Consider the following 56,110-nt stretch of genomic DNA (forward strand, 5'->3'; position numbering starts at 1 on the left):
GTCGGAAGGGGTTCTCAACCCGGCTTGCCGCAGACGCATCGGCGCGGGCCGGGACCGCGGCCCGCAGTTCAGGAAATACTCGAAGTGTTTCCCTCAAGACATTGGATAAAAACGATAAAGAAAACCTGAACGGCCCGCACCTCCGGTCACCTTTTCAGGCGACCGAAGACCGCAGCCAGTGCCGCCTTACCGCCCCGATTTCTGCGCTGCGGCGCGCATCTGCGAAAGAGTCACCCGCGGCGTCAGCGCCTCCTCGGAAATGTCGAGGTCGAGCACCGCGCCCGTCTCCGAGGCGAGCGCCCTGTCGAAGGCGGCGGCAAAGTCCTCCGTCCGGGACACCCGCTCTCCGTGGAAACCGTAGGACCGGGCCAGCGCCGCGAAGTCGGGCGAGACCATCGTGGTGCCCGACACACGCGCCGGGTAGTGGCGTTCCTGATGGGCGCGGATCGTGCCGTAGATGCCGTTGTTCAGGATCAGCACCACGGGCTGCGCCCCGGCCTGCGCGGCGGTGGCAAGCTCCTGGCTGGTCATCTGGAAATCGCCGTCCCCGGCAAAGCAGACCACGGTGCGGTCGGGGTGCGCGACCTTGGCCGCGATGGCCGCCGGCAGCCCGTAGCCCATGGCCCCGGACTGCGGCGCCAGCAGGCGCTGTGCCCCGCCGTAGCGGAAGAAATAGCCCGGCCACACAGCGAAGTTCCCCGCCCCGTTGGTCAGGATCGCGTCGTCCGGCAGGACCTCCGCCAGATGTGCCATGACCTTGCCCATGTCCACCGGCGAGGGCTGCTCCGGCAGCTCGAACCCCGCCTCGAAGGCCGCCCGCGCCTCTGCCCGCCAGGTGCCGTCGCGCGGCCCCAGCGGACCCGCCGCCACCAGCGCCTCCGCAAAGGCGGACGGGTCGGCATGGACGCCCAGCGCGGGGCGGTAAACCTTGCCCAGTTCGCCGTCGCTGCCATGCACGTGGATCAGCGTCTGCTCCGGGTCCGGCACCTTCAGCAGCGTGTAGCCCCCGGTGGAATTTTCCCCGAATCTCAAGTTGATAGCGAGGATGACGTCGGCTTCTTGGATCAGCTTCCGGGTGGAGGGCCACATGCCCACACCGGAATGTCCGCAGAACGCCGGAGAGTGGTTGTCGAACATGTCGAGATAGCGGAAGACGGCCACCGCGGGGATGTCGTTCTCCTCCGCGAAGCGGCGCAGCGCGGCCTTGCCGGCCTCCGTCCAGTTGCTCCCCCCGAAGAACAGAAGCGGGCGTTTCGCGCCCTGCAGGATCTCGCGCGCCCTGGCCACCGCCGGGCCGGAGGGCGCAGGCGGCAGGATCTCGACCGGGCCTGAAATCGCGGGCGCGTCGGTTTCGGACGACAGCATGTCCTCCGGCAGGGCGATGACCACCGGACCGGGCCGCCCGGTCGTGGCCACGGTCCAGGCGCGCGACACGATCTCGGGAATGCGCTCGACCCGGTCGATCTCCACCGCCCATTTCGCCATGGTGCCATAGACCGCGGGGTAGTCGACCTCCTGGAAGGCCTCGCGCCCCATCATGTCGGTCGCCACCTGCCCCACGAACAGCAGCATCGGCGCGCTGTCCTGCCGGGCGGTGTGCACCCCGATGGAGGCATTGGTGGACCCCGGCCCGCGCGTCACCATGCAGATGCCGGGGGTGCCGGTCAGCTTGCCCCAGGCCGCCGCCATGAACCCCGCGCCGCCCTCGTTGCGGCACAGCACGTAGTCCAGCGCGCCTTCGGTATCGTGCAGCGCGTCGAGCACCGCGAGATAGCTCTCCCCCGGCACGCCGAACGCCTTGCGCGCGCCCAGTGCCACGAGGCACTCCACCAGAAGCCTGCCACCATGCCGCATGAAACCGCCCTCCCCGATCTGTTCCGGCGCCACCTTTGCCCGTCCGGAACCGGAGTGCAATCCCAATGGCTTATACGGTCAGGCGATCAGAGCGCGGGCCATACCGGTCGCGGCGCGCACACCGTCGACCAGGATCAGCCGGGTCTCCTTCTGCGCCCGCGCCATCAGCCCCACCATGCCGCCGCATCCCAGCGCCACGGCGCCCACGCCGTCCTCCGCTTCTGCGGCAAGGATCTCGTCGATGATCCGCGGTTCGGCCTTCTCGACCTCCAGCACCGGCACACCGCTCGCGCGGATCCGGCCCAGCGACGGGGCAAGGCCGTAGCTGGCGACGTTCTCCTCCAGCACCGGCACCGACACGTCGAGCGTCGTCACGACCGAGAACCGCCCGCCCACCGCCGCAGCCAGGTGATAGGCCGCCTGCCCGATCCCGATCACCGGACAGCGCGCCAGCTTCTGCGCCTCCGCTATCCCGGTGTCGTCGAAGCAGCCGATCAGGATCGCCTCCGCCCCGTCGCGGCAGGCCTTCTGCACCAGTTCCAGCATCGGCGGCACGGCGGCATCGCCATCCTCGCGCCCCTGGATCGACGGCGGCCCGCCGTGCGAGGTCCAGCCCTCCACCTTCATACGCCCCGCGACATCCTGCGCCACGGCAGTCATCGCCTCGGTCATGAGGACGGTGGAATTGGGATTGATGAGGACGATCATACCATCCCCTTGCCGGCATCCGACCCGGCCTTTGCCTTGCGGCGCGCGGTCAGCGTCACCAGCAGCAGGAAGACCCCGATCATCAGGAAGGAGAACACCGTCGTCAGCGTCCCCAGCGCATAGAGCACAGGCGTCGTGACGTTGGTCGTCATGCCGTAGATCTCCAGCGGCAGCGTGTTGTAGCTGCCCGCCGTCAGAAGCGTGCGCGCGAACTCGTCATAGCTCAGGGTGAAGCCGAAAAGCGCCACGCCGATCAGCGACGGCCCGATGATCGGCAGCACCACATGGCGGATGGTCTGCCACGGCGTCGCCCCGAGGTCGCGCGCCGCCTCCTCGTAGGATTTGTCGAAACGGTTGAAGACCGCGAACATGATCAGAAGGCCGAAGGGCAGCGTCCATGTCAGTTGCGACCCGAAGCCGGAGGACGCCCAGTGCACCTTCATCCCCGACTGAGAGAACATCAGCCCGACCCCCAGCGAGACGAGGATCGACGGGATCACCAGCGAGGTGATGATCAGGTAGAACAGCAGCCCGGAGGCCGGGAACCGCGACCGGAAGGCCAGCCCGCCCATGACGGACACCACCACGGTCGTCACCATGACCATGAACCCCAGCGCAAAGGACCGCCGGAAGCTGCCCCATATGTCGCCCACCGCCTGCTGCTCGAACAGGTCCTTGAACCAGTAGACCGACGTGCCGTTCATCGGGAAGGTCAGCCCGCCCTGCGGCCCCTGGAAGGACAGGATGGCGATGGTGATCGTCGGCCCGTAGAGGAACAGCAGGAACAGCCCGAAAAAGGCGGCAAGCACGTAGAAGGAGCGCGGACGCGGTTCCATGGGTCAGGTCCTCCGGGACTTGGTCTGGGACAGGGGCTGGGGCTTGGACCGGGCCGCACGGGCCCGGCTCTCATGCGCCGCAATGGCGGGCGGCAAGGCCGGTGTCGGCAAAGGCATCGCTCAAAGCTCCTTCCGGATGTCGACGAACCGCAAAAGGATGCCGATCACCATCAGCACGGTCACCAGCAGGATCACGGCGGTGGCGGCGGCGCTCGGGTACTGCAGCAGCGCGATATCGTTGGAGATCAGCCGCCCGACGTTGGCCGACTGCGACCCCGACATGATCCGCACGGTGATGAAATCGCCCATCACCAGCGTCACCACGAAGATCGTGCCGATCATGAAGCCGGGCTTGGTCAGCGGCACGATCACGTTCCACAGGATCTGCGGCCCCGAGGCACCGGCATCCCGCGCCGCCTCGATCAGCGACCGGTCGATGCGCATCATCGTGTTGAAGATCGGCACCACCATGAACAGCGTATAAAGGTGCACGAAGGCCAGGATCACCGCGAAGTCGGAAAACAGCAGCCACTCCACGGGCTGGTCGATCACCCCTATCGACAGAAGCGTCGAGTTGGCGATGCCGTTGCGCCCGAGGAAGGGAATCCACGAGATCATGCGGATGATGTTCGAGGTCCAGAACGGGATGGTGCACAGCAGGAACAGAACGATCTGCATGTTCTGGCTGCGCACGTGGAAGGCCAGGAAATATGCCACGGTAAAACCGATGGCCAGCGTGAACACCCAGGTGATCAGCGCGTATTTGAAGGTGTTCAGGAAGACCTTGTAGGTCACGGGCGAACCGAAGAGGAACTCGTAGTTCTCCAAGGAAAACGCCGGAATGACCGAGAACTCCGTCGCCCGCCAGAAGCTGACGACCACGATCATCAGGATCGGCAGCACGAGGAACACCAGCATCACCGCCGCCAGCGGCGACACCATCAGCAGGCTCTTGAGCGACTTCGGCATACCGGTTTCTTCCCCTGTTTTCCCGGGCCCTGTCTTCCCGGACCTTCATCTTGGCAAAAATACCCTCGGGGGGCCCCGCAGGGGCGGGGGCAGAGCCCCCTCGGCAGCATCCGCACAAGACCCCTGTCCGGACGATGCGATGGTCCGGGGGCGCCTGCCGCAGGCAGGCGCCCCCGCCGGTCGCCGCCCGCAGGGGCGGCGAAACCGTTTACGAGGCGATGAACTCGTTCCACTTGCGAACCATGTACTGGTTCTCGTCCATGACGGCATTCCAGCAGGCCACGGCACCCATGCGGTCCTCGAACGATCCGCCGTCGCGGATCTCCCCGGCCTGCGCCATGACGTCGCCGAAGGGGTTGGTGATCGGCTCGGCCGCTTCCTTGCCCTCGAACCAGTAGCCCCACTCGTTCTCGGACATGTGGTCCTTGGAGGTCTCCGGCACCGCCGAGTAGTAGCCCTGGCGCATCAGGAACCCGCCGACCCAGCCGGAGAGATACCAGTTGATGTACTCGTAGGCCGCGTCCAGCTCGAGGCCCGACAGCGACTTCGACAGGCCGATGCCGCCGCCCCAGGACCGGTAGCCTTCCTTCAGGGGCTGGTAGACGCAGGGGATGCCCTTCGACTTCACCGCGGTGATCGCCGGCGACCACATCGACTGGATCACCACCTCGCCAGAGGCCATCAGGTTCACGCTCTCGTCGAAGGACTTCCAGAAGGCGCGGAACTGGCCGTTCTGCTTCGCCTCGGTGAAGATCGCCATGGTCTTGTCGATCTCCTCGCGGGTCATGTTGCCCTTGTCGCCGTACTGGATCTCGCCCATGGCCTCGCAGACCATGGCCATGTCCATGATCCCGATCGACGAAATGTCAAGGATCGAGGCCTTGCCCTTGAACTCCGGGTTCAGCAGCTCGGCCCAGGTGTCGATGGGACGGCCGATCAGGTCGGGGCGGATGCCCAGCGTGTCGGCGTTGTAGATCGTCGGGATGAGCGTCATCCAGTTGGTCTGCTCGTCCGCGAAATCGGTGCCGTCCGGGCCGGTGGTGAAGCCCACGGTGTGCGGTGCCGTGCCCTGCCCGATCACGGATTCGGGCGTCAGCTTGCCGTCCTTGAAGATGCCGACGATCTTGTCGTAATTGGCGATCTTCGACACGTCCATCGCCTGCAGGTTCCCGGTCGGCCAGACCTTCTTGCAGATCCAGTACTCGATGTCGGCGATGTCGAAGCTGTCGGGCTGGGTCGCCGCGCGCTGCGTCACGCTGTCGGAATCGAGCGCCGTCATCTCGAGCGTGAAGCCAAGGTCTTCCTTCACCTTCTGCGCCACCTCGTTGAGGTTCGACACGCCGGTGCCGAACTGGCGCAGCGTCACGTCCTTGATGTTCTGCGCCCAGATCATCGGTGCGCCAAGCGTGCTGGCCGCGGCGGCGGCCGTGCCGGTCTTCAGAAGCTGTCGTCTGGAAATGGTCATTCTGTTGGTCTCCCTATTGTCAGGTCAGGCCTGCAGCGGGTGCTGCTGGTCGTTTTCCCAGGTCAGGCCGACAGGCTCGCCCGGGTGTCTTGGTTGCGCGAAGTACAGCGCGTCGGGCAGGAGTGCGGTCACCTCCTGCTCCCCCGCCACGGCGGCGGTGACGTTCACATGTGTGCCCTGGTACTCGACCGCGGTGATCTGCGCGGGCATCCGTCCGGCGCCCGCATCGGTCATGCGCACTGCGTCCGAGCGCACGGCAACCTTGCCCTCGGGCAGCGCGATGACGTTGTGCCCGCCAAGGAAACGCGCGACGAAGGCGGTGCGCGGCGCGTTGAAGACGTCCCGCGCCGACCCGGCCTGCTCGATGACGGCGTTGTTCATGACAACGATCTCGTCGGCCAGCGCCAGCGCCTCGTCCTGCCCGTGGGTCACGTGGATGAAGGAAATCCCCAGCTCGCGTTGCAGCTTCTTCAGCTCTGCCCGCATGCGGATGCGCAGGAACGGGTCGAGCGCCGAGAGCGGCTCGTCCAGCAGCAGGACCTGCGGGCGGGTGATGAGCGCGCGGGCCAGCGCCACGCGCTGCTGCTGCCCGCCCGAAAGTTGGTCGGGAAAGCGGTCGGCCAGCCGCGACAGGTCGACAAGTTCCAGCATCTCGCCCGCGCGCTTCAGACGTTCGGGCCTGTCCACGCCCTTCATCTTCAGGCTGAAGGCGACGTTCTCGGCCACCGAGAGGTGCGGGAACAGCGCGTAGCTCTGGAACATCATCGCGGTGCCGCGCTTTGCCGGCGGCAGGTGGGACACGTCCGTTCCGCCCAGCACGATGGAGCCGTCCGACACCGTCTCGTGGCCCGCGATCATCCGCAGGGTCGAGCTCTTGCCGCAGCCCGACGGCCCCAGAAGGCAGGCGTAGGTGCCGGGCGCGAAATGGTGATTGATGGCATCCACCGCCACTGTCTCGCCGTAGCGCTTGGTCACGTTCACCAGTTCCAGATCCTTGCCGGTCGCGCCCATGTCCGTCCCTCGTCCGTTATTGGGTCATCAGTGCGGCGAGACCCGTGATCGGGGAAGCATTCACCCTGTCGGGGACGGGCATTTTCTTTTTCTGCCGCGAAATCAGGCTGACGGAAGGGGGCGCGGATCAGATATTGGGCACAAAGTTGTATACAATCACCATTCCACACCCATACAACACCGGCGAATCTTGAGCACGTTCTCCCGACCTGCGACAACCGAGTCGCCATGAACGCTGAATTCGAGAAAACACCATCGGGCGCCTCTGCCATGCAGCCCCGCCTGCCCCAGTCGGACCGCATCGCCGGTGCGCTGACGCTGGCCATCCACCAGCGGCGGCTGGAACCGGGCACCAAGCTGGGCGAGGACGAGCTGGCAGAGATCTACGGCGTGTCGCGCACGATCATCCGCGCCGCCCTGCAATCGCTTGCGCATCACCAGCTGGTCGAGATCAGGCGCAACCGCGGCGCCTTCGTCGCGCAGCCCTCCACCCGCGAGGCGCACGAGGTCTTCGAGGCACGCGCCCTGCTGGAACCCTTCATGGCCCGGCGCGCGGCGCTGCGCATCACGGACGCGCACCTCGCAACGCTGGAACGGCATATCCATGAAGAGCACGCGGCGCTGGCCGATGGCGACCACGGCAAGGCCCTGCACCTCTCGGGACAGTTCCATATCGAGATCGCCCGCATCGCCGACCATGGCACCATTGCGGATGTCATCACCGCGCTCATCGCCCGGTCGTCGCTGATCATCGCGCTCTACTGGCGCCGCGAAAGCGCCCTGTGCGAGAAACACGCGCATCACGCGCTGCTCGACGCGCTGGCGAAGGGCGATGGCCCGCGGGCAGAGGAGTTGATGAAAAGCCACCTCGTCGACCTGCATTCGCAACTCGACCTGCGCGACCGTCAGGCCTCGTCGCGGTCCCTCAAAGAGGCATTGGCGCCGTGAAGATCAGAACGATGACCGAGGGCGAGCTGGCGATGGTGCTGGACTGGGCACAGGCAGAGGGCTGGAACCCCGGCCTCGACGACGCCCCGGCCTTCCATGCCGCCGATCCCGGGGGTTTCTTCCTGGCGGAGATCGACGGCGCCCCGGTGGCAGCGATCTCGGTGGTGAACCACGACGACGCCCACGCCTTCCTCGGACTCTACATCTGCCGGCCGGAGTACCGCGGACAGGGCCACGGCTTTGCGCTGTGGCAGGCGGCGCTGGGACATGCAGGCGGCAGGACGGTCACGCTGGACGGCGTGGCCGAACAGCAGGCGAACTATGCCCGCTCCGGCTTTGTCTTCGCCGGACGCACCCTGCGCCATTGCCTTGAGGCCGTCCCGCAGGGGGACAGCACCGCGCGCCCCGCGCAGGCGGGGGACATGGCGGCGCTGATGCAGATGGACCGCGCCGCCTGCGGACACGCCCGCGACGGCTTTGCCAGGGCGTGGTTCGAGGGGACAGAGACGCGCCGGACTTGGGTCATCGGTCCCGAAGGGGCACCCGCCGCATTCGCGACCCATCGCCTCTGCCACTCCGGCACGAAGATCGGGCCGCTTCTTGCGCAGACGGAGGCAGAGGTCCGCACCCTGCTCTCCTGCGCGCCGCGCGGGCCGGTGTTCATCGACGTGCCGGAGGGGTCGGCGCTTGAGACTCTGGTCCGCACCATCGGGTTCGAGCCGGTCTTCCAGACCGCGCGGATGCACTGCGGCCCTGCCCCGCAAGGCACAGCGCCCGCCTATTACGCCGTCGCCACGCTGGAGCTTGGTTGACGCTCAGCCCGCCTCCACCGTGAAGGTGATCGGCATGCCCGCCAGTGCGTCGGACAACCGTTCCACGTCACCTGCCGAGGTGGTGATGCGTGTCTCCAGGTTCGGGGCGACATCGACCTTGGCAACGATGCCCAGCCTCTCGGCGGCGGCGGCAATGGCCCAGCGGATCGCCTCCGCCCGGAGCGACGGCTTGAAGATCTTGCCTATGGGTGTCAGCGGCAGCGCCTCGACCACCGCGATGCGTTTCGGCAGCGCCACCGGGTCCTCTATCCGCTGCCCGAGGAAGGCGATCATCGCGGCCTCCGTCACCGCGCCGGTGACGAAGGCGACCGGCAGTTCGCCCGCGTAGGCGTCCGGCATCCCCACCGCGGCGGCATTCGTGACCTCCGGATGCGCCAGCAGGGCGTCCTCGATCATCTGCGGGTCGATGTTGTGCGCCCCGCGGATGATCATGTCCTTCTTGCGCCCGGTGACGAACAGGCGCCCCTCGGCATCCAGCCGTCCCAGGTCGCCCGACACCAGCCAGCCCTCCGGCAGGAAGGTGCCCGCGTTGCGCGACGGATCGGAGTAGCCCGCCGCGACGTTCGGTCCGCGTGTGGCAACGATGCCGGTTTCGCCCCTGGGCAGGGGGCGCGCCGGATCTGCCTCACCCTCCGTCTCGCCAAGGATCGCCACTTCGGTGAACGGCAGGCGCAGCCCGCAGGACAGCGGCGTGCGCCCGCCGTGCACCGGCTCCACCGCGATGGCCCCGGCGCTTTCGGTCATCCCGAGGATGTTGCGCACCGGAACACCCGTGTGGCCTTCGACGGCCTCGGCCAGTTCCGTCGGCAGAGGCGAGCCGCCGGTCAGCAGCCAGCGGAGCGAGGAGATGTCGGCATTCACCGGCCGCGCCCTGAGGGCCGAGAGGACCGTGGGCACCGCCCCGATGACGGTAACCCCGAGCCGCTCCACCTGCCCCCAGATATCCGCCATGAAGGCCGGGTTGCGCATCCCCAGACGACCCGGCGCGACCAGCGTGCCCCCTGCCGACAGAACCGACAGGCCGTAGACGAAGGCGCCGGCGACATGGAACAACGGGAAGCCGTTCACCATCACGTCCGACGGCGACAGATCGTGCATGACCGCGCAGGACCGGGCGACATGCGCCTCGTTCAGTCGGCTGTGACAGACCAGCTTGGGCTGCCCCGTGGTCCCGCCGGTGTGGTAGAAGGCGGCGATGGCACTCTCGTCGCCCGCAGGCGTCACCTCAGGCCCGCCCATGGCGATCAGCGTCTCGAACGTCCCGTCCGAGCCGGGACTGGCGTGATCGGCGTCACAGGCAAAGATCGGCAGGTCGATGCCCTCGGTGCGCAGGGCCGGGACAAGCTGCGCCCAGACCGCCATCTCGTCGCTCATCCCGGCAATCACAACGGCCGCGGCGTCCGACGCGCGGATCAGGGCGGCCACGTGGTCGGGCTTCAGCATCGGATTGATCGGACAGGCGCGACCGGCCACCTGCGCGCCCCAGAGCGCCACCTGCCCTGACACGCTGTGCGGGGTCAGCAGGGCGACGGCGCGGTCGGGTGTGACCCCGTGCTGCCGGAAGAGCCGCGCCGCGCCCATGATACGCCCGGCGAAGTCCGCATAGCTCACCACCTCGTCGCGCGACGGGTCCGCCGCATCGTGCAGGTAGCGGATCGCGGTGGCGCCCGGCTGCCGCTCCGCCTGCGCGCGCAGGATCTCCCACGGGCTGCGGTGCGGCAGGAAGGCCTCGAGACCAAGGGCCTCCAGCGCCTCCAGATCGGCAATCGTCCGGATGCGCCCCTGCCCTGTCATCCCTGCCCCGCCATCAGTTCATGCTGGCCGGCAGCGCCAGCACGATGAAGGGAAAGGCGATCAGCAGGGCCAGCCGCAGCACGTCCGCCACGACGAACGGCAGCACGCCCTTGAAGATCGTCGTCAGGCTGACCTTCTGCGCGATGGAGTTGATGACATAGACGTTCATCCCCACCGGCGGCGTGATCAGACCCAGTTCCACGGTCATCACGATGATGATGCCGAACCAGATCGGGTCGAAGCCAAGCTGCTGGATCACCGGAAAGACGATGGGGATCATCAGGATGATCATCGCCATCGCGTCGAGGAAACAGCCCATGACGAGGAACAGGAGCAGGATCAGCAGCAGCGTGCCATACTTGCCCGCCCCCAGCGTGGTGAGGAAAGAAGTCAGCTCCTGCGGGACCTGCGTAATCGCCAGGAAATAACCAAATAGCGTCGCCCCGATCAGCACCACGTAGATCGAGACGGAGGTGCGCAGCGCCTCCACAAGGCTGTCGAGCAGCGTGGTCATGGTCAGCTTGCGCCGGGCCAGGCCGATCAGCGCGGTCAGAAGTGCACCGACAGCGGCGGCTTCCGTCGCGGTGACGATGCCGAAGTAGATCGACAGGATGACCGCGACGAACAGCAGGCCCACGGCCCAGACGCCCCTCAGCGCGGCCAGCCCCTCGGACAGGGTGAACTTGTCGGCGGCGGGCAGGTCGCGCCCGTACCACAGGCGCACGGTGGCCATGTACATCACCACGGCGAGGATGCCCGGAACCACCCCGGCGATGAACAGCTCGCCAATGTCCGTCTCCGTCATGAAGCCGTAGATCGCCAGCACCACGGAGGGCGGGATCAGGATGCCCACGGTGCCGCCTGCGGCGATGATGCCGGTGGCGGCGGCGTCCGAATAGCCCGCTTGCTTCATCTCCGGGTAGGCGATCTTGGTCATCGTGGCGGCGGTCGCCACCGACGATCCGCAGATCGCCGCAAAGCCGCCGCATGCCCCGACAGAGGCAAGGCCAAGCCCGCCCTTGAACCCGCCCAGCCACGCCCGGCCCGCGCGGAACAGTTCCGACGACATGCCGGAGTTGGTGGCCAGCACCCCCATCAGCACGAAGAACGGGATGAGCGTCAGGTTGAAATCGGTGATGGTGGCGATGGGCGACTGCGACAGCAGGTTCAGCGCCGGACGCCAGCCCACGACACCCGCGAAACCGCCGATGCCGACCAGCCCCATGGCGATCCCGATGGGCACCCGCACCGCCATCAGCCCGAAGAGGGCGACAAAGCCCAGCGTGGCGATCAGTTCACCGCTCATTGTTGCGTTCCCCGACCGTCTGGTCCTTCAGAAGTTGTTCATCGATACCGTCGAACTCGCCCAGGTCGCTGCCAAAGCGCACGATCCGCCAGAGCCGCACGGCCGTGGCGAAGAAGGCCGCGACGGTGCCCAGCCAGATGGCGCCGAAGAACGGCCAGTGCGGCAGGCGCAGGTCCATGGTGGCGTCCCCGCCCGACATCGCGGCCAGCGTCCGCTCACCGATCTTCCACACCAGAAGCGCGGTGAAGACCAGCAGCACGAACCAGGCAAAGCCGTTGACGGCCGTCCGTGCGCGCGGCGACAGCGCCTGAGCCAGCAGGTCCACCTTGATGTGGGTGCCGTGCCAGGCGACCGACGCCAGCCCCCAGGCCACGGCGACGCCCAGCACCAGCCGCGACAGGTCGAAGGCATCCGGAACCGGCCGTGCAAAGCCGTAGCGCCCGATGGCAGACGCCACGATCAGGATCGTGACCAGCCCGAGAACGATGCCTGCAATGCGTTCAATGACCGAGATGACCCGGCGGACCGGCCGCCCGGATGGATGACGTTCGTACATGGGGTCTCCGGAGAAAAGGCTTGGCTGGGGCGGGCGCGCAGATGGAGCGCCCTGCCCCGTCAGTCAGGTCAGTAGTCCGCGTCGTACTTCTGCAGCGCGGCCTTGTAGGCCTCGAGGATGGCATCGGCGTCGCCCCCCTTGGCAGAGACGGCCTGCTTCCACTCCTCGACCAGCGGCTGAGCGGCCTCGCGCCACGCCGCGACCTCTTCCTCGGTCGGGGTGTTGAAGGACTGGGTGTCGTCCGCCTTCAGCTTGTCCTTGGCGGCCATGTCGTCCTCGGCCCAGCCCGCCGACACCTTGCCCGACCATTCCGGCGTGCAGTGGGAGTCGATCACGGCCTTGTTCTCGTCCGAGAGGCCCTCGTAGCTGTTCTTGTTCATCACGAGGACCTGTGCGGACAGGTAGAACGGCATGTCGAGGTGAACCGGCACTTCCTCGGTCAGCTTGAAGTCGTACATGGCGCCCCACGGGAAGGTCACGGCCTCCGCGGTGCCCTTGGACAGCGCTTCACGCACTTCCGGCGCGGGCACCTGCACGGGGCCGCCGCCCAGCAGAGAGATGAAGCGCGCGATGGTGGCATGAGCCGGGCGCACGTTCATGCCCTTAACCTGTTCCGGGCTGGTCACAGGCACCTTGGAGTGGAAGGCACCCGGCGCGTGGGAATGCACGAAGCAGACCTTCACGTCCGACATCTCCGTCTCGGCGCCGTTCGCGAGGTACCACTCGTGGATGGCCTTGGTGCCGTTGACGTTGTCATCGGACATGAACGGCAGTTCGGTGGCGGAGTAGATCGGGAAACGGCCGGCGGTGTAGCCAGGGTTCACCCAAGCGAGATCGACGATGCCCTGCGCGGCCATGTCGTAGTGATCGGGCGCCTTGCCAAGCTGCTGCGCCGGGAAGACCTGGATCGCGATGCGACCCTCGGAGGCTTCCTGCACGGAGGCCACCCACGGGTCGACGCCCTTCGTGGCGGGCGCGATGGTCGGCGGAATCCAGTGCGACAGGCGCAGCGTGACTTCCTGGGCTTGCGCCGAAAGCGGACCCACGACGGCGAGAATCGCGGCAAGCGCGACGGACGTTCTTTTCATGATGTTCCTCCCTTGGGCCGGATTTCCCGTCCGGCCTCATGAAGGAATGCGTATCAAACGAAGGGCGAAAATCAAATAAAATGTTTACGAATGAACGAAACCGGGCGTGATCGGCAGCACCCCTCCGCCGCGTTCCAAGGGTCGCGTCAGGCGCAGGACCATAGCCCGCCAAGGCATTCGCAGTCAGATCGCCAGCCCCTCGGCGTCAAAGGCATGGACCTTGCCGGGCGCGAAATGCAGGCCCACCGGGTCGCCCGGGCTGCGCGCCGACTCGCCGTCCGTGCGCACGGTGATCCGCCCCGCATCGCCGCAGTCGACGATCAGGAAGGTGTCGGCGCCCAGATACTCGATCACGTCCACCGTCCCGTCCATGTGCCCGCCGCCGGGTTCCACCAGCGTGATGTGCTCGGGCCTGATGCCGATCTGCGCGGCCCGCGCGCCCTCGTCTATCCCGCGCGAGAGGCTGGCGGAAAAGACGTTCATCTTCGGGCTGCCGATGAACTGCGCGACGAACAGGTTCGCAGGGTGTTCGTACAGCTCCCGCGGGGCACCGATCTGCGCGATCCGCCCGCCTTCCAGCACCACGATCCGGTCGGCCAGCGTCATCGCCTCCACCTGGTCGTGGGTGACGTAGATCATCGTGGCGCTCAGCGACTGGTGCAGCTTGGCGATCTCGTAGCGCATCTCGACCCGCAACGCGGCGTCGAGGTTGGACAGCGGCTCATCGAACAGGAACGCGGTCGGGTCGCGCACGATGGACCGGCCTATGGCCACCCGCTGCCGCTGCCCGCCTGACAGGTCCTTTGGCCGCCGGTGGAGATAGGCGTCCAGCTTCAGCACATCCGCCGCATGGTCGACCTTCGCCGCGATCTCCTCCTTCGGCACGCCCGCCGCCTTCAGCGAAAACCCCATGTTGTCGCGCACCGACATGTGCGGATAAAGCGCGTAGCTCTGGAACACCATGGTCAGCCCGCGCTGCGAGGGCGCCTCGGCGGTGGCGTCGCGCCCGTCGATCAGGATCTGCCCGCGCGAGGTTTCCTCCAGCCCCGCGATCATCCTGAGCAGGGTCGACTTCCCGCAGCCCGAGGGGCCTACGAAGATGATGAACTCGCCCTCCTCGATGGCGAGGTCCACGCCTTTGATGACCTGCACGTTGCCGAACCATTTCTCGACGGCCTTCAGCTCTATGCTTGCCATGGGAATCCTTTCGCAGTCGGTGTGGCCCAGGCCAGCCAGGTGGCCGCGGTCCAGGTGAAATCTCGCCCGCCCGCAGGCGACGCGTCGCGCGGGTCGAAATACTCGGCAAACCCGCCGGTCGAAATCATGCTCCGCGTGGTGTCACAGAGCGCGGTGGCGCGGCCGTCGTGGCCCGCGTCGCGCAGCCCGAGGGCGATCAGCCAGTTCATCATTGCCCAGACCGGCCCCCGCCAGTAGCGCTTCGGCTCGAACCCCGGCTGCTGCGGGTCCGCCGAAGGCACGCCGTAGGGCAAGACCCCGGCGATCCGGTCGAAGTGGTCCAGCATCCGTTCGGGCCTGACACCCGCGTACCAGTTCAGGAAGGACGCGTTGGAGATTACGCCGGAGTGCTTGCCCGCCCGCATGTCGAAGGTGTCGTAGGCGCCGATCTCCGCATTCCACAGCCGTTCCGATCCGGCTTCGATGGCGGCGATCCAGCCCTCGATCTCTGCCGTCTCCGCCCCGAACCGCTGCGCCAGGGCCAGGAGGTCCCGGTTGGCGCGCAGCAGGGTGAAGGTCATCGTCGGATCGGCCACCCGGAAGGGAGAGACCTCCCGCAGGTGCGCCTCGTCCCAGCCGCAGTCGTGCCCCAGCTTCACCAGCGTCAGGTAGCGGTCGTAGTCCCAGCGGCGCGGGCGTTCGTCCTCGGCCACATGGGTGGTGTCGCGCCGGTAGTAGGCGTCGAGGTTGGCGGGCTCGATGGCGGCAAAGGCCGCGTCCCAGTCCGGAGAATTGTCGCGCCCCGTCTCCCAAGGGTGGCTGACACAGATCGCGCCCTTCTCCCCCCGCCAGTCGAAGAACCATCGGTGCCAGTCGGTGAGCGGGCCGACCATCTCCTTCGCCCGATCCGCGGCCGAGGGGTCCAGATCGGCCAGGTACCGGATGAAGGTCGCGGCGATGGGCGGCTGCGATATCCCCGAGGACGGCACAGGACCAACCCCACCCCAGACGTCCGGGCCCGGGAAATACGTGGGCTCCACCTTGTGGAACAGGATGTGCGGAACCATGCCGTTCGGCCACTGTCCAGACAGCAGCGTCTCCACCTCCTGCCAGGCGCGGTCGGTGTCGAAGGTGGCGAACCCCATGGCGGCAAAGACGCTGTCCCAGTTCCACTGGTAGGGATAAAGCCCCGCCGTGGGCACGGTGTACCCGCCCCGGTCGTTGCCCTGCAGGATGCGGCGCGCGGTGGCGTCGAGGTCGGTCATGCCGCCCCCCTCATTCCGGTCACGCACCCCGCACCCCATATGCCCCGATGCACACCGCTCATCCCTTCACGCTCCCCGCCGTCAGGCCCTTGGTCATGAACCGCTCCAGCCCGAGGAACAGCGCCATGATCGGCACCGTGGCGATCACCGATCCGGCCATCAGGTGCTGGCGCGGGATCTCCGACGAATTGAGCGAGGCGATGCCGCGTGTCAGCGTGAACTTCGACGGATCGTCGAGCAGCATGAAGGCCAGCAGGAACTCGTTCCACGCGATCATGAAGACATAGAGCGACACGGAGGCCAGCGCCGGCAGCGACAGCGGCAGGGTGATCTTCCAGATCACCATCAGCCGCGACAGCCCGTCCATCAGCCCGGCCTCCTCGATCTCCGCCGGCAGACCGCGGAAGTAGCCCTGCAGCATGTAGAGCGCCACGGGAATGGTCGTGACCGGGTAGATCATCACGATCCCGGCGATGGAGTTCCTGAGCCCGGTCATGGAAAAGGCGATGTAGATCGGCAGCGCCAGAACGATCATCGGCACCATGTAGATCAGCAGGATCGAGCGCGAAAACATCGCCCGCCCTGCGAACCTCAGCCGCGCCACCGCGTAGGCGCCGGGAATGGCGAAGGCCAGCGTGATCAACACCGTCAGCACCGAGATGTAGAACGAGGTCCAGAGGTAACGGCCGAAGTTGAAGTCCCGGATCAGCTCCACATAGGACCGGAACAGCCCCCAGCCCTGCGACAGGTCGATGGAGAAGTCGAGCGGGTTGGCGATCAGCTCCGCCTGGTTCTTCAGCGAGGTCATCACCATCACGTAGAACGGAATGACCACGATGGCGGTGAAGAAGACGTAGCCGAACCCCATCAGCGCCCGGATCACCGCCCCCTCGAACTGGTGCCGTGTCAGCGCGCCCGCGGGCAGCCCGTCAAGGTAGCGCACCAGCGGAATGCCCGTGGCCCCCGCCCCGAAAATCAGCGCCGCCGCCCGCAGGCCCATTGCCGTGTCCTCGCCGAACCGCAGCGCGCCCACTCCCACGGCCGCCAGCGCCAGCGCCGCCGCCAGCGCCGCGCCGTCGGTCAGCCAGCGGTTCTGCCAACGCACGGCCACCAGCCCGGCAATCGCGCCCACCAGCACCGCGCCCGAGCCCGAGGGCCGCACGCTTTCTCCGGTGGCAAAGCTCATGACCACGGCCACGGTGATGAAGGCCACCACCGCCCAGAGCGCGCCCAGAAGCGCGCCGGTCACGTATCCGACCCTCAACGCCTTCATGCGCCCGCTCCTTCATCTTGGCAGAAATACCTGAAAGGCGCCGCAGGCGCCCGGGGCGCAGCCCCGCCTGTTGCGCAGCTCATAACCCTTCCTCCCGGCTGATGAACTTGAAGAAGAAGACCGAGAAGATCAGCAGGCAGCCGAAGACCACCACCGCCACCGCAGCGCCCGCCCCGATGTTCGACAGGGCAAAGGCCTGCTCGTAGACGTTCACCGTCAGGGTCCGCGTGCCCGCGTTGCCGCCCGTCAGCAGGAAGATGTCGTCGAACTTGTTGAAGGTCCAGATGAAGCGCAGCAGGAACAGCACGCTCAGGATGCCCAGAAGCATCGGCAGCGAAAGGTACCAGAACTGCTGGAAGGGCGAGGCCCCGTCCATCTCGGCGGCCTCGTACATGTCGCTGTCGATCGACTGCATGCGCGCCAGGATGAACAGGAAGGACAGCGGGAAATACCGCCAGACCTCGAAGGCGGTGACCATGATCAGCGCCAGGGGTTTCTGCCCGAAGAAGTTGATCGACTGCTCGGTCACGCCCATCTGCACCAGAAGCGCGTTGGCCGAACCCGAGAACGGGTCGAAGAGCAGGATCCACGCAAAGGCGACGGCGATCACCGGCGCCACGTAGGGAAAGAGGTAGAGCCCCCGCAACAGCCCCTGTCCCTTGAACGAATGGTTCAGAAGCTGCGCCGCGAAGAGTCCCATCACCAGCGCACCGATGGTGCCGAAGACGGTGTAGAACAGCGTGACGCCAAAGACCGACAGGAACTCCTCGCCGTCGAAGACGCGGGCGAAGTTCTCCAGCGTGAAATTGCCCGATGTCAGCACCGATTGCGCCCGGCCGGTCATCACCGGGTCGGTCTCTTCGATGTCGGTTTCCTGCGCGAGGAAATCGGCGGAGACGGTCACCGGGATCTCCAGCCGCTCGCTGTAGCCGCCCTCCCAGTCGCCCAGGTCGCAGAAGAAGTCGGCCCCCTCCAGCGTGCAGCGCGGATCGAGGTCGCCGATAACGGTCAGCCCGTCCGGCCATGTGTCGGTCAGCGTGACGCCGGTGATCGACTGGTCCTGAGAGGAATTCCGCAGGCGGTAGCGCACAGTGGCCTCATCACCCGCGGCCTCGGGCTTGCCGCGCAGGTCCTCGCGGATGACCACTTCGGGCGCCCGCAGGTCGCCCAGTTCCACGGGTTTGAAGCTGATCCAGAACACCGCCAGAAGCGGCAGGACGACCACCGCCGCAACGGCGAAGAGCGTCGGAAACAGGAGCGACCACGCCAGCCGCGCCTCGCGCCGGGCGAGCGGGCCGGTTCCGGTCGGCGGAATCGCCTGTGACATGGCCGTGATCCTCCGTGGCGCAGGCGGGCGGACCATCATGGCCCGCCCGCCCGTGACGTCATTCGATCTTCGAAAGCTCGTCGTTCATCGCCGCAACGGCGTCGGCCACCTCAATCTGGCCGTCGATGTACTGCCGCACGATCCGGTTGATCGCCTGGCTGTTGATCATCTTCGAGGCCAGCGCCAGCTGCCCCTCGGTCACCCCCCAGCGCTGCGCCACGTCGAGGCCGCTGACGATCTCGTCGATCTTCGACTGGTCGTAGAGGTCCCCGAGCGGCGCCTTGCGGTCGACGCCCACCGGCAGCTCGGCCCATGCCTTCTGGAAGGCAGTCGGGTCGTCGGCGGTGCCGCGGCGGGTCGGGAATTTGCCCTCCGGCGCGATGGCCAGCGTCTGGGTGTAGCCCTGGTCCATCGAATAGGCGACGAACTCCTCCGCGATGTCGGTGTCCGCGTCGGAGGTGATCCCGAAGTACCGCATGTCGCCCCAGGCCGCGCCGTCCGGGTTGGACGGACCGGCAAAGGTCGTCACGATCCCGGTCTTAGACGCCAGCTCGGGCGAGGTCGGGTCGTCGTTGATCGTCGGCGGGGCACTGTCGCGCAGGCCAGCCAGCTCATCGAGGATGAAGGGCGACCAGATGATCATCGCCGCGTTGCCCGAGAAATAGAGCGAGCGCGACTGGTCCCAGTAGAGGTCACCCGGCGGCGAGGCGTCGGCCAGTTTCTTGTAGAACTCCAGCACCTCGGTGGTTTTCGCCTCGTCGAGCGGCGCGAAACCGTCCTCCCCAACCGGCGTCACGCCGTTGGCGAGGAAGACATGCTCCAGCACCTGGCTCATGAAGGGCTCGTCGACCTTGGTGGCGGCGACGAAACCGTACATCTCGGGCGGGTTGTGCAGCTTGTCCAGCGCGGCCTCGACCGCGGCGTAGGTGGTCGGCGCTTCCAGCCCTGCCTCGTCGAACAGGTCCTTGCGGTAGAGGATCATCTGCGTCCAGCCGTCCACGGGGACCGCCGCGTAGCCCTCCCCGAAGGCGGCCATCTTCAGGGCACCCTCGGCAAAGGTGTCCTCGCCCAGGTCCTCGATCACGTCGGTCGCGGCCTCGGGGTCGAGGATGCCTTCCTCCGCCCAGGGCAGGGACCATTGCAATGTGTGGTAGATCACGTCCGGCAGGTCACCCGCCGCAAAAGCCGCCGTCGCCCGTGTGCCGAGGTCGCTCTCTTCGACCGGGATGACCTCGACCTCGTTGCCGGTCGCCTCGGTGAAGTCGGCGGCCATCTGTTCCTGCCGGGCCAGCCGTTCGGGCTGCGTTTCTGTCGTCCAGAACCGTATCGTGTCGGCCTGCGCCGCACCCGCGATTGTCAGCGCAAGCGCCGTCCCGGCCAGCAGCCGGGCTTTGTTCGTCGCCATGGTATCCTCCTGTTGAACACGGGAGGCATCGTGCGGGGCAAGGCGCCCCTCCGGACCTTCTGGCCGGCTTGCCGCGCGGGCACCTCGCGGTGTCCGGCAGCCGTGGCTTTGTGCGCGAAATGCTGCACTGCCACATTTATCACTTCGAAAATCGACAACGATTCCCTCCCCCTGCAAGGTTGAGTTAACGCGCACGACAAGCCAAGTTTAAATAAAAGGCACTTTGTGAACGCCGGTTTCCGGCTGTCGGGGCGGTTTCGGACGCCCGGCACTGCTTTCCAGAAGTCAAAAAAGAACCCGGCGCGGGTGGCGCCGGGTTCGGAGTTGCGCAGGCTCGTGGCTCTGGTTCAGTCGCGGAGCGACCCTTCTTCGTCGCCCTGCCGCCGCATCCCGGCCTTGACCCGCGCGCCGATGATCAGCGGCAGGATGAACCCGACGATGGCAACCGTCCAGAGACCGATGGCAAGCGGGCTGTCGATCAGCGTCCACCAGTTGCCGTTGTCGATGGTGATGGCACGGCGCAGGTTGTTCTCCATCGCGTTGCCCAGCAGCGTGCCGAGGATGATGGGCACCAGCGGCACGTCGAACTTGCGCAGCACCCAGCCCATGACGCCGAAGCCGATCATCACCATCAGGTCGAAAGACGACCCGGAGATGCCGTAGATCCCGACAAAGCTGACCATCGCCACGATGGGCATCAGGATGCGCGACGGGATCATCAGCACGCGGGTAAAGATGCCGACCATCGGGATGTTCATCGCCAGCAGCATGAAGTTCGCGATGAAGAGCGCCGCGATCAGGCCCCAGACCACGTCCGGGTTCTGGGTGAACAGCAGCGGTCCGGGCGTGATGTTGAGCGCCAGGAGCACCGCCAGCAGGACCGCGGTCGTGCCGGAGCCGGGCACGCCAAGCGCCAGCATCGGCACCAGCGCCCCGCCTGCGGCGGCGTTGTTGCCCGCCTCGGGGGCCGCGACACCGCGCGGGTCGCCCTTGCCGAAGGTGCCTTCCTTGTCGACCAGCCGCTTTTCGAACGAATACGAGATGAACGACCCCAGCGAGGCCCCTGCCCCCGGCAGCACCCCGGCGAGGAAGCCCAGGAACGAGGTCCGCAGCATCGTGGGTATGCACTGCTTGATCATCGACATCGGCGGGTAGAGTTTGCCGATCTTCAGCTTGGTCTCGTCCGCGTCCGCCCCGCCGTGGCGGTGTTCGAGGAAGATGAAGACCTCGGACAGCGCGAACAGGCCCACGATGGCCACGAGGAAGTCGAGACCGTCATAAAGGTGCACCTCGCCGAAGGTGAAGCGCGGCACGCCGGTCTGGGTGTCGACGCCGATCATCGCAAGGCCAAGCCCCAGTGCCGCGGCAAAGGCCGATTTCGCCTGGTTGGTGGAGGACACGCCGCCGAGCGTCATGAACGCAAGGGCGAAGAGGGCAAAGTACTCCGCCGGGCCGAAGAGCAGCGCGATCTTCACCAGCTGCGGCGCGAGGAAGATCAGCCCCCAGGTCGCAAAGAACGCGCCGACAAAGGAAGCAATTCCCGAAAGCGAGAGAGCTTCGCCGGCGAGCCCCTTCTTGGCCATGGGATGCCCGTCGAGACAGGTCATCATCGCCGGTTCGTCCCCCGGGATGTTCAGCAGGATCGACGAGATGCGCCCGCCGTACATCGCGCCGTAGTAGACGGACGTAAGCAGGATCAGCGAGGGCGTGGCGCCCAGGCCGAGCGTGAATGCCAACGGGATCAGGATCGCCACGCCGTTCGACGGGCCGAGGCCGGGCAGCGCGCCCATGATCGTGCCGAGGAAACAGCCCAGCAGCGCCAGCAGGATGTTCTGCCACGTCAATGCGATGGCAAAGCCGTCGGCGAGATTGGAAAAGGTCTCCATGGTTCAGAACCCCCAGGGGCCGCGTGCGAGGGAGAGGCCCAGCACGAGGTGGAAGATGACGTAGATGCCGACCGAAGTGCCGACGCCGGTCAGCACGGCCTCGACCGGACCGGAGCCAAGGCGCCACGCGAGGTATCCTGCGGCAAAGGCGGTGGCGAGGACGAAGCCCGCGACGGGCAGCAACTCGGCGTAAAGGATCATCACGACGATGGCGGCGCCGATCTCGACCAGGCGGCCAAGCGCGGGCCATTGCGGTTCGGGATCGGGACGGAAGGCTATCACGGCGCTCGAAATGCCGAGGATGGCGGCAATGATCAGGGGGAAGGCCTTGGGACCCACGGCATCGGAGAGAAAGCTTTCCTCGATATACAGCGCCGAAATGGCGAAACCGATGGCGAGGAGAATGCCGAAGACCCCGAAGATGCGATCACTCATGGGGATCTCCAGTTCGGGATGTCAGGGGGTATCGGGTAAGGATCGGGCGCCGCCTCGTGCGGCGGCGCCCTGTAGAAAGCGCGCGGGGGACGCTTACTTGATGATGCCGATTTCCTTGGAGATCGACTGGATCTTGGCCACGGATTCCTCGACGAAGGCCTGGAAGTCAGCACCCTGCAGGTCTAGCGGCGCGAGGCCGTTGGTCTCCATCACGGCTTTCCATTCGTCGGAGGCATAGAGCTCGCCGATCTTGGAAACCCATGCGTCATATGCCTCGTCCGACATGCCGCCCGGAGCGTAGAAGCCGCGCCAGTTGGCACCGATGGCGTCGACGCCCTGCTCTTTCGCGGTCGGCATCTCGGAGAATTCGCCACCCAGACGCTCGGGCGCGAGGACCGCGATCACCTTGATGTCGCCGGAGTCGACAAAGCCCTTCGCTTCGGAGATGTCGCCGGTGAAGGCCTGGACAGAGCCCGCCAGAAGCTGGGTCACCGCCTCGCCACCGCCGTCGAAGGCGATGTACTTGATCGAACGCACGTCATCGATGCCATAGGCGTTGGCCGCGATCAGGACCTTCAGGTGGTCCCAGCCGCCCACGGCCGACCCGCCCGCCACGGAGATCGTGGTCGGATCCGCCTTGATCTGGTCGAGCAGCGCGGGGAGCGTGTCGATCTCGGAGTCGGCGGCGACGGCGATCACGCCGTAATCCGCTCCGACCGACGCGAGCCAGCGCACCTGGTCCATTGTGTTGCCCGGATACGCGCCCTGCGCGAGGCGGGTCGCGGTGGCCGAGGATGCCGCGACGATCAGGTCGTTGCTGTCGTTACGCTTGTTCACCACTTCGGCGTAGGCCACGCCACCGCCGCCACCGGCGAGGTTGACGACCTGCATGGTCTTGTCGATCAGGCCAAGGTCCTGCAGCGACTTGCCTACCTGACGGCAGGTGAAGTCCCAGCCACCACCCGGGTTGGCCGGTGCGATACATTCAGGGTTTTCCTGCGCGCTGGCGGCAAGGGCGGATACGCCCACGAGTGCCGCGGCCACGACGAGCCGGGTTGCTTTGATCATGTCATTTTCCTCCACATTGGCAGCCGCGAGAGGCGACTGCCCGACATTCCCCGTAGTCACGACTGCCTTTGCAGCCTCCCTCGTTACGGGTTAGACAAAGGACGTAGCGAAGGAAGCTGTCGTGAAGCTGTCAAAGGCCGGAAAGCGGCGCGGAATTCGGCAGAAATGAAAGGGACGTCCCGGACATGCGGGTGCTGATGGTCGAAGACGCCACGGACCTTGCCGAAGGGGTCATCGCGCGCCTGAGCCAGGCCGGCATCGTGGGCGACCATGCAGTCGACCTCGAAGGCGCACGCGACCACCGGGCCGTCCAGACGTACGATGCCGTGATCCTCGACATCAACCTGCCGGACGGCTCCGGACTGGCGCTGCTGCGCGAGATGCGGGCAGGCGGCGACCGGACGCCTGTGCTGATGCTCACGGCGCTCGGAACGGTGGACGACCGGGTCGACGCGCTGGACATCGGCGCCGACGACTACCTCGTGAAACCCTTCGAACAACGCGAACTGGAGGCGCGGCTGCGGGCCATCGTCCGGCGCGAGACGGGGCCGAAGGCCGACCTTATCCAGCTTGCGAACCTCGGTTTCTCGCCGTCCGAAATGACCGCGACCATCGGCGACCGCAGGCTCGACCTGACACGGCGCGAAGCGACCGTGCTGGCCACATTCCTGCGGCATCCCGGTCAGGTCCTGTGCAAGCAGCGCCTCTACGACTCGCTCTTCGGGTTCGACGACGCGGACGTCGGGATCAACGCCATCGAGTTGTATGTCGCCCGGCTGCGCAAGAAGCTGACCGGCAGCGGCGTGTCGATCTCGACCCAGCGCGGCGTCGGCTATCGGATCGGGACGGATGATTGACCTGCACCGCCCGATCCGCAGCCTGACCGGCCGCGTACTGTCCGCGGTCATCCTGCTGCTGCTGCTGGGTGGCATGCTGGTCTCGGTCTGGACGTGGATCAACGGTCGCTCGGCGGCGCGGCAGACCTACGACCGCCTGCTGCTGGGCGCGGCGAACGACATCGCGGAATCGATCCGCATCCAGGACGGCAAGGCTGTGGTGGACCTGCCCGTCTCCGCCTTCGAGCTGCTGGCCCAGGCACCCGACGACCGAATCCACTACGACGTGCGCGGCCCCGACGGGCAACTCGTGACCGGCCTCTCCGACAGGTTCGAGCCGTCGGAAAGCTCGGATCGTGCCGCGCTCCTTCAGTTCTTCGACGACCGCATGCAGGGCGAGGCCGCGCGCTTTGTCCGTGTCGTCCGCCGCTTTGCCGAGCGCGACTTTTCCGGCAACGTGTCTGTCACCGTGGGGCAGACGCTCTCGGCACGGCAGGCGATGACGCTGGATCTTGCACTAGACGCGCTGGTGCCGCTGGCCTTTGCCGGGATCGCGCTGCTGGTCATCGCCTGGTTTGCCGTCCGCTCGGCCGTGCGGCCGCTGGAGGCACTGGCCTCCGACCTCGCGCGCCGCGACCCCTACGACCTGACGCCGATGCCGGTAGAGGGGCGTCCGCAGGAACTGCGCGTGATGCTGGAGTCCCTCAACCGTTTCATGCAGCGCCTCGACAAGCAGATCGACGGGATGCGTAACCTGATCTCTGACACGGCGCACCAGTTGCGCACGCCCGTCGCCGCGATCCGGGTGCAGGCAGAGACCATGGCGCGCGACGGCACACCGCCCAGCCGTCCGCTTGTCATGCTGCTGGCGCGGACGCGGTCGCTGGGCGACCTGCTGGACCAACTGTTGTCCCGGGCCATGGTCATCCACCGCGGCGACAGCGTGCCCCGCGTGGCCTTCGACCTGCGCGAGGTGGCGCTGGACCTGATCGAGCGGCGCGACCACGAACTTCTCTCCCCGGGGGCGGAGGTCCGGCTGGCCATCGGAGAGGACCCCGTGATCGCCGTGGCGGACCCTTTTTCCGTGGGTCAGGCGGCGAAGAACCTCCTGTCGAACGCGCTGAAACATGGCAAGCCGCCAGTGACCGTCGGCACCGAACTCAGCGGGGCAGAGGCCGTGATCTGGGTGGAAGACACCGGCACCGGCCCGCACGAAGCGGTCATCGCCTCCCTCGGCGCGCGCTTCGAACGGACCAAGACATCGCGGGAGGACAGCGTGGGCCTTGGCCTTTCCATCGTGGCCGCCGTGGCGACGGCCTCCGGCGGGCGGGTGGACATGAGTCGCACCGATCAAGGGTTCCGCGTGGCGCTTGTCCTGCCCGCAGACGACACCGCGCGGGAGGATCCGGCGTGACGCGCTTGCTCTGCCTCATCCTGATGTGCGCTCTGCTCCCCCGGGCCGGGGCCGCTCAGGAAGACCGGACCACCTTCGGCACCGGGGCAAGTCGTCTGGACGTCCGATCGACGACGGACATCGACATCATCCGGCCCGTGATGGAGCGGTTCGTGGAGGCCAATCCCGATCTCTCGGTGAACTACGAACAGTGGGGCTCCAATAACCTGTTCCGCAACACCCGCGACGCCTGCGCGGGCAGGATCCCCGCCGCCGACGCGGTCCTGTCCTCAGGCGTGCATCAGCTTGTCTGGCTGGTGAACGCCGCCTGCGGACACACCTATCGGTCAGAGAGCACCGCCGCCCTGCCCGCCTCCCGCCGGTGGCGCGACGAGCTTTGGGGCATCACCGAGGAACCGGCGGTCATCATCTACAACCTCGACGCGTTCAAGGGGGACGACGTGCCGCGCAGCCGGTTCGCCCTGCTCGACATGATGCGCAACCGCCCCGACCTCCTGCAGCGGCGCATCGCGACCTACGACATCGCGGCCTCCGGGCTTGGCTATCTCTTCGCCCATGCCGACAGCCTCGAGGCCACGACCTTCGGCGCCATGCTTGAAGGGTTCGCCCGCGTGCAGGCCGTGGCCACCTGCTGCTCGTCCGAGATCATCGACGCTGTGGCGGAGGGGCGGTTCCTGATCGCCTACAACGTCCTCGGGTCCTACGTCGCCAGCGACAGCACGCCCAACGTGGGCGTGATCCAGCCGGAGGATTACACCCTGATCCTGTCGCGCGGTTTCATGATCCCGCGCACCGCGCCCAACAAGGCCGCCGCCGTGCGTCTGCTGGACTTCCTGCTGTCGCCGCAGGCGCGCGACGCCCTGCGCGCCGCCGGGCTGGTGATGGAGCATGACCCGTCCGAGACCGCGCTGCTGCAAAGCGCCCGCCGCCCGATCCCCCTGTCGCCGCCGCTGCTGGTGGCGCTGGACCAGCAGCGGCGCGAGACCCTGCTTTCGCTCTGGCAGGGCGCGTTCAACCTCGGCGTTCTGCCATAGGAAAAGGGCGGCCCCTGGACCGCCCTTCCCTGTCGTGTCTGCCGCAGTCAGTGGCCGATGATCTGGCTCAGGAACTGCTTGGTGCGTTCGCTCTGCGGATTGTTGAAGAAGCGCGTCGGTTCGTTCTGTTCGACGATCTGGCCGTCGGCCATGAAGATCACGCGGTTCGCCACCGCCTGCGCAAAGCCCATCTCGTGGGTCACGCAGAGCATGGTCATCCCCTCCTCGGCCAGTTCGATCATGGTGTCGAGCACCTCCTTGATCATCTCCGGGTCGAGCGCCGAGGTCGGTTCGTCGAACAGCATGATGCGCGGCTTCATGCAGAGCGAGCGGGCGATGGCCACACGCTGCTGCTGACCGCCCGAAAGCTGCCCGGGGTACTTGCCCGCCTGATCGGGGATCTTGACCTTGTGCAGGAAGTGCATGGCGGTCTCGATGGCCTCTTTCTTCGGCGTCTTGCGGACGTGGATCGGGGCCAGCGTGCAGTTCTCGAGGATCGTCAGATGCGGGAAGAGATTGAAGTGCTGGAAGCACATGCCGACCTCGGACCGGATCTTGTCGATGTTCTTGAGATCGGACGTCAGCCGGGTGCCGTCCACCACGATGGAGCCCTTCTGGTGTTCCTCGAGCGCGTTGATGCAGCGGATCAGCGTGGACTTGCCGGACCCGGAGGGCCCGCAGATCACGATCCGCTCGCCGCGGAAGACCGTCAGGTCGATGTCGCGCAGGACGTGGAACTGGCCGTACCACTTGTTCATGCCGCGGATCTCGATGGCCACCTCGTCGGAGACTTCCAGCTTCCTGGCCGCCGGGGCCTCCATTGTCATTGGTTCTGTCATGATGTGTTCCTCAGCGGTTCGAGCGGTCGAGCTTGCGTTCCATGTGGACCGAGTACCGGGACATGCCGAAGCAGAAGACCCAGTAGATCAGCGCGATGGTGAGATAGCCGGTATAGGCCGTCGTGGGCGTGGACCATTCGGGGTCCTTCAGGGTGTTGTTCAGGATGCCCAGCAGGTCGAAGATCGAGATGATCAGCACCAGCGTGGTGTCCTTGAACAGGCCGATGAAGGTGTTCACGATCCCCGGGATCACCGTGGTCAGCGCCTGCGGCATGATGATCAGCCGCATCTGCTGCCAGAAACTCAGCCCCAGCGACATGCCGCCTTCGTACTGGCCCTTCGGAATGGCCTGAAGACCGCCCCGGATGACCTCTGCCATGTAGGCGGAGGCAAACAGCACCACGCCGATCATGGCGCGCAGCAGCTTGTTGAAGTCCACCCCCGGTTCGAGGAAGTAGGGCAGCATCGCCGAGGCGAAGAACAGCACCGAAATCAGCGGGATGCCCCGCACCACTTCGATGAAGATCACCGAGGTGTACTTGATGATCGGTGCGTTCGACCGCCGACCGAGTGCCAGCAGCATCCCCACCGGCAGCGAGATCACGATACCGAAGATCGCCACCACCAGCGTGATGGTCAGGCCGCCCCACTTGTTGGTCTCGACCACTTCGGTGCCGAGCGCCAGGTCGATGGCCATGGTCACCAGCGGCAACCCGCCCCAAAGCGCCAGCCCGCTCGCCGCGATCAGCAGCGCCGGAGCGAAGGCCGACCCCACGTCCCCGAAGCGTCCGGAATTGGCCAGCCACCATGCGGCGAAGATCACCGCCGCCAGAACCAGCGGGAACCATGCACCGGCAAAGATGTGGCCGAGGTCGCCATCTTCCTCGACCGGCATGCCGTTGAGCAGGACGAAGGCGATGACCGGAAACCCGGTCAGCATGAAGGCCGCCACCTTGCCGCGATGCGGCAGCGGGAAGATCAGCCACGCGATGCCGACCGCAAGGATCAGCATCGACAGCTTCACCCGCCAGACGTTTTCCTCCGGGTAGAAGCCGAACATGAACTGGTACCACTTCGCCTGGACGAACGGCCAGCAGGCCCCGGTCGGATTGACGAAGCAGGCCTCGCGCTTCAGCCCCTCCGGGTCGGAGAAGGTCGCATTGAAGACGGCGAAGTCCAGCAGCGTCCAAGTCATCCACACCAGCGAATACGCGGCGAAGACGGTGATCAGGATCATCATGACCGAGCCCACGGCCTTGCCGGGGCTGGTGAAGTCCGACATCGAGGCGAAGATGTTCCGCCACAGCCAGCCGCGCAGACCGACCTCGGTCGGCGGAGCGGGCAGAACGGGCGCTTCGTGGGTGCGGACCCAGTGATCTGTTTCGTGTTCTTGCATCAGATCGTCCCCCTTACCGTTCGACCAGCGCGACGCGGTTGTTGAACCAGTTCATGAAGGCCGACGTCAGCAGCGAGATCGTGAGGTACACGAGGATCACCACGGCGATGATCTCGATCGCGCGTCCCACCTGGTTCAGGATCGTGCCCGCGAAGGCCGCGACCAGTTCCGGGTAGCCGATGGCGGCCGCCAGAGAGCTGTTCTTGGTCAGGTTCAGGTACTGCGAGGTCAGCGGCGGCACGATCACGCGGAACGCCTGCGGCAGAACCACCTTGCGCATCGTCAGGCCGTCCGGCAGACCCAGCGCGCCTGCGGCCTCGGACTGGCCCTCCGGCACGGCCTGGATCCCGGCGCGGACGATTTCCGCGATGAAGGCCGCCGTATAGGTGAAGAGCGCGAGGAAGAGCGCCATGAACTCCGGCGCGATGTAGCTGCCGACACCCATCTCGAAGCCCTGGCGGAAGATCGGCCCCTCGGTCACGTAGTTCGGCCACTCGATGGTGACCGGGCGCCCGGAGACCAGGTAGACCAGCGTCGGGACGACGACGATCAGGCCCAGCGTCACAAGGAGGACCGGGGACGGCTGACCCGTCTTGTCCTGCCTCTTCTTGGCCCATCTGGCGTAGGCCCAGGCCCCGACGCATGCGGCGATGAAGGCCACCAGCGTGAAGATGAACCCGTCCTCGACGATGGGGAACGGACCGTAGATGCCCTTCGCGTCGAACTGGAGCAGGCCGGGCACGAGCGTGTAGTAGACGCCGCGCTCGGAGGGCGCCACGATCCGCATCACCGCCGTCCAGAAGAAGATCTGGAGCAGCAGAGGCACGTTGCGCAGAAGCTCGATGTAGACGGTCGCAAAGCCGCGCAGCACGAAGTTGCTCGACAGCCGGAAGATCCCGAGCAGGAAGCCCCAGATCGTCGCAAAGAAGATGCCGGCAATCGCCACGATCAGCGTGTTGGCGATGGACAGGAGGAACACGTCGAAGATCGTGCTCTGCCCCGGTTCGTAATCCAGAAGCCAGGTCCCGAAGGTGGTCAGGATCTGGATGTCGGACGGCCTGTCGAAGAAGTCGAAGCCGAATTCCTTGTTCTGATCGGCCAGGTTCTGCGCGGCGTTCTGCAGCGCAAGCCAGATCAGCCCGATGATGATGAGGGCGAGCACGCCCTGGAAGAAAAGCGATCTCGCGCGGCTGTCGAAGACCAGCGCCGCAAGACCCCTGCGTTCCTCTGTCCCCTGCTGGCCGTCGCTGTCGGTCACAGATGTCATGGATGTTCCCCGCTTGTTTTATTGGAAAAGGGGCAGAGGCATGCCTCCGCCCCTTTCCGTTCTTGATGGGTCGCGGTTCAGTTCAGGCCGGTCGGTGGACGACCGGCCGTTCGCCTCGTCCGATCAGCGGATCGGCGGTGCGTACATGAAGCCGCCGTTGTTCCACAGGTTGTTCACGCCGCGGTCCAGCTTCAGCGGGGTGTCGGGGCCGACGTTGCGCTCGTACATCTCGCCGTAGTTGCCGACCTGCTCGACGGCCTTCTTGATGAAGTCCGCTTCGAGGCCGAGCGACGCGCCGTAGTTGTTGTCGCCAACACCCAGGATGCGCTGCACGGACGGGTTCTCGGAGCTCATCATCTCTTCGACGTTCTCGGAGGTGATGCCGTACTCTTCGGCTTCGATCACGCCGAACAGCACCCACTTGGCGATCTTCATCCACTGCTCGTCACCGGCGCGGACGGACGGCCCGAGCGGCTCCTTCGAGATGGTTTCCGGCAGCACGACGTGCGCTTCCGGATCCGCCAGCTTCAGACGCTCTGCGGCCACACCCGAACGGTCGGTGGTGAAGACGTCGCAACGGCCGGCGCCGTAGGCTGCGATCACCTCGTCCGAGTTCTCCAGCGCGACCAGTTCGAAGGTCATGTCGTGCTGCTGGAAGTAGTCGGTGATGTTCAGCTCGGTGGTGGTGCCGGTGTTGGTGCAGATGGTCGCGCCATCCAGTTCCAGCGCCGATTTGATGCCCAGACCGGCCGGAACCATCATGCCCTGGCCGTCGTAGTAGTTCACGCCGACGAAGGTGATGCCGAGGTCGGTGTCACGGGTGATGGTCCAGGTGGTGTTGCGCGACAGCACGTCGATCTCGCCGGAGGACAGCGCTGTGAAGCGGTCCTTCGCGGAGAGCGAGACATACTCGACGGCATTCGCATCGCCCAGAACCGCAGCGGCCAGCGCCTTGCAGTAGTCGACGTCGATGCCGGTCCATTCGCCCGCGTCGTTGGTGGCAGAGAAGCCCGGAAGGCCTTGGCTCACGCCGCATTTCAGAGAGCCTGCTGCCTTCACGTCGTCGAGCGTGGCAGCGCCGGCGGCACCGGCGGCCATGGCTGTTGCGACAGCGACGGTCATCAGTTTGGTTTTCATGTGGTCCTCGCTTGTTGGATTGTCGATGCATGCCCCGTTAGCCGGGGATCGGTCTTTGAAGGTTTTCCTTTGCCCCGGTTTCCGGTCACCGAACGGCCACGTGCAGCACAGCCAAAGACGGCTTGCGACACGGCCCGCTCACGGCGGTTTGGAAGCGGAGTTTCGATCTGCATCATCAAAATCGGTAAACCATTTGACTGCCGGGTGTAAATTGCAACTTGTTTCATCGCGGGGAGCGCAACTGGTGGAACCCGTCTGCGGATTTCAAGTACCCCCTGCAGTATGTTGATTTTATTTGTAAAATAACGCGGCACCGCGAATGGCCATCCAATCGGACTTGTTCACGAGCATGAGAATATGATCATTTTTTCATCACGGAGGCGCATTTACAGGATTTAACAGTGTACTATTAAGCCCTATTCCGGTCGCAATTGCGCGCAAAGCAACCTTGGGTTGAATCCGGATTCGACCGCGAAAAATGCTAACGGTAACAGGGCTGTCTCAGGCCGCAGATCCGAGAACGGAAACCAGTTGCGGTACAGTCAGTTGGACCGGGTTCCCCTTCATGGAGGAGGACTGCAGCGACTCCTCGACCACCGCCTCCGCATCGAAGGTGCCAAGGCCCGGGAAATCCGTTCCCGACATCAAATCGCGCAACAGGTCCGGAGCGGTTTCGCCCGGTCGCCCCATGCCACGCGCCACCATCTCGTCGACCTCGTCGAAGCGCCCGGTGTCTAGACCCGCAGCCAGGCAGGCCTCCCGGTTGACCTTCAGCACAGGAGGCAGGAGCCGCGCGCATATAGCTCCGTGCGGCGCCTTCGTACATCCGCCCAACACGCCGGCCAGCCCGTGCACCGCGCCCAATCCAGCGTTCGCGAGGGCAATGCCGCTCAGATGAGCAGCGACAAGCATCGTCTGTCGGGCATCCGGGTCTTCTCCCTTCGAAAGGCGGGACAAGGCTCCTGCCGCCAACGGGATGGCCGCGCGGCACAGGACATCGGTTTCGGGTGTGGCCCTGATGGACACGAACGCCTCGATCAGTTGCGTCAGCGCGTCCATGCCGGTGCTCAGCGTGACCGGCCATGGCGCCCCGTCCGTCAGATCGGCGTCGAGCACCGCCAGCCCCGGCACCATGCGCGGATCGCGCAGGCTGACTTTGCGGCGGTGGTCCGGCACGTCGATCACCGCGTTCTTCGTGGCCTCGGCGCCGGTGCCCGCCGTGGTGGGGACCGCGATCAGCGGCAAGGGAGGCTCGGCCAGCGGTTGCCCGGCACCGACCACTTCGAGATGGTCGAGAACCCCGGCCGGCGCGGGCACCAGTGCCGCCAAGGCCTTGCCCAAGTCGATGACCGAACCGCCGCCGATCGCCACCACGATCCCCGCCCCCGACTCGCGCAACTCGGAGACCAGTGCCTCGACCAGTGGCAGAGACGGTTCGCCCGTTGCGATCACCGGAAACACCGGCCGGCCCGCCGCCATCAGTTCCGCGAGCAGCACGTCGACCCAGGGCACCGACTGCCCGCGCACGACGATGATGGCGCCCCGCAGCGGCGTGACGGCCTCGAGTACCGCACTGCGGCTCCCGCGGCCCGAGACGGTTCTGGCCGGGACGATCAGGCTCAAAACGCGAAGCCGATGGTGGCCTCCACCGCCCTCTTCCACGCCGCATAACTGGCGCTGCGCCGGTCCTCCGCCATGTTGGGTTCAAAGCGTTTCTCGGCGCTCCAGCCCGCCGCGAAACTCTCCATGTCGGGCAGGATGCCGACCGCGGTGCCGGCGAGCCACGCCGCGCCAGTGGCCGTCGTCTCCAGCACCGGGGGCCGCTCCACCGGCGCGTCGATGATGTCCGACAGGAACTGCATCGCGTAGTCCGAGGCGCTCATGCCGCCGTCGATCCGCAGCGCCGTGTCGTCGCCGCCCGACGACCAGTCGGCTTTCATTGCCTCCAGCAGGTCGTGGGTCTGGAAGCCCACCGACTGCAGCGCGGCGCGGGCGAACTCCTCCGGTCCCGAGTTGCGCGTCAGGCCGAACACGGCGCCCCGGCACTCGGCGTTCCAGTAGGGCGCGCCCAACCCGGTGAAGGCGGGCACGAGGATGACCTCCTGCGCATCGTCGGCGCGTTCGGCCAGCGGTTGCGTCTCGGCGGCGTTGCGCACGATCTTCAGCCCGTCGCGCAGCCATTGCACCACGGCCCCGGCGATAAAGATCGACCCTTCGAGCGCATATGTCGGCTTGCCGTCCAGCTGGTAGGCGATGGTCGTCAGCAGGCGGTTGTTCGACCGGACGGGTTCGTCCCCGGTGTTCAGCAGGGCGAAACAGCCGGTGCCGTAGGTCGACTTCAGCATCCCCGGCTTGAAACACGCCTGCCCGATGGTCGCCGCCTGCTGATCGCCCGCGATGCCGCGGATCGGGATCGGCTGACCGAACAGGTCCGCACGGGTCTCGCCGAAGTCGGCGGCGCAGTCGCGCACCTCGGGCAGCATCGACATGGGAATGCCCAGCTTGTCGCAGATCGTCTTCGACCAGCGTCCCTTGCGGATGTCATAGAGCATCGTCCGCGCGGCATTGGTCGCGTCGGTCAGGTGCTCCGCGCCGCCGGTCAGGTGCCAGACCAGCCAGGTATCGACCGTCCCGAACACCAGTTCGCCCGCCTCTGCCCGTTCGCGCGCGCCTTCGACATTGTCGAGAAGCCAGGCCAGTTTCGTGCCCGAGAAATAGGGGTCGAGCAGAAGCCCGGTGCGGTCGGTAACCGTCTCCTCGAAACCCTCCGCCTTCAGTCCCTTGCAGAACTCGGACGTGCGGCGGTCCTGCCAGACGATGGCGTTGTGCATGGGTTTGCCGGTCTTGCGGTCCCAGACGAGTGTCGTTTCGCGCTGGTTGGTGATGCCGATGGCGGCGATGTCCCCGGCGCGCACCCCGGCCTTCTCCATCACGCCGCGACAGGTGGCCGCCGTCGTCGTCCAGAGGTCGGAACAGTCGTGCTCCACCCAGCCGGACGCGGGATAGTGCTGGTCGAATTCCTCCTGTGACGTCGCCACGATCTTCAGATCGGTGTCGAAGAGGATCGAGCGGGTGGACGTGGTGCCTTGGTCGATGGCCAGGATGAGGGTCATGGAACCTCGCTGTTCATTGGGGCGGGGCGGCCGCAGCCGGACCCGTCATTTCCGCCAGAAGACAGGCCTTGGCCCCGGAAATCAAGGGATGCAGGCCGGAACCTGTCACACAGGCCGTGTGGCGCCGGAGGCCGGGAACGCGCCTCGCCCTGCCCCGGCGGTCCAATCGCCCGGTGGCCTTTGGCGGACCCGGCATCTTGCAATCGCGCCACGCGGGGTGCAGCCTGCGACCAACCTGATCCCGGCCCATGACCCTGCCCGCCACCGGCGGCGCAGGCCATTTTGCGCCCTGCCAAGAAAGTTCGTCCCATGATCGACCCCAGCGCGCTGCGCGACATCATCCGCTCCGGTCTCCTGTCCTTCCCGGTCACGCCGTTCGACGCGGACGACGCCTTCAACCCCAAAGCCTTTGCTGCGCATCTCGAGTGGCTGGCGCCGCATCCGATCGCCGGGCTGATCGTTGCCGGCGGCACCGGAGAGATGTTCTCCCTTACCCCGTCCGAGATCGTGGAGGTCGTCCGCACCGCCCGCGCGGCACAGCCAAACGATCCCATCATCGCGGGTTGCGGCTATGGCACACGGATGGCCTGCGACCTCGCCCGCGAGATCGAGGCGGCGGGCGGCGACGGGATCCTCTTGCTGCCGCACTACCTGATCGGTGCGCCGCAGGACGGGATCGAGGCGCACATCCGCGCCGTCTGCAAGGCGACGCGCATGGGAGTGATCGTCTACAATCGCGGTCAGTCGGTGGTGTCGGCAGAGACGCTGGCGCGGCTGGCCGAGGACTGCCCCAACCTGATCGGCTTCAAGGACGGGACCGGCGACATAGACACGGTCAAGCGCATCACCGTCGGGCTGGGCGACAGGCTGGCCTACATCGGCGGCATGCCCACGCATGAACTCTTTGCGCAGGCCTATCGCGGCGCGGGCGTGGACACCTATTCCTCTGCCGTCTTCAATTTCGTCCCCGAGACCGCACTGAAGTTTCACAACGCGTTTGTTTCAGGCGACGATGCCACCTGCGAGGCGATGCTGCGCGACTTCTACTATCCGTTCGCCAGGGTCCGCGACCGCAAGACCGGTTATGCCGTATCCGCGATCAAGGCGGGCGTCGCCCTGCGCGGGTTCGAAACGGGACCTGTCCGGTCTCCGCTCACAGACCTGACGGGCGAAGAACGCGAGATGCTGCGCGCCGTCATCGGCGACCGGACCTGAGCGGCGATGCGGTGGCCCCGGACCTCACAGCTTCATGTACATGTAGGTCGTCGGATGTAGCGCGCGGCCATCGGGATCGAAGGCGAAGTCGGGGATGACCCCGGCCACCTCGAACCCGACCGAGGCATAAAGCGGCTCTGCCCGGTCGCCGGTCCGGGTGTCGAGCGTCACAAGCGTCTTCTTCCGCGCCCGGGCTTCCTCCAGCGCCGCCAGCATGAGCTTGCGCCCGATGCCCTGACGGCGGCTGCCGGGATGCACGATCATCTTCGCGATCTCGGCCCGGTGCGGCTGGTTCGGGGGCATGGCGATCAACAGTTGCACGGTCCCCACCACCTCGCCATCCTTCAGCGCGCCGAACAGGACGCGCCCCCCGGCAGCCACGTCCGGGAAGACCGAGGTCTCGAACCAGCGCGCGCCCTCCTGTGCCGTGAAGGGCTGCATGAAGCTGATGGCCGCCCCGTCGGTCACGCTGTCGGCCAGCACACGCCCCAGCCCGGAGGCGTACCGATGCATTTCCGTTATCTTGACGATCTCCAGTGTCACGGTCGTCTGTCCTATCTGATGCAGAGGATGTACCGGGCGCCCTCTTCCCCGGCTTCGAAAAGCGTCGCTCCGTAAAGCGCGTAGCGCAGGCAGTCCCGGGGGCGCAGGTCATGCGCCTCCCCCCCGACCGTCAGCCTCAACCGCCCTTCGAGCAGGACGAGGTGATGCTCCTGCCCCGCCACGGACGGGCTGTCGTAGGAAATCCGTGCGGACGGCTTCAACGTGCCTTCGATCACCTCGAAACTCAGCGCCCCGGTGCGCGGAGAAACGACGCGGCGCGTGAACCCGGCCTCCGCGTCCGTCCAGACCGTCTGCATCTCTCCCTTGACCAGCGGCACGAAGACATCGTCGAGCGGCGCGATCAGGCGGGAGATCGGTACCGAAAAGGCGGTGGCCAGCTTGCCCAGCGTCTCGGCGGTCGGGCTGGCCTCGGCGTTCTCGATCCGCGACAGCGTGGCCCGGCTGACGCCCGAACGCGCTTCGAGGTCGTTCAGGGTCATCCCGCGGTCCACCCGCATGGACTTCAGGTGCGAGGCGAGGCTGACCGAGTCGGATTGAAGCGTGATTCCCATATTCGGGACAATTCCCAAATCTGATGAATGCGTCAATCGGGAAGTTGCGCCGGTTCACCAAACTCTGCGTTCGCGCAGCAAGCGGCGGCGTGGAACGTGGTCCCGGCAGTTCGGCATATGCGGGAAAAAGACACAGGGAATTGGACCCGCTGCGTATCCTGATCCGCGCCGACGGGGCAATTCCTGCCTAAAGATCGTGCAGGAGCGTGGATATTGCGGCCAATCGGGCCGCTTGCCGAAAAACCTTGGCGCGGCGGGTTCAGTTCTCGCCTCAGACGGGTAGTCTGGACGCACGGCAGGAAGGCCCGCGCGGGACACTGATCCCGCACATGAGAGGCCTCCCTTGCAGCGGTGACACGCGCGGCACGCCTTTCGGCACCCGGCCCGCGCAATGCAGCGAAGACGCGAACGCGCGCCTGCGGAACCGCATCACAGCGAAGAGGCCGCTCAAGGCCGACGATGGAACGAGGCGGTCCGGCAGGGCCGGCGAGAGGGCGTTCGCGCGCCCCAACGAGAGGCGAAACCGCACCATGGAGACACTGGCCCATTCACTGTCCGAAACGGAGACCGCCGAGACGATACCGGCAGAGACGGCCTCCGAGGCCGACGCACGCCACGTCCTGCATCCCTGGGCCGATCTGAGCGGGTTGGGCGAACAGACCTCACTGGTGATCAGCCAGGCGAAGGGCGTGCGCGTCCGCGACAGTTCTGGCAAGACTTACCTCGACGCGATCGGCGGCATGTGGTGCATGACGCTGGGCTACGGACGCGAGGAGCTGGCGGAGGCAATGGCCGATCAGGCCCGCCGCATGGCCTATTATACACCCTTCGGCGATCTTTCGAGCGAACCCGCCGCACGGCTGGCCGAACGGCTCTCGCAGCTTGCGCCCGGCGACCTGAACCGCGTGCATTTCACCACCTGCGGCTCGACCGCGGTGGAATCCGCGATCCGCATCGCGCATTACCACTTCGCTGCACAGGGACGGCCCGAAAAGCGGCATGTCCTGTCGCGCATCAACGCCTACCACGGCGGCACCTACCTGACGCAGTCGCTATCCGGCAAGGACGCAGACCGCACGCATTTCCAGTACGAGACCGACTTCGTCCACCACCTGTCCAGCCCGGGACACGACGCAGACCGCTCGAACCTGTCCGGCGCGGAAAAGCTTCAGGAGCTCCTGGACGAGATGGAGGCAAAGATCGCCCGCATCGGTGCCGACAAGATCGCCTGTTTCATCGCGGAGCCTATCCTCGCCTCGGGCGGCGTGCTGACCCCGCCCGAGGGCTATCAGAAGGCCACCTTCGATCTCTGCCGGAAGCACGACATCCTCTATATCTCGGACGAGGTGGTGACCGGCTTCGGACGTCTGGGGCACTTCTTCGCGTCCGAGGCCCGCTTCGGCATCCAGCCCGACATGATCATCACCGCGAAGGGCCTGACCTCCGGCTACCAGCCGCTTGGTGCCGTGCTGATCTCCGACCGGATTTCCGACGCGTTGGCCGAGGCCGCGCCCAAGGACAAGCCGGTCTTTTCCAACGGGTTCACCTATTCCGGTCATCCGGTGGCCTGCGCCGTGGCGCTCGCCAACATCGAGATCATGGAGCAGGAGGACATCTGCGGCCACGTGCGCGACGTCGGCCCCTACTTCATCCAGCGGCTGCGCGAACTGCGCGACAATCCCATCGTCTACACGGTGCGCGGCGATCACCTGATGGCCTGCGTCGAATGCTGGACCGGAGAAGAGGCCGGCCCCAACGCCGCCAACATCGCGCTTGCCCAGAAGGTCGACGCCTATTGCCAGGAGGCCGGCCTGCTGGTGCGCCCCTACGAGAACCTCTGCATACTGTCGCCGCCGCTGATCATCGACCGGCCAGATATCGACCGCATCATCGCGACACTGTCGGACGCCCTTGCACAGGCCAGGGCCGACCTCGCCGCGGGCGACATTTGAGACGGCCACCCCTCATTTCCATCGCGGCCCGTGCCGCACAACGTATCAGGGACACCACATGACACAACAACCGACCAGCTTCATCGATTGCCGTGGCCTCTCCGCTCCGCTGACCGTTCTCCGCATCAAGCAGGCCGTCGTCGGCCGCAGCGACTGCGGGCTGCCGCTGGACGTGCTTGTCGATGGCGATTTCACCGACAGCGACCGGGTGACCGCCTGCCTGACCGGCGAAAGCACCGACATCCGCCTGCTCTATTCCTCGCCCGACCTGCGCGAATTCGCCCTCGTGGCCGCGGCCTCCGCGAAAGGACCCGAGCAGAGCGCGACGCATGTCTGAAACCACCGTTGCGACACCCGCGACCGGGGCAACCACGAAGACAGCGGCGCGCCCCGCCCCGTGGTGGCAGCGCGAGGACCTGGCCTACCGTCACGGGCGCCTGCACCTCGGGACCGCAGACCTTGACGCGCTGGCCCGCAAGACCGGCACGCCTGCCTACGTGATCCGGGCGCCGCGGGTGATCGACAAGCTGCGCAGCCTGCACCGGGCGATGGACGCGGCCCTTGCGCCCGCCGGTCTGGGCCACCGCTTCTACTACGCGATCAAAGCCAACCGCACCCCGCAGTATCTGTCCTACCTCGCGGCGCAGGACCTGTGCGGGGCCGACATCTGCTCGCCGGAAGAGCTGCTGCATGCCTTGTCCTGCGGCTTTCGTGAAGAGGACATCTCCTTCACCGGAACGTCGCTCGGCACGGAGGACATCGCCTTCCTGTCCCGCTTCGACGCGATCAACGTGAACTTCGACAGCCTGTCGGCCCTGCGGAAGTACGCGCGCGCCTGCCCGGGACGAAAGGTCGGCCTGCGCATCAACCCGGATCGCGGCATCGGCTACGGCGGCAGCGACATGCTGCAATACAGCGGGATCGAGGCGACGAAGTTCGGCATCTACCTCGACCGCCTGCCCGAGGCCATCGCCATCGCAGAGGAGCACGGCCTGCAGATCACCCGCCTGCATTTCCACGCGGGCTGCGGCTATCTCGACCGGGAGATGGAGCAGTTCGCCGCGGTGCTCGACGCCAGCCGCGCCTTCATCGACCGACTGCCCGGCCTGACCGAGGTGAACATCGGCGGCGGCCTCGGCGTGCCGCATCGCTCGGGCGACGCCCCGCTGGACCTGAACCGCTGGGCCGCGACCATCGCTCAGGCGTATGGCGGCTACGACTTCACCGTGGCTGTGGAGCCGGGCGATTTCCTGATCAAGGACGCGGGCGTCCTGTTGACCCGCGTGACCTATCGCGAACGCCGCAAGGAGGTCGAGTTCCTCGGCCTCGACGCCGGGTTCAACCTCGCCATGGAGCCGGCCTTCTACGGCCTGCCGTGCGAGCCGGTGCCCGCCGTGCCGCGGAGCGCGCCCGAAGGACGGTTCACCGTGGTCGGCAACGTCAACGAGGCCCTGGACAAATGGGCCGTCGACCACACAATGCCCGCCCCCGAAGAGGAGGACGTGATCGTGCTGCTGAACTCCGGGGGATACGCCGCCTCCATGCGGTCGGACCACTGCCTGCGCGGCGCGGCCCGCACGGTTCTCTTGCTCGAATGATCCGGCGCGGCGCCGTCCCGGCCCCGTGCACCACGACGAAGCTACGGAAAAGCCCATGATCGACACAGACTTGTCCGGCGCCCGTCAGGTGTCGGAAACGGACACCGGCGTCACACCGCATTCACCGGAGTACGCCTTCGACCCGTCCGATCCGTGGACGCAGACCTTTCAGATCGCGCTGGAGCGTGCCGGGCTCGAGGACAGGACCGTCTACGAGGTGGGCATGGGCACCGGCGTCAACGCGGCCTTCCTGTTGCGGATGTGCGGTGCCAAACGTGTCGCGGGCAGCGACCTCGACCCGCGCATGGCCGCGCTGGCCGAACGCAACGTCGGCAGCCTAGCCCCGCAGGAGGCCCACCGGTTCCATCCCATCGAGGGCGCGGTCAGCCTGATCGACGCCCCCGCCGCCCTGAGCGAGGTGCAGAAGGCGGATGTGGTCATCGGGTGTCTGCCGCAGGTGGCCGATCCCGGCGACCCGCGCTTCGGCGCCTTCCGCAAGGCCAGCAAGACCGACCTGCCCGACGGCGCCGACGTGCAGGAGGACGACCACATCGCCCACTACTATCCGTGGAGCGCCTTCGAGGACTTCCCCTTCAATGCCGTGGGTCTTGGTCTGAACGAGGCGCTGCTTCGCCGGCTGCGGTCCTGCGCCCCCTCTGCCGACGTGATCCTGAACTTCGGCGCACGCATCGGCGTGCCGGTTCTTTTCGACCTCTTCGCGGCCAACGGCTATCGTCCTGAGAAACTGCACGCCCAGATCGTCAGGCAGCACGCCGGGACGGACATCTCCTTCTTTGTCGCGCTCGAACGGTCGCTGGGCGGCACCGGGTTCGACAAGGACTTTGCCTGCGCCTTCTACACCGACGCAGGGGGCAAGGCGCATATCTCCGCGACCGAAGCCCAGGCACTGATCGAAGCGGACCCGGACGCGGCAATATATCACGAGGTCTGCACGATCCGGGGCCGGCCCGCCTGATCGGCGCGCATAGCCGGGAGGGACCGTGGCCATGCGTCCGGCGCACTCCGCCGCGTCAGTCCTGCCTCGGCCGCGGAAACACCCGCCCGTCGAACAGGAGCCGCGCCGTCCTGACGGAGCCGCCCCGGAACCCATCCTCGACCGAGCCTTGCAGCAGGACCTGCGTCACGCCGGACGGATGGCCGATGCGGAACCTGCCATCCGGTGCCGGGCGCGCCATGGCCTGAGCCGGTGTGCCTGCGATCATGCAGGCCGTTGCCACGGTCTGGGCCGCGAACACCCCGATGCTTGCATGACAGCGGTGCGGAATGAAGGACCGCGTGTCTATGGTGGCCCCCGAAGCCGAGGGCGACACCAGCGTCATCTTCGGCACGCTCTTCGATGCCACGTCACCGAGGTTCATCATGGGGCCAGCCTTCAGCCGGATCGCCTCAAGCCGCGCCTTGAGGCCTTGGTTTTCGTCCAGTTCCGCGCGTGTTTCGGCCCCCGTGATCCCCAGTGCCTCCGCCTACAGGATCACGCAGGGCATCCCGTTGTCGATCAGCGTGCAGGCCACGCTGTCGATGTGGTCGACGGCGCGGCCGGTTGGCAGCAGGCACCCGCACATCGACCCGGCCACATCCCCGAACATCAGCCGGACCGGGGCGTGCCTGCCCGGCACGCCGTCGATCTGCGCCTCTCCGGCGTAGTTGACCCGCCTTTCCGGAGTCGTGACGAAGGCCGTCGCCGTCTCGCCCGTGTTGACCATGTGGATGCGGACCGGTGTCTCATCTCCCGCCACGGCGACCAGCCCGCGTTCGATAGCCGCCGGTCCGACGCCCGCAAGGATGTTCCCGCAGCCCTGCGCGTCGCTGACCACCGCCCGGTCCACGAAGACCTGCAGGAACAGGTAGTCGACATCGGCATCCGCGCGCGATGACGGCGACAGGACCGCGACCTTGGAGTTCAGCGGATCGCCCCCGCCGATGCCGTCGATCTGGGCCGGGTCCGGCGACCCCATGATCCGCAGCAACAGGTCGTCCCGCTCAGCCGTCCCGCGCGGCAGGTCCTTCGCCAGGAAATACGCGCCCTTCGACGTCCCGCCCCGCATCCACAGGCAGGGAATGCCGCGGCTTTCGTCCATCCTCATGCCGGCCCCGTTGGCCCGGATCGCGATGCTCTCGCCATCAGACGTATTTCAGCCCCTTCTCCGCAAGCCGCCCCCGCATGTCGTAGAGGTCGAGCCCGCATTCCCCCGCCGCCAGCCGCGCGCGCTTGTCCTCCTCCGCCGCAAGGCGGGCGCGGGCCTTTTCGAGCACATCCGGGGCCGAGGCACGCGGCACAACGCAGACGCCGTCGTCATCCGCGACGATCACGTCCCCCGCCTCGATCGACTGTCCCGCGCAGACGATCGGCACGTTGACTGAACCCAGCGTCTCCTTGACAGTGCCCTCGGCCGAGACCGCCTTCGACCAGACCGGAAATCCCATGGCGGCCAGGTCGCGTACGTCGCGCACGCCCGCCTCGATCACCAGGCCCCGGCAGCCGCGCGCCATGGCCGAGGTCGCCAGCAGGTCCCCGAAATAGCCGTTGTCGCAGGGTGATGTGGGCGCCAGCACCAGGACGTCCCCCTCCTGCAGTTGTTCGATGGCCACGTGCAGCATCCAGTTGTCGCCCGGCGGCGCGCTGATGGTGACGGCAGAGCCCGCGATCTGCGCGCCCGGCCAGATGGGCCGCATGTACGGACGCAGACACCCCTTGCGGCCCTGCGCCTCGTGCACCGTCGCGACACCCGCCGCCCCCAGCGCCGCGATCACCTCGGCCGAGGCGCGTTCGATATTCTGTCTGACAATGTTCATCGCGGTCTCCCTTCGTATCGCATTGCTGCCCGGCACGCCCCGCAAGTCCCGGTCAACGACACCCGCTCCCTGCTGTCCCGTCGCATTCCGCCTTCACTGCCCCTGTCGCTTCACCGGCGGGGTGCCGTGGGTGTGGAAGGTGTCGATGGTCTTCAGCCCCCAGGCCTGACCCTTCCTGCGGTCGGCTTCGGTCCACCTCACCGGCTCCCAGTCCGGGGCGAGAATCAGTCGGGCGCCCGCATTGGCCAGTTCCACCCGGTTGCCCGCAGGTTCCCAGACATAAAGGAAGAACGTCCCCTGTATGGCATGCTTGTGCGGCCCGGTCTCGATGTGGACGCCGTTCTGCAGGAAAATGTCGGCGGCGCGCAGGATGTCCTCCCGCTGGTCGGTGGCGTAGGTCACGTGATGCAGGCGCCCGTCGCCGCCGCCGTGCTCTTCCGTGCAGGCAAGGTCGTAGGTCTTGTTGTTCACCGTGAACCAGCATCCGCCGATCCGGCCGTTGTCGAGTTGGATGTACTCCGTCACCCGGGCGCCGAGGCAGGTCTGCATGAAGTCCCTGAAGGCGGCCACGTCCGCGGCCAGCAGGTTCACGTGGTCGATGCGGCGCGGCGCGGCCCCGGTGAAGGCACTGGCGGTGTTCTTCAGCACCGGACGGTCGGCGTCATCCGTCGGGACGTAGCGCCGCGTCTCGTAGTAGAGCTCGAAGACATGGCCGAACGGATCTTCGAAGCGGAAGGCGGACCCGTGGCCCATGTCGCCCTCGACCCAGCCCTGCGTCCTGTAACCGGACGCCTCGATTGCCGCGACCCTCCGCGCCAGCGCCTCCGGCGAGGCACAGCGATAGCCGATATGGCCGACGCCGGTGGTCTCCGCCCGGGTCAGTTTCAGCGAGTGGAATTCGTAGTCGTCCCATGCCCGGAGGTAGGCGGAAGTTGCGTCCACACCCGACAGCTTCAGCCCGTAGACCCGGGTGAAGAAGTCGAGGCTCTCGTCGTATCTGTCGGTCAGCATCTCGACGTGGCCAAGGTGGGCGACATCGAACACCGGCTGCGTGATGGTCATGGCGGGTGTCTCTCCTGTCACAGGCTGTCCACGCAGCGCGGGAAGATGCTCTGGAACCCTTCGGCATAGCGGCAATCCCGCCCGCCCGACTGGCCGCCGGAGTTGCGCTTGAAGTGGTTGGCCCGCTGCTCGGCCACCCGCGTGTAGTAGGCCCACAGGTGTTCCTGCCCCTCCATGCACTCGATGGCGGCGCGCTTTCTGTCCCAGACCGGCGTGATGTCGAGGAAGGTGTCCGGCTTCCAGCCCATCTGCTCCGTCTGGTGCGGCTCGAACAGGTAAAGCTGCGGCGCCCTCAGAACCTTTGCGCCCGGATCGTGGCCCCAGGCCTGCGCGATCATCCGGCATTCCAGGACCGCCTGCGTCGTGTTCATGTGATCGGTGTTGTACGGATCGTATTGCGAATGGCTCAGCATGAAGGACGGCTGCACGCGGCGGATCACGTCGACGATCTTCATCTTGTTGTCTTTCGACAGGTCGAGCGGGTAGTCCCCGAGGTCGAGGCAGACGAGATCATGCACCCCCAGCGCGTCTGCCGCGGCCTCTGCCTCCGTCCGGCGCACCGCCTTCACCCTGTCGAGGGTCATCCCCTCCTGCTTCCAGAGCTTGGCACTTTCGCCGCGCTCCCCGAAAGACAGGCACAGCACCGTGACCTCGACGCCCTGCGCGGCATGCAGCGCGATGGCACCCCCGCAGCGCCAGACAAAATCCGCGGCATGCGCCGAAACGACAAGCGCCGTCCTGTTTCCCGCCATCGGGTGTCTCCTCCACCTCGGGACATGGTCCAGCCGTGCCGGCCCGACGCCCCCTCTCCGCGAGTCACGCTAATCCAGCCGCCGCCCGAACGCACGCGTCTTGGCAATGCATCTGAATGGCAGGAACGGCCCGGCAGGCGCGGCATCCTTGCAAAGCCGCCCCCACGGGGGGTCCCTTGATCCACGTCAACGCGCCGCGCCCAAATATATTCCAAATGCAAAATGCATATTCGGGAGACGGATCATGACGGACAACGCCACACCACAGCTGCACGGTACGCCCCATGGCAGCACACGGCTCGAGAACCTGCCCGTGACCTTCTTCGCCAGTGTCATGGGCCTCGCCGGTGTCGCGCTGTCCCTGCACCTTGCCGAGACGCGCTTCGGCTGGGGTCACATGGCCAGCCGGGCCGCCCTCGCCCTGACCATCGCGGTCTTCATCGGCGTGACCCTCGCCTATGCGCTGAAAGCCCTGCGCCATCCCGGCGCCGTCGGCGAAGAGTGGCACCACCCTGTCAAGCTCGCCTTCTTCCCGGCAATTTCCATTTCCCTGCTGCTGATGGCAACCGCCCTGCGCCCCGAGGCCCCGGCCGCGGCCCTCGCCCTCTGGTTGCCGGGCGTGGCACTTCAGGGCGCGCTGACGCTGGCGGTCATATCGGGCTGGATCGGCCGCCGTCCCTTCCAGCCGATGCACATCTCTCCGGCCTGGTTCATCCCGGCGGTGGGCAACGTGGTTGTGCCGGTTGCGGGCGTGCCCATGGGCTTCCCCGAAATCTCCTGGATGTTCTTCTCGGTCGGTGTGATCTTCTGGCTCGTGCTGCTGACGCTGGTCATGAACCGGCTGACCTTCCACGACCCGCTGCCCGGCCGCCTGCTGCCGACGCTGGTCATCCTGATCGCACCTCCGGCGGTCGGCTTCCTCGCCTGGCTGCAATTGAACGGAGGCGTGCTCGATGCCTTCGCCCGGGTCCTCTACAACGCCGCCCTCTGGTTCGCCGCCATTGCCCTGATACAGGTGAAAGGCGTGCTGCGCATTCCCTTCGCCCTGTCCTTCTGGGCGCTGAGCTTCCCCGTCGCCGCGCTGACCCTCGCCACCATGCGCTACGCCGACCTGAGCGGCTCGATCGTGCATGACCGGGCCGGCACCTCGCTGCTGTGCGTGCTTCTGGTGGTGGTTGCCGCCCTCGTGTTCCGCACGATCAAGGCCATCGCCCGCTCCGAAATCTGCCTGCCGGAATGAGCCTTCCGCGCGCGGGTACACATGAAGGTGGCGGCAAGTTGCAGTCTGCCGGGTGCTTGTACTCTTGGTGACTTGGCGGCGTTCCTCTCGCGCGCCTTGGTCGCGGCGTCTGAAGAAAACACTCCCGACATGCAGACGGGCAGCCAGCTTCGCACCATCGAGGAAATGCAAAAGGCCATCTTTGCCCACGTTTCGACGGAGTTTTCCCGGTGCATGACGGCCCAGGCGCCCCACCGTTACGGCATCAATTGGAACCTGACCAAAGACAGACAAAAAGCCCTTGTTTCCCCTTCCCGGGACCTCTAAACGGGTCGGCGGAGACGTGGCCGAGTGGTCGAAGGCGCTCCCCTGCTAAGGGAGTAGGCGGGAAACCGTCTCGAGGGTTCGAATCCCTTCGTCTCCGCCACCCACACAAATTCCCCCTTTAATACAGGGGTTTCTTGGTACCTTGGCGAACCATTTCGTCAGTGCGCTAGTGTCTTGATCGCCGAACGCTCTACACTAGACGCGTAATTGAATCTTGAAGCATTCGTTCGTCTCCGCTCCGCTAAGAGCTAGGGAAGCGAACCGGAAAACCCGCGTTTCGCACCCTATGGTTGTCAGCAAGCAGACCAGACGGTTCCTTTCGGGCGGCGGCAACTTGCCGTCGGCGAGCCTGTTCCCAGTTGTCATGGAACCAATCCGCGCTGATCCGGTTGTCGTCATGGTTGAGACGAATGGATCGTGAAACCGCCCTTCGAGAAAGCCTCCGATGACCCATGTTCCTCCGCTTCAGGCGTTGCGCTCCGCGCGTGCCGTCCCGCTCGCGCCCGCAAGGCGCCCGAGCGTCGCGCTCGTGGGCGGCGGGCCCACGACGCTCTATGCGCTGCAGGTCCTGTCGGAGCACGACGTGCCCTTCGATATCCATGTCTTCGAGAAGGACGGCCATGTGGGGCCGGGCATGCCGTACCGCGAAGGCATCAACCATCCGCAGATGCTGGCGAACATCGGCGGACGGGAACTGCCGCCGCTGCTGGAGCCGCTGCACGACTGGCTCACCAGATGCGACGCGGAGGCGTTGCAGGCCATGGGGATCGACCGTGCCGAGATCGGGCCGGACGCATTCTATCCGCGCGTGGTGCTCGGCCGCTATTTCACCGCACAACTGGCAGGCCTCGTGGCGCGGGCGCGGTCAAAGGGACACGCGGTGACCTTGCGGGCGCGGCACAGGGTTCTGGATATCAGGCCGGAGCGAGAGATCGCGATAGAATGGGAGTCGCCGTCCGGACGCGACAGTGCAACCTTCGATCATGTGGTGCTGGCAACCGGCCACCACTGGCGAAGCGACGTTACCGATCTGGGCATCCGGATGCAAAGGCCCTGGCCCGTCGAAGATCTTCGGCGGTTCATCGGGGAGAGCGTCGCGATCCTCGGCACTTCGCTGACGGCGATAGATGCGGCGGTGGCGCTGGCAGGGTTCCATGGCCGGTTCGTGGAGGACGGGAGCGCCGCGCGCTGGGAGACGAACGGTCCGGCAGAGGGGTTCCACCTGACGATGATGTCCCGCAAAGGACTGCTGCCGCCCGCGGACTGGTACTACACCCTGCCCCTGCCCGAGCTGGCGAATCTAACTGGCAAGGCGGCGCAGCGCGCCATTGCGGCGGGCGCCGACGGGCTTCTGGACCGCTGCCATGAGCTGCTGGTCAGGGATCTGGAGAGTATCGACAGCGCGCTGGCAAAGAGGCTGCAACTGTTCTGCCTCGACGGTCTGGCGGAGCGTTTCTTTGCCGATCGCATGGACCTGGATACTTGGGAAGCCACGCGGCTCGACCTCGAGATCGCCGAGGCGGACCGTGGCCAACACAGGGCCGATCCCTGGCGCATGGCCCTGCTCAGGGCGCACGAGGTGCTGGAAGAGGTCATCCCCCACATGACGGAAGCGGACCGGGAGCGGCTGAACCGGGAACTGACACCGATCTTCACCGATTGTTATGCCTCGGTCCCGCATCGCTCTGTCCGGCGGATGATGGCCCTGCATGAAGCCGGGGTGCTGGACGTGGTGCGCCTGAACGCGGACTACCATATGGCCGACCATGGCCGGGGTGTAGAGATCACGCATGCGTCGGGCAAATTACAGGTCGCCGGGGTGATCGACGCGCGCGGGCAGCAGTCGGCGGATCTGGTTTCGCTCTTCCCCGGCCTCGCGGCGCAGGCATCCGAATTGTCGTTCGACCCGGTGTCCTGCGCGGTCACTTTGCCGGAGGACTGTCAGGGGACGCTCACCTGCGTCTCCATCCCGGTTCTGCTGCCGACCGATCCCTTCGTGCAAGGTCTGGAACGCGCCCGCGATCTTGGCCACATGGCGGCGCGACGTATCGTGGCATCGGTCTGATCCCAGCCATTGAAAGCCGAGGGCCATACGCGCCGGACATGCGCCGCCTGTCAGAGGCGGCAGCCGTCCCCGATGTTCGGAAGGCAAGAAACGGGGACAATATCTTCGTGAGCGTCGCGGCTGCCCCATCCATGCGACTGCGCAATCGAAAAGCGGGGGCCGAAACGGCCCCCGCATCGCTTCAACCCGGCAGGGTCACGGCCTTGGCATTGATGAACTCCATCATGCCGAAGCCACCATGCTCGCGGCCGTAGCCGCTGTCCTTGACGCCGCCGAACGGCATCTCGGGCGTGGCGAGGTTGAACTGGTTGATGAACACCATCCCGGTGTCGAACCGCGTCTTTGCAAGCTCCAGCGCACGGTCCTCGTCACGGCTGAAGATCCCGCCGCCGAGGCCGAAACGGCTGTCGTTTGCAATCCGCATGGCGTCCTCGTCGTCCTTCGCACGGATCACGGAGGCAACCGGGCCGAACAGCTCCTCGTCATAAGCGGGCTGGCCAGGCTCGACATCGGTCAGCACCGTGGCTGGGTAGTAGTATCCCTTGCCTTCAGGCAGTTTGCCGCCTGCTGCGATCCTCGCGCCCTTGGCCACGCTTTTCTCCACCTGGTCGTGCAGCGTCTCGCGCAGGTCCTTGCGGGCCATCGGGCCAAGGTCGGTGTCCTCGGCGGTGGGCTCGCCCAAGGTCACGTCGGCCATGGCCTTCACGTAGGCGTGGACAAAAGCGTCATAGACCTTGTCCGTGACGACGAAGCGCTTGGCGTTCACGCAGGTCTGGCCGTTGTTGTAGATCCGGCCCGCGACACAGGTCTTCACCGCGAGGTCGATGTCGGCGTCTTCCAGCACCAGGTAGGCGTCGTTGGACCCCAGCTCCATCACGGTCTTCTTCAGGTGCTCGCCGGCCTTTGCGGCGATGATGCTGCCGGACTTGGCACTGCCTGTCATAGTCACACCGCGCACCAGCTTGTGTCCGATCAACTCGTCCGACTGGTCGTGGTCGATCAGCATCACCGTGAAGAGGTTCTTGGGCAGGCCCGCCTCTTCGAAGATGTCGCGCAGCATCAGGCCCGATCCGGTGCAGATCTCGGCGTGTTTCAGCACCACGCCGTTGCCGGCCATCAGGTTCGCGATGGCGTAGCGCACCGCCTGGTAGGCCGGGAAGTTCCACGGCTGAATGCCATAGATCACGCCGATGGGCGCCTTGGTGATGACACCCCTGCGACCGTCCTGCAGGCTGCGTTCCTCGTCAGCCAGCACGTCGGGGCCGTTCTCGGCAGTCCAGTCGCAGATCGCCGCACAGAGGTCGATCTCGTCGTGGCTGTCCGTCAAGCGCTTGCCCATCTCGCGGGTCATCAGTCTGGCGAACTCTTCCTTGCGGTCGCGCAGCTTCTGGCCGATGGCCTTCAGAACCTCGGCGCGCTCCTTGTGAGACTTGAGCCGCCAGTCCGTGAAGGACTCGTGGCAGGCTTCCAGCGCCGCGACCATCTCGTCGTTGCTCATCATCTGGTAGGTCTCGATGACCTCTTCCGTCGCCGGGTTGGTGGTGGTGAGTGTGCGCTCCGGGCTGTGGGAGTCTTTCATCTCGTGTCCTTTCGCATAAGCTTCGGAAAGAAAACGTGTCCCGAAGGCCGTCGTTCCTCCCCGAACCGGCCTTACGTCCGGGCACCCCGGGGTTTTGACGCAGACGTGATGCCGGGTGTGCGAGACGGGAGCGGTTCGAGGAAATGGCCGCGGGACACGTTCATCGGCGAAACGACCAGCCTCCTGTCCCGCGAGGTCATTCCCGACGACATGCTTGTCCGGCGCGTGAATCTCCCGCGCCGGCCGAGACGGAAGGCAGGTACGCAGAGACCTTCACCGCCACCTTCGGCTGAGCGGTTCCAGAAGGCGCCCTCAACGCATCCTCCCACAAGGCGCTGCCACCCGCGTGCTTTCCATTCCCCCCGGCACGGGGTAGGCATCGCCAATCTTCACGGACCCGGGACACTGGTATCATGGCGCTGAACGCCACCATCTACAAAGTCGAGCTGTCCGTGTCGGACATGGACCGCCACTACTACGAGACCCACAAGCTGACCATTGCCCGCCATCCATCCGAGACGGATGAACGGCTGATGCTCCGCCTTGTCGCCTTCGCGCTGAATGCGCATGAGCACCTCGAGATGACCAAGGGGCTCTCGACAGATGATGAGCCGGACATCTGGCAGAAGAGCCTGAGCGGCGAGATCGACCTCTGGGTGGCGCTCGGCCTGCCGAGCGAGAAGGTGATCCGCCAGTCCTGCAACAAGTCGGGCAGGATGGTCGTCTATCCCTACGGCGGCCGCGCGGCAGAGATCTGGTGGGACAAGGTCAAGGGCAGCACCACGCGCTTCGACAACCTCGAGGTCACGGCCTTCCCGGAAGCCGAAGCCAAGGCCCTGGCCGCGCTTGCCAGCCGGGCGATGAAGATCCAGGTCAACATCCAGGATGGCGAGGTGATGGTCAGCGTCGACGACCAGATCGCCTACATCACCCCGGTGACTTGGAAGAGCGTTTCGTAGCGGGGCATTGCCTGCGCCGGAAACGCATTCGGATCCGGACGCGGGTTTGCCTGTAGGCGCGACCAAGTTCCGAGCCGGCCCAATCGCAGGGGCTATGCGGCAGGAACGCTCACTTCGCCCGACCGCCTCTCCTTCATGCCAGAGACGACGTTCTCCGTAAGGGCACGGAGCGGCGGCGCATCCCCGGCGGCCCCGAACAGCGTCATGTCGGCGGGCATGAGGCAGGCCAGGCGTTCGGTTTCGTCAAGGGCCGAAAAATCCTCCAGCAGGCGTGAGGCCAGCTTGCGGGCGGCTGCGACCTCTCCCGCGCGAACGAGGCGCCGCAATCTCGACAACAGCACCCGCCTGCGCCATCGGCGGCGCACCCTTCGGAACATGTCGCGTGCCGGGGCGCGGTGCCGTGATGTGATCGCTGCGGTGGCCACGGCTGCAAGGCCCGCCAGTCCCCAGAAGGCCCAGCCCGGTGACCCGATGGGTTGCCAGCCGGACGCGGCGTTCGCGCTGAAGCTGGCATATCCGATGGGCGACGCGGGGATCGTTGCCGACCGCGCGGTACGCTTGCCGGTATCGAACCAAGGCAGGGTGATCGCCGGAATGACGCCCGGTTCACCCGTGACGGGCCGCAGTTTCCATGTCCAGACGACCGTGGACACCGGCCCTTCCGGCGTGACCTGGAAGTTACGCTCCTCCGGCGGGGTGAAGCTGATGAGCCACGGCTGCCTGAGGGTCGGCTGCGGGGGCATCATCTCCGGCGTGGCGCCGAAGGCGCGCAGCACGACGCGGCGCGTGGCCCCCTGCCCGTCCGCCAGCTGCGCCGGATCGACATCCCAGCTGTCCGACACCTCGAGCGTGCGGAGCGGCAGCCAATCATCCCCGACACCGGAAGGTTTCGGCTGCACCGTGAGGGTGACGGGCTCTGACCGGACGAGGATGTCCTGGCGCCCGCCATCCGCGCCGAGGACCTGCAAAGCATGGGTGATCGGCAGTATCTCCAGCGCGCCCGCCCTGCGCGGGTAGAAGGCGATCCGCCGCTCGAACACCCGCGCCGTCAGCCCGTCGACGCGCTCGTCGGTCCATCGGTCCATCCCGAGCCGCACCCAGTCGAAATCGCTCATTGGGCGCAGCTTCACCTCTTCGCGGGTGATGCTCTGCCGGTAGGTGCCGCGCAGGGTGGCAAGGACCATCTCACCCTCAAACGGGGCGGTGTCGCGCGGATCGAGGATCAGTTCGAGCCGGGGCGCGTCGCGATCCTGGGCAAAGGCGGGCAAGGCAGTCAGCAGCAACAGGAACAGCCATCTCACCATCTCTCGGCCTCCTCCTCGTGGGCCTCGCCCTCGGTCACGCGGCGGTCCATCTCGGCGGCGAGCCGGGCCTTGAGGTAGGCGCCGGGGGCATCTTCGAGCGTGTCGAGCCAGGCGCCATCGGCGGCCGCCGTGCGTTCGCTTTCGACCGGGCGCCTGTTGGACTCGCGCTGCGGATCGACCGCGCGTTTCAGGATCGACTGGTCCGGTGCGTCGGGATCGAAGGGCGCGGTGCCGACGCCGGCCTCCGCCAGCATAGCCTCGATCCGCCCGTGCCCCATGGCCTCGCCGATGACCGGGGGCACCAGGGCGTTCACCGTGTCGCGGTTGTGGCGCGCCTCGGCATCGTAGCGGTCGCCGAACAGCACCGCGTCGAAATAGGCCACCGACAGCGCGTAGTCCCCGGTCGCCGCCAGCGTCAGCCCCCGGTCGTAGGTGGCACTGCGCCCAATGGCTGCAAAGGCCGCATCGGCCTCCGCGAAACGTCCGGCGTCATAGAGCACGGCGGCCCGGGCCTCGGGGTCGCCGATGGCCGGGACCGCCAGCGCCGGAAACCCCGCGCGCCACACGAGCTTGCCCCAGGCCCCGGGACCGGCGGCGAGGGCGCAGGCGATGGCCGCGGCTGTCACGTAGCGCAGCCTCATGTCTGCCGCCGCCGGAACAGGAGCGCCAGCGGAACCAGCGCCAGCGCGGCCAGCCACGGCCCGAGATCGCGGTACTGCAGGGCGCGCAGGTCGGGAACATCGCGCTGCGGGTCGCGCCGTTCGGGCAACAGGGTGCCCAGAGCGCTCAGCTCGGTCGCTTCGACCATCCGCCCCCCGCCCGCCTTTGCAACGGCGGCGAGCGTTCCGGGGGCGGCGGCGGGCATGCCGTAGGGGGCCGCGTCCTGCGGGACGAAGATGGCAGACACACGCACGCGCTCGGCCGCCAACTGGCGGGCGATGTCCACCGCTTCCGGCCCCATGCCGCCACCGTCGGAGACGATGACCACATCGGGCGCCATGGCCCCGGCGTCCTGCAGGGCGCCCCTCGCCATGATCAGCGCGCGGTCGGGACGGCTGCCGCCCACGGGCATCGTCGCGCTGTCGGCCACCGCGATCAGGCCCCGCACGACACCGGGGTCCTCGGCGGGAACGCTGGCAAGGAAACTCTCTCCGGCATAGACGATCAGGCCGGTGGGCCGGTCGCCTTCGAGGTCGACGAGGCGGGCGAGGGCAGCCTGCGCATCGTCGAAGCCGCCGCCCTCGGTCACAGACGGCGACAGGTCGAGCAGGATCATCAGCGTGTTGGTGTTGCGCAGCACGGGCGCTTGGCTGTCACGGCTGGCCGGCCCCGCCAGCCCGGCGCAGATTAACGCCAAGGCGATCGCCAAAAGCCAGGGGTCGGCGCCGACACGGGGGGCAGAGACCCAGCCGCGCCCGCGCATGGCGTCCAGCAGGTCGGCGTCGACCACGGCGCGCCACGCGGCCATCCCATCGGCCCGGCGCGCCATCAGCACCCCGGCGGCCAGCGCCAGCGGGAGACCGATCAGCCACAGCGGACGGAGCAGGATGAACTCCGGCCCGGTCACGCCGTTTCCCTCGCGTGGAGACCCATGGCGACCCCGAGGCACAGCGCCGCCAAAGCGGCCAGCCACGGCCAATATGACCGCCACGTTCGCACCGGCGGCATGGCCGCAAGGCTCGGCTCCAGTTGGTCGATGGCGGCGGTCACGGCCTCCAGATCGTCGGTGGTGCGGACGCGGAAGGTCTCTCCGCCCGCGGCCTCCGCGATGCGGCGCAGGGTTTCGGCGTCCACGGCATCGCGGGCTTTCGGATCGTCCGCCAGGTCGGCCGGCCCCAAAGCTATGGTGTAGACCCGCATCCCGAGGTTCCGCGCCGCCTGCGCCGCGGCCACCGGATCGACCATCCCCGTCGTGTCCTGCCCGTCCGACAGCAGCAGGATCACCCGGCTCCTCGCGTCGCGCTCGCGCAGACGGCGGATGGCGAGGCCCAGACCGTCGGCAATCGCGGTGGCCTTGCCCGAGACCCCGATCTGCAACCCGTCGATCACCTGGGCCACCGAATTGACGTCATGCGTCGGAGAGGCCGCGACATAGGCCCTGTCCCCGAAGACGACGAGCCCCACCCGGTCCCCTGCCCGCCCCCGGACGAAGTCCGCGGCGACACCCTGCACCGCTGCCAGCCGTGACACGGTCTGTCCGTTCATCGAGAAATCCTCGCGTTCCATCGACCCCGAGAGGTCCAGCGCCAGCAAGATATCGCGTCCTGAGGCGGGGACGATGTCGAGGACCCGCTCCTGCCGCGGACCCGCCAGCGCGGCGACCAGAGCGATCCACGCCACACCCAGCGCGATCAGCCGGGCATGGCGGCGCACCGGCGCCGCTTCTGCGGTCTGGAACGCCGCAGCGATGGCTGGCGGAAGATAGAGCGCCCCGGCCCCCACACGCCGCGGCGGCAGCAGGCGCAACAGCACAAGCGGCAAGGGCAAGAGGATCAGCAGCCACGGGGCAGCGAGGGTCATCGGCGGGCCCTCCGGGCGGCGGCCAGAACGGCCTCTTCCAGCGGCGCGGGATCGGTTGTGGCATTCGGGTCGTAAAGCGCGTTGCTCATCGCGGATGGCACGGTCCCGCCCATGTCCCGCAAGAGCCCGGCAAGTGCGACCATGCGCTCCTGCGGCGGCAGATGCGTCATGGCTGCGATCCGGGCGCGCACGTCTTCCACGGTGCGGGTGCGTGGCGCCGTCAGTGCGCGCAGCAGCACGGATAGGACAACGCCCGCCAGCAGACCCAGCGCCACGGCGGCCAGCGGGTCCTGCAGCCCGAAACGGGCGAAGTCCGCCGGGACACGCACCGGAGCCAGACGGGAGACAAGCTCTTCGGGTGTCATGCCGGCAGGACCTCGTCCGCCTCGGCCCGGACGATCCGGGCCGCTATCCCGCGCTCCGACAGGACCGCCGCCGTGGGGGACGCGCCGAAGCGTCCGCGGGACAGGATGTCGCCGGTGCGCGCGGTGAACCGGCCCGGAGGCGGCGCCGTTTCCACCGCGTCCTGCACCAGCAGGATCTCGAAGCGGATGCGGCGCATCAGGTCCGAGGCGATATCGGCAAAATCGTGGCCGGGCGTGTCCATCCCAGTGGCCAGCAAGACCGCCGTGCCGGAGGGTACACGTGCGGCAATCTCGATCAGTCCGTCGGACAGCGGCGCCATCTCTTCGGGGTGTGCACCCATCGCCGCGTGCGTACGGGCCAGGACCCCGGCGATTTCCAGCATTGCGGCTTCCCTCGGGCGGGCGGGCAGCCGGTCGATACCGTCGTCGCGCAGGATCGCCAGACCGACCCGGCCGCCTGCCAGCACGCAGGCCCAGCCTTCCAGCGCAGCCGCCTCCGCCGCGGCGACGGAGCGGAACCGCCCCCGCGTGCCCCAGAACATCGGCGCGCGGAAATCGACGACCAGCAGCAGGCTGCGCTCGACCTCCTCGTGGCGGCGGCGGAGCTGCGGGCGTCCGCTGCGCGCGCTGGCGGAGGCGTCGACAAGGCGCGGGTCGTCCCCGTCGATGAATGGCCGCAAATCGTAGAGGTCGCCGCCCTCGCCCCGGCGCGGACCGGACAGGCCCGCGACCCGCCCGTGCGACAGGCCCGCCACGGGCGCCGGGCCGACCTGACCCGCCAGCGCCACCAGCCGGTCCAGCGACAGCATGGCGCCCGATCCCGCCCCCTTGGCCGCAACGTCCCTCACAGCGGCTCCACCACGTTCAGGATCTCTGCCATGATGCCGCGCGAGGTCTCGCCCGCGGCGCGGGCGCGCCATGTCGGTGCCATGCGGTGGCACAGCACGTCCGGCGCCAAAGCCTTCACGTCCTCGGGCACCGCGTAGTCGCGCCCATGCAGCCAGGCCCGCGCCCGCGCCGCGGCG

At 66.8% G+C, this 56,110-nt stretch carries 51 protein-coding genes, 1 tRNA gene and 1 pseudogene (1 of these 53 running past the window's edge); 15 read left to right on the plus strand and 38 right to left on the minus strand.

Going from position 1 to position 56,110, the window contains the following annotated elements; translation table 11 throughout:
- Positions 1 to 186 precede the first annotated feature (186 nt).
- The 6 genes from CDO87_RS02435 to CDO87_RS02460 all read right to left on the minus strand — a co-directional run bounded on the left by CDO87_RS02435 (position 187) and on the right by CDO87_RS02460 (position 6,843).
- Positions 187 to 1,854, minus strand: a complete 1,668-nt coding sequence (locus CDO87_RS02435) for a thiamine pyrophosphate-dependent enzyme (RefSeq protein WP_100930811.1) — start codon at positions 1,852 to 1,854, stop codon at positions 187 to 189.
- Positions 1,855 to 1,932: 78 nt separating this feature from the next.
- Positions 1,933 to 2,562 carry an aspartate/glutamate racemase family protein gene (locus tag CDO87_RS02440; RefSeq protein WP_100927282.1) on the minus strand — a complete coding sequence of 210 codons (630 nt, stop codon included), beginning with the start codon at positions 2,560 to 2,562 and terminating at the stop codon, positions 1,933 to 1,935.
- On the minus strand, positions 2,559 to 3,398 hold the full coding sequence (locus tag CDO87_RS02445) for an ABC transporter permease (protein WP_100927283.1): 840 nt from the start codon (positions 3,396 to 3,398) through the stop codon (positions 2,559 to 2,561). Before CDO87_RS02445 ends, CDO87_RS02440 begins: the two co-directional genes overlap by 4 nt.
- 120 nt (positions 3,399 to 3,518) lie before the next feature.
- Entirely contained in the window at positions 3,519 to 4,367 is an 849-nt protein-coding gene (locus CDO87_RS02450; RefSeq protein ID WP_100927284.1) for an ABC transporter permease, read from the minus strand.
- 208 nt (positions 4,368 to 4,575) lie between these two features.
- The gene (locus CDO87_RS02455; RefSeq protein WP_100927285.1) at positions 4,576 to 5,832 is read right to left on the minus strand and encodes a PotD/PotF family extracellular solute-binding protein; all 1,257 of its coding nucleotides are present in this window, start codon (positions 5,830 to 5,832) and stop codon (positions 4,576 to 4,578) included.
- A 24-nt stretch (positions 5,833 to 5,856) separates the two neighbouring features.
- Positions 5,857 to 6,843 (minus strand): ABC transporter ATP-binding protein, encoded by a 987-nt coding sequence (locus tag CDO87_RS02460; RefSeq protein ID WP_100927286.1) that lies wholly within the window; start codon positions 6,841 to 6,843, stop codon positions 5,857 to 5,859.
- Positions 6,844 to 7,113: 270 nt separating this feature from the next.
- On the opposite strand from CDO87_RS02460, the gene CDO87_RS02465 reads away from it, so the two are divergent.
- Entirely contained in the window at positions 7,114 to 7,791 is a 678-nt protein-coding gene (locus CDO87_RS02465) for a GntR family transcriptional regulator (protein ID WP_198521871.1), read from the plus strand.
- Positions 7,788 to 8,603, plus strand: a complete 816-nt coding sequence (locus CDO87_RS02470; protein ID WP_254698296.1) for a GNAT family N-acetyltransferase — start codon at positions 7,788 to 7,790, stop codon at positions 8,601 to 8,603. Before CDO87_RS02465 ends, CDO87_RS02470 begins: the two co-directional genes overlap by 4 nt.
- Positions 8,604 to 8,606: 3 nt before the next feature.
- Here CDO87_RS02470 and CDO87_RS02475 read toward each other — a convergent pair whose 3' ends face one another.
- From CDO87_RS02475 to CDO87_RS02530, 12 genes are all read right to left on the minus strand, one after another.
- Entirely contained in the window at positions 8,607 to 10,418 is a 1,812-nt protein-coding gene (locus CDO87_RS02475; RefSeq protein ID WP_100927289.1) for an AMP-binding protein, read from the minus strand.
- Positions 10,419 to 10,431: 13 nt separating this feature from the next.
- A complete protein-coding gene (locus tag CDO87_RS02480; RefSeq protein WP_100927290.1) occupies positions 10,432 to 11,724 on the minus strand; it encodes a TRAP transporter large permease in 1,293 nt (430 codons plus the stop codon).
- On the minus strand, positions 11,714 to 12,280 hold the full coding sequence (locus tag CDO87_RS02485; RefSeq protein WP_100927291.1) for a TRAP transporter small permease: 567 nt from the start codon (positions 12,278 to 12,280) through the stop codon (positions 11,714 to 11,716). The genes CDO87_RS02480 and CDO87_RS02485 overlap by 11 nt, the downstream gene beginning before the upstream one ends.
- 68 nt (positions 12,281 to 12,348) lie before the next feature.
- On the minus strand, positions 12,349 to 13,368 hold the full coding sequence (locus CDO87_RS02490; RefSeq protein ID WP_100927292.1) for a TRAP transporter substrate-binding protein: 1,020 nt from the start codon (positions 13,366 to 13,368) through the stop codon (positions 12,349 to 12,351).
- A 183-nt stretch (positions 13,369 to 13,551) separates the two neighbouring features.
- The gene (locus CDO87_RS02495; RefSeq protein WP_100927293.1) at positions 13,552 to 14,565 is read right to left on the minus strand and encodes an ABC transporter ATP-binding protein; all 1,014 of its coding nucleotides are present in this window, start codon (positions 14,563 to 14,565) and stop codon (positions 13,552 to 13,554) included.
- Positions 14,553 to 15,809: an MGH1-like glycoside hydrolase domain-containing protein gene (locus CDO87_RS02500; protein WP_100927294.1), complete on the minus strand. Its 1,257-nt coding sequence runs from the start codon at positions 15,807 to 15,809 to the stop codon at positions 14,553 to 14,555. The genes CDO87_RS02495 and CDO87_RS02500 overlap by 13 nt, the downstream gene beginning before the upstream one ends.
- A gap of 58 nt (positions 15,810 to 15,867) precedes the next feature.
- A complete protein-coding gene (locus CDO87_RS02505; RefSeq protein WP_100927295.1) occupies positions 15,868 to 17,082 on the minus strand; it encodes a carbohydrate ABC transporter permease in 1,215 nt (404 codons plus the stop codon).
- Positions 17,083 to 17,161: 79 nt separating this feature from the next.
- Entirely contained in the window at positions 17,162 to 18,409 is a 1,248-nt protein-coding gene (locus tag CDO87_RS02510) for a sugar ABC transporter permease (protein WP_100927296.1), read from the minus strand.
- Positions 18,410 to 18,467: 58 nt separating this feature from the next.
- Positions 18,468 to 19,814 carry an ABC transporter substrate-binding protein gene (locus CDO87_RS02515; RefSeq protein WP_100927297.1) on the minus strand — a complete coding sequence of 449 codons (1,347 nt, stop codon included), beginning with the start codon at positions 19,812 to 19,814 and terminating at the stop codon, positions 18,468 to 18,470.
- A 347-nt stretch (positions 19,815 to 20,161) separates the two neighbouring features.
- Positions 20,162 to 21,700 carry a tripartite tricarboxylate transporter permease gene (locus tag CDO87_RS02520; protein WP_100927298.1) on the minus strand — a complete coding sequence of 513 codons (1,539 nt, stop codon included), beginning with the start codon at positions 21,698 to 21,700 and terminating at the stop codon, positions 20,162 to 20,164.
- Positions 21,701 to 21,703: 3 nt separating this feature from the next.
- Complete coding sequence (locus CDO87_RS02525) at positions 21,704 to 22,135, minus strand: tripartite tricarboxylate transporter TctB family protein (RefSeq protein WP_100927299.1); 432 nt, start codon at positions 22,133 to 22,135, stop codon at positions 21,704 to 21,706.
- A 93-nt stretch (positions 22,136 to 22,228) separates the two neighbouring features.
- A complete protein-coding gene (locus tag CDO87_RS02530; protein ID WP_100927300.1) occupies positions 22,229 to 23,203 on the minus strand; it encodes a tripartite tricarboxylate transporter substrate binding protein in 975 nt (324 codons plus the stop codon).
- A gap of 185 nt (positions 23,204 to 23,388) precedes the next feature.
- On the opposite strand from CDO87_RS02530, the gene CDO87_RS02535 reads away from it, so the two are divergent.
- Genes CDO87_RS02535 through CDO87_RS02545 form a run of 3 tightly spaced genes read left to right on the plus strand, consistent with a single transcriptional unit; the run spans position 23,389 to position 26,487 of the window.
- Positions 23,389 to 24,060, plus strand: a complete 672-nt coding sequence (locus CDO87_RS02535; protein ID WP_100927301.1) for a response regulator transcription factor — start codon at positions 23,389 to 23,391, stop codon at positions 24,058 to 24,060.
- Positions 24,053 to 25,453 carry a sensor histidine kinase gene (locus CDO87_RS02540; RefSeq protein WP_100927302.1) on the plus strand — a complete coding sequence of 467 codons (1,401 nt, stop codon included), beginning with the start codon at positions 24,053 to 24,055 and terminating at the stop codon, positions 25,451 to 25,453. The genes CDO87_RS02535 and CDO87_RS02540 overlap by 8 nt, the downstream gene beginning before the upstream one ends.
- The gene (locus CDO87_RS02545) at positions 25,450 to 26,487 is read left to right on the plus strand and encodes an ABC transporter substrate-binding protein (protein WP_254698299.1); all 1,038 of its coding nucleotides are present in this window, start codon (positions 25,450 to 25,452) and stop codon (positions 26,485 to 26,487) included. Before CDO87_RS02540 ends, CDO87_RS02545 begins: the two co-directional genes overlap by 4 nt.
- A gap of 47 nt (positions 26,488 to 26,534) precedes the next feature.
- On the opposite strand, the gene CDO87_RS02550 is transcribed toward CDO87_RS02545, so the two are convergent.
- From CDO87_RS02550 to glpK, 6 genes are all read right to left on the minus strand, one after another.
- Positions 26,535 to 27,326: an amino acid ABC transporter ATP-binding protein gene (locus tag CDO87_RS02550; RefSeq protein ID WP_283982793.1), complete on the minus strand. Its 792-nt coding sequence runs from the start codon at positions 27,324 to 27,326 to the stop codon at positions 26,535 to 26,537.
- 10 nt (positions 27,327 to 27,336) lie between these two features.
- The gene (locus CDO87_RS02555; protein ID WP_100927304.1) at positions 27,337 to 28,722 is read right to left on the minus strand and encodes an amino acid ABC transporter permease; all 1,386 of its coding nucleotides are present in this window, start codon (positions 28,720 to 28,722) and stop codon (positions 27,337 to 27,339) included.
- Between the two features lie 13 nt (positions 28,723 to 28,735).
- Complete coding sequence (locus tag CDO87_RS02560; protein WP_100927305.1) at positions 28,736 to 29,989, minus strand: amino acid ABC transporter permease; 1,254 nt, start codon at positions 29,987 to 29,989, stop codon at positions 28,736 to 28,738.
- 123 nt (positions 29,990 to 30,112) lie between these two features.
- On the minus strand, positions 30,113 to 31,126 hold the full coding sequence (locus CDO87_RS02565) for an amino acid ABC transporter substrate-binding protein (protein WP_100927306.1): 1,014 nt from the start codon (positions 31,124 to 31,126) through the stop codon (positions 30,113 to 30,115).
- Positions 31,127 to 31,627: 501 nt separating this feature from the next.
- Positions 31,628 to 32,749: an iron-containing alcohol dehydrogenase gene (locus CDO87_RS02570; protein ID WP_157814896.1), complete on the minus strand. Its 1,122-nt coding sequence runs from the start codon at positions 32,747 to 32,749 to the stop codon at positions 31,628 to 31,630.
- Complete coding sequence (gene glpK / locus CDO87_RS02575; RefSeq protein WP_100927308.1) at positions 32,746 to 34,239, minus strand: glycerol kinase GlpK; 1,494 nt, start codon at positions 34,237 to 34,239, stop codon at positions 32,746 to 32,748. The genes CDO87_RS02570 and glpK overlap by 4 nt, the downstream gene beginning before the upstream one ends.
- A 312-nt stretch (positions 34,240 to 34,551) precedes the next feature.
- Between glpK and CDO87_RS02580 the strand changes: the two genes are divergently transcribed.
- Positions 34,552 to 35,454 (plus strand): 5-dehydro-4-deoxyglucarate dehydratase, encoded by a 903-nt coding sequence (locus CDO87_RS02580; RefSeq protein ID WP_198521874.1) that lies wholly within the window; start codon positions 34,552 to 34,554, stop codon positions 35,452 to 35,454.
- Positions 35,455 to 35,478: 24 nt separating this feature from the next.
- Here CDO87_RS02580 and CDO87_RS02585 read toward each other — a convergent pair whose 3' ends face one another.
- Positions 35,479 to 35,997, minus strand: coding sequence for a GNAT family N-acetyltransferase (locus tag CDO87_RS02585; RefSeq protein ID WP_100927310.1), 519 nt, complete (start codon positions 35,995 to 35,997; stop codon positions 35,479 to 35,481).
- Positions 35,998 to 36,008: 11 nt separating this feature from the next.
- Entirely contained in the window at positions 36,009 to 36,569 is a 561-nt protein-coding gene (locus CDO87_RS02590) for a helix-turn-helix domain-containing protein (protein ID WP_100927311.1), read from the minus strand.
- Positions 36,570 to 37,099: 530 nt separating this feature from the next.
- Between CDO87_RS02590 and CDO87_RS02595 the strand changes: the two genes are divergently transcribed.
- The 4 genes from CDO87_RS02595 to CDO87_RS02610 are packed head-to-tail and all read left to right on the plus strand — an operon-like array spanning position 37,100 to position 41,095.
- Positions 37,100 to 38,521, plus strand: a complete 1,422-nt coding sequence (locus tag CDO87_RS02595) for an aminotransferase (RefSeq protein ID WP_100927312.1) — start codon at positions 37,100 to 37,102, stop codon at positions 38,519 to 38,521.
- A 58-nt stretch (positions 38,522 to 38,579) separates the two neighbouring features.
- Positions 38,580 to 38,858, plus strand: coding sequence for a hypothetical protein (locus tag CDO87_RS02600; RefSeq protein ID WP_100927313.1), 279 nt, complete (start codon positions 38,580 to 38,582; stop codon positions 38,856 to 38,858).
- Positions 38,851 to 40,119 (plus strand): hypothetical protein, encoded by a 1,269-nt coding sequence (locus CDO87_RS02605; protein ID WP_100927314.1) that lies wholly within the window; start codon positions 38,851 to 38,853, stop codon positions 40,117 to 40,119. The genes CDO87_RS02600 and CDO87_RS02605 overlap by 8 nt, the downstream gene beginning before the upstream one ends.
- Before the next feature lie 55 nt (positions 40,120 to 40,174).
- Positions 40,175 to 41,095, plus strand: a complete 921-nt coding sequence (locus tag CDO87_RS02610) for a s-adenosyl-l-methionine--l-methionine S-methyltransferase (protein ID WP_100927315.1) — start codon at positions 40,175 to 40,177, stop codon at positions 41,093 to 41,095.
- A 55-nt stretch (positions 41,096 to 41,150) separates the two neighbouring features.
- Here the strand turns inward: CDO87_RS02610 and CDO87_RS02615 are convergent.
- From CDO87_RS02615 to CDO87_RS02630, 4 genes and pseudogenes are all read right to left on the minus strand, one after another.
- Positions 41,151 to 42,224 (minus strand): annotated as a pseudogene (locus CDO87_RS02615) (4-oxalomesaconate tautomerase).
- Between the two features lie 37 nt (positions 42,225 to 42,261).
- Entirely contained in the window at positions 42,262 to 42,933 is a 672-nt protein-coding gene (locus tag CDO87_RS02620; protein ID WP_100927316.1) for a 4-carboxy-4-hydroxy-2-oxoadipate aldolase/oxaloacetate decarboxylase, read from the minus strand.
- Positions 42,934 to 43,026: 93 nt separating this feature from the next.
- A complete protein-coding gene (locus tag CDO87_RS02625) occupies positions 43,027 to 43,995 on the minus strand; it encodes a VOC family protein (protein WP_100927317.1) in 969 nt (322 codons plus the stop codon).
- A 17-nt stretch (positions 43,996 to 44,012) separates the two neighbouring features.
- Positions 44,013 to 44,747 carry a PIG-L deacetylase family protein gene (locus CDO87_RS02630; protein ID WP_100927318.1) on the minus strand — a complete coding sequence of 245 codons (735 nt, stop codon included), beginning with the start codon at positions 44,745 to 44,747 and terminating at the stop codon, positions 44,013 to 44,015.
- Between the two features lie 244 nt (positions 44,748 to 44,991).
- On the opposite strand from CDO87_RS02630, the gene CDO87_RS02635 reads away from it, so the two are divergent.
- From CDO87_RS02635 to CDO87_RS02650, 4 genes are all read left to right on the plus strand, one after another.
- Positions 44,992 to 45,987 (plus strand): SLAC1 anion channel family protein, encoded by a 996-nt coding sequence (locus CDO87_RS02635; RefSeq protein WP_100927319.1) that lies wholly within the window; start codon positions 44,992 to 44,994, stop codon positions 45,985 to 45,987.
- A gap of 21 nt (positions 45,988 to 46,008) precedes the next feature.
- Entirely contained in the window at positions 46,009 to 46,293 is a 285-nt protein-coding gene (locus CDO87_RS02640) for a hypothetical protein (RefSeq protein WP_100927320.1), read from the plus strand.
- A gap of 10 nt (positions 46,294 to 46,303) precedes the next feature.
- Positions 46,304 to 46,393, plus strand: a tRNA-Ser gene (locus tag CDO87_RS02645).
- 345 nt (positions 46,394 to 46,738) lie between these two features.
- On the plus strand, positions 46,739 to 48,358 hold the full coding sequence (locus CDO87_RS02650; RefSeq protein ID WP_100927321.1) for an FAD/NAD(P)-binding protein: 1,620 nt from the start codon (positions 46,739 to 46,741) through the stop codon (positions 48,356 to 48,358).
- Between the two features lie 181 nt (positions 48,359 to 48,539).
- Here the strand turns inward: CDO87_RS02650 and CDO87_RS02655 are convergent, their stop codons facing one another.
- Positions 48,540 to 49,937, minus strand: a complete 1,398-nt coding sequence (locus tag CDO87_RS02655) for an NAD-dependent succinate-semialdehyde dehydrogenase (RefSeq protein WP_100927322.1) — start codon at positions 49,935 to 49,937, stop codon at positions 48,540 to 48,542.
- Positions 49,938 to 50,350: 413 nt separating this feature from the next.
- On the opposite strand from CDO87_RS02655, the gene CDO87_RS02660 reads away from it, so the two are divergent.
- Positions 50,351 to 50,896 (plus strand): YaeQ family protein, encoded by a 546-nt coding sequence (locus CDO87_RS02660; protein ID WP_100927323.1) that lies wholly within the window; start codon positions 50,351 to 50,353, stop codon positions 50,894 to 50,896.
- Positions 50,897 to 50,988: 92 nt separating this feature from the next.
- Here the strand turns inward: CDO87_RS02660 and CDO87_RS02665 are convergent, their stop codons facing one another.
- The 7 genes in view from CDO87_RS02665 to CDO87_RS02695 are tightly spaced (each overlapping or abutting the next) and all read right to left on the minus strand, a layout consistent with a single transcriptional unit that may run on beyond the window.
- Complete coding sequence (locus tag CDO87_RS02665; protein ID WP_100927324.1) at positions 50,989 to 52,200, minus strand: BatD family protein; 1,212 nt, start codon at positions 52,198 to 52,200, stop codon at positions 50,989 to 50,991.
- On the minus strand, positions 52,194 to 52,841 hold the full coding sequence (locus tag CDO87_RS02670) for a hypothetical protein (protein WP_100927325.1): 648 nt from the start codon (positions 52,839 to 52,841) through the stop codon (positions 52,194 to 52,196). Before CDO87_RS02670 ends, CDO87_RS02665 begins: the two co-directional genes overlap by 7 nt.
- Positions 52,838 to 53,767 carry a hypothetical protein gene (locus CDO87_RS02675; RefSeq protein ID WP_100927326.1) on the minus strand — a complete coding sequence of 310 codons (930 nt, stop codon included), beginning with the start codon at positions 53,765 to 53,767 and terminating at the stop codon, positions 52,838 to 52,840. The genes CDO87_RS02670 and CDO87_RS02675 overlap by 4 nt, the downstream gene beginning before the upstream one ends.
- Positions 53,764 to 54,720 carry a VWA domain-containing protein gene (locus tag CDO87_RS02680; RefSeq protein ID WP_100927327.1) on the minus strand — a complete coding sequence of 319 codons (957 nt, stop codon included), beginning with the start codon at positions 54,718 to 54,720 and terminating at the stop codon, positions 53,764 to 53,766. The genes CDO87_RS02675 and CDO87_RS02680 overlap by 4 nt, the downstream gene beginning before the upstream one ends.
- Positions 54,717 to 55,085 carry a hypothetical protein gene (locus CDO87_RS02685; RefSeq protein WP_100927328.1) on the minus strand — a complete coding sequence of 123 codons (369 nt, stop codon included), beginning with the start codon at positions 55,083 to 55,085 and terminating at the stop codon, positions 54,717 to 54,719. Before CDO87_RS02685 ends, CDO87_RS02680 begins: the two co-directional genes overlap by 4 nt.
- The gene (locus tag CDO87_RS02690; protein ID WP_254698301.1) at positions 55,082 to 55,933 is read right to left on the minus strand and encodes a DUF58 domain-containing protein; all 852 of its coding nucleotides are present in this window, start codon (positions 55,931 to 55,933) and stop codon (positions 55,082 to 55,084) included. Before CDO87_RS02690 ends, CDO87_RS02685 begins: the two co-directional genes overlap by 4 nt.
- Positions 55,930 to 56,110, minus strand: partial view of a MoxR family ATPase gene (locus tag CDO87_RS02695; RefSeq protein WP_100927329.1) — the 3' portion only. 797 nt of this gene lie beyond the right edge of the window; 181 of the gene's 978 nt are visible here — the last part of the coding sequence; the start codon falls outside the window, past its right edge — the gene reads right to left on this strand; the stop codon is at positions 55,930 to 55,932. The genes CDO87_RS02690 and CDO87_RS02695 overlap by 4 nt, the downstream gene beginning before the upstream one ends.

Source organism: Sagittula sp. P11, from assembly GCF_002814095.1.
In the GTDB taxonomy this organism is placed as follows: Bacteria; Pseudomonadota; Alphaproteobacteria; order Rhodobacterales; family Rhodobacteraceae; genus Sagittula.

Excerpts from the sequence above, each read along its gene's own strand:
- CDO87_RS02530 (WP_100927300.1), bottom strand. The coding sequence starts at position 23,203 with ATGATCAAAGCAACCCGGCTCGTCGTGGCCGCGGCACTCGTGGGCGTA.
- CDO87_RS02520 (WP_100927298.1), bottom strand. The coding sequence starts at position 21,700 with ATGGAGACCTTTTCCAATCTCGCCGACGGCTTTGCCATCGCATTGACG.
- CDO87_RS02595 (WP_100927312.1), top strand. The coding sequence starts at position 37,100 with ATGGAGACACTGGCCCATTCACTGTCCGAAACGGAGACCGCCGAGACG.
- CDO87_RS02455 (WP_100927285.1), bottom strand. The coding sequence starts at position 5,832 with ATGACCATTTCCAGACGACAGCTTCTGAAGACCGGCACGGCCGCCGCC.
- CDO87_RS02550 (WP_283982793.1), bottom strand. The coding sequence starts at position 27,326 with ATGACAGAACCAATGACAATGGAGGCCCCGGCGGCCAGGAAGCTGGAA.
- CDO87_RS02525 (WP_100927299.1), bottom strand. The coding sequence starts at position 22,135 with ATGAGTGATCGCATCTTCGGGGTCTTCGGCATTCTCCTCGCCATCGGT.
- CDO87_RS02450 (WP_100927284.1), bottom strand. The coding sequence starts at position 4,367 with ATGCCGAAGTCGCTCAAGAGCCTGCTGATGGTGTCGCCGCTGGCGGCG.
- CDO87_RS02565 (WP_100927306.1), bottom strand. The coding sequence starts at position 31,126 with ATGAAAACCAAACTGATGACCGTCGCTGTCGCAACAGCCATGGCCGCC.
- CDO87_RS02590 (WP_100927311.1), bottom strand. The coding sequence starts at position 36,569 with ATGGGAATCACGCTTCAATCCGACTCGGTCAGCCTCGCCTCGCACCTG.
- CDO87_RS02490 (WP_100927292.1), bottom strand. The coding sequence starts at position 13,368 with ATGAAAAGAACGTCCGTCGCGCTTGCCGCGATTCTCGCCGTCGTGGGT.
- CDO87_RS02485 (WP_100927291.1), bottom strand. The coding sequence starts at position 12,280 with ATGTACGAACGTCATCCATCCGGGCGGCCGGTCCGCCGGGTCATCTCG.
- CDO87_RS02605 (WP_100927314.1), top strand. The coding sequence starts at position 38,851 with ATGTCTGAAACCACCGTTGCGACACCCGCGACCGGGGCAACCACGAAG.
- CDO87_RS02510 (WP_100927296.1), bottom strand. The coding sequence starts at position 18,409 with ATGTCACAGGCGATTCCGCCGACCGGAACCGGCCCGCTCGCCCGGCGC.
- glpK (WP_100927308.1), bottom strand. The coding sequence starts at position 34,239 with ATGACCCTCATCCTGGCCATCGACCAAGGCACCACGTCCACCCGCTCG.
- CDO87_RS02465 (WP_198521871.1), top strand. The coding sequence starts at position 7,114 with ATGCAGCCCCGCCTGCCCCAGTCGGACCGCATCGCCGGTGCGCTGACG.
- CDO87_RS02560 (WP_100927305.1), bottom strand. The coding sequence starts at position 29,989 with ATGACATCTGTGACCGACAGCGACGGCCAGCAGGGGACAGAGGAACGC.
- CDO87_RS02650 (WP_100927321.1), top strand. The coding sequence starts at position 46,739 with ATGACCCATGTTCCTCCGCTTCAGGCGTTGCGCTCCGCGCGTGCCGTC.
- CDO87_RS02665 (WP_100927324.1), bottom strand. The coding sequence starts at position 52,200 with ATGGTGAGATGGCTGTTCCTGTTGCTGCTGACTGCCTTGCCCGCCTTT.
- CDO87_RS02505 (WP_100927295.1), bottom strand. The coding sequence starts at position 17,082 with ATGAAGGCGTTGAGGGTCGGATACGTGACCGGCGCGCTTCTGGGCGCG.
- CDO87_RS02620 (WP_100927316.1), bottom strand. The coding sequence starts at position 42,933 with ATGAACATTGTCAGACAGAATATCGAACGCGCCTCGGCCGAGGTGATC.
- CDO87_RS02680 (WP_100927327.1), bottom strand. The coding sequence starts at position 54,720 with ATGACCCTCGCTGCCCCGTGGCTGCTGATCCTCTTGCCCTTGCCGCTT.
- CDO87_RS02495 (WP_100927293.1), bottom strand. The coding sequence starts at position 14,565 with ATGGCAAGCATAGAGCTGAAGGCCGTCGAGAAATGGTTCGGCAACGTG.
- CDO87_RS02685 (WP_100927328.1), bottom strand. The coding sequence starts at position 55,085 with ATGACACCCGAAGAGCTTGTCTCCCGTCTGGCTCCGGTGCGTGTCCCG.
- CDO87_RS02460 (WP_100927286.1), bottom strand. The coding sequence starts at position 6,843 with ATGGGCGCGACCGGCAAGGATCTGGAACTGGTGAACGTGACCAAGCGC.
- CDO87_RS02625 (WP_100927317.1), bottom strand. The coding sequence starts at position 43,995 with ATGACCATCACGCAGCCGGTGTTCGATGTCGCCCACCTTGGCCACGTC.
- CDO87_RS02670 (WP_100927325.1), bottom strand. The coding sequence starts at position 52,841 with ATGAGGCTGCGCTACGTGACAGCCGCGGCCATCGCCTGCGCCCTCGCC.
- CDO87_RS02660 (WP_100927323.1), top strand. The coding sequence starts at position 50,351 with ATGGCGCTGAACGCCACCATCTACAAAGTCGAGCTGTCCGTGTCGGAC.
- CDO87_RS02445 (WP_100927283.1), bottom strand. The coding sequence starts at position 3,398 with ATGGAACCGCGTCCGCGCTCCTTCTACGTGCTTGCCGCCTTTTTCGGG.
- CDO87_RS02640 (WP_100927320.1), top strand. The coding sequence starts at position 46,009 with ATGAAGGTGGCGGCAAGTTGCAGTCTGCCGGGTGCTTGTACTCTTGGT.
- CDO87_RS02515 (WP_100927297.1), bottom strand. The coding sequence starts at position 19,814 with ATGGCGACGAACAAAGCCCGGCTGCTGGCCGGGACGGCGCTTGCGCTG.
- CDO87_RS02435 (WP_100930811.1), bottom strand. The coding sequence starts at position 1,854 with ATGCGGCATGGTGGCAGGCTTCTGGTGGAGTGCCTCGTGGCACTGGGC.
- CDO87_RS02655 (WP_100927322.1), bottom strand. The coding sequence starts at position 49,937 with ATGAAAGACTCCCACAGCCCGGAGCGCACACTCACCACCACCAACCCG.
- CDO87_RS02500 (WP_100927294.1), bottom strand. The coding sequence starts at position 15,809 with ATGACCGACCTCGACGCCACCGCGCGCCGCATCCTGCAGGGCAACGAC.
- CDO87_RS02540 (WP_100927302.1), top strand. The coding sequence starts at position 24,053 with ATGATTGACCTGCACCGCCCGATCCGCAGCCTGACCGGCCGCGTACTG.
- CDO87_RS02535 (WP_100927301.1), top strand. The coding sequence starts at position 23,389 with ATGCGGGTGCTGATGGTCGAAGACGCCACGGACCTTGCCGAAGGGGTC.
- CDO87_RS02630 (WP_100927318.1), bottom strand. The coding sequence starts at position 44,747 with ATGGCGGGAAACAGGACGGCGCTTGTCGTTTCGGCGCATGCCGCGGAT.
- CDO87_RS02480 (WP_100927290.1), bottom strand. The coding sequence starts at position 11,724 with ATGAGCGGTGAACTGATCGCCACGCTGGGCTTTGTCGCCCTCTTCGGG.
- CDO87_RS02600 (WP_100927313.1), top strand. The coding sequence starts at position 38,580 with ATGACACAACAACCGACCAGCTTCATCGATTGCCGTGGCCTCTCCGCT.
- CDO87_RS02440 (WP_100927282.1), bottom strand. The coding sequence starts at position 2,562 with ATGATCGTCCTCATCAATCCCAATTCCACCGTCCTCATGACCGAGGCG.
- CDO87_RS02635 (WP_100927319.1), top strand. The coding sequence starts at position 44,992 with ATGACGGACAACGCCACACCACAGCTGCACGGTACGCCCCATGGCAGC.
- CDO87_RS02555 (WP_100927304.1), bottom strand. The coding sequence starts at position 28,722 with ATGCAAGAACACGAAACAGATCACTGGGTCCGCACCCACGAAGCGCCC.
- CDO87_RS02475 (WP_100927289.1), bottom strand. The coding sequence starts at position 10,418 with ATGACAGGGCAGGGGCGCATCCGGACGATTGCCGATCTGGAGGCGCTG.
- CDO87_RS02610 (WP_100927315.1), top strand. The coding sequence starts at position 40,175 with ATGATCGACACAGACTTGTCCGGCGCCCGTCAGGTGTCGGAAACGGAC.